The sequence below is a fragment of the Saccharopolyspora sp. 6V genome (assembly GCF_020176785.1).
In the GTDB taxonomy this organism is placed as follows: Bacteria; Actinomycetota; Actinomycetes; order Mycobacteriales; family Pseudonocardiaceae; genus Saccharopolyspora_C; species Saccharopolyspora_C gregorii.
The window spans coordinates 1-50,777 of the sequence record NZ_JAIUKB010000015.1 but is presented as its reverse complement, the minus strand read 5'-3'; the positions used below and the strand labels follow the sequence as shown (position 1 = coordinate 50,777).

42 protein-coding genes and 1 pseudogene are annotated in these 50,777 nt (G+C 71.9%); 11 read left to right on the top strand and 32 right to left on the bottom strand.

The genetic code is table 11. The annotated features are described in order from the left end of the window. Positions 1–502: 502 nt before the first annotated feature. The 3 genes from mycP to LCD35_RS03700 all read right to left on the bottom strand — a co-directional run bounded on the left by mycP (position 503) and on the right by LCD35_RS03700 (position 7,652). The gene (mycP, locus tag LCD35_RS03710) at positions 503–1,798 is read right to left on the bottom strand and encodes a type VII secretion-associated serine protease mycosin (protein ID WP_224958435.1); all 1,296 of its coding nucleotides are present in this window, start codon (positions 1,796–1,798) and stop codon (positions 503–505) included. Next, on the bottom strand, positions 1,795–4,575 hold the full coding sequence (locus LCD35_RS03705) for a hypothetical protein (protein ID WP_225043706.1): 2,781 nt from the start codon (positions 4,573–4,575) through the stop codon (positions 1,795–1,797). Before LCD35_RS03705 ends, mycP begins: the two co-directional genes overlap by 4 nt. A gap of 296 nt (positions 4,576–4,871) precedes the next feature. After that, complete coding sequence (locus tag LCD35_RS03700) at positions 4,872–7,652, bottom strand: AAA family ATPase (protein ID WP_224958437.1); 2,781 nt, start codon at positions 7,650–7,652, stop codon at positions 4,872–4,874. A gap of 229 nt (positions 7,653–7,881) precedes the next feature. Between LCD35_RS03700 and LCD35_RS03695 the strand changes: the two genes are divergently transcribed. Further along, positions 7,882–10,716, top strand: coding sequence for a LuxR family transcriptional regulator (locus LCD35_RS03695; protein WP_225043705.1), 2,835 nt, complete (start codon positions 7,882–7,884; stop codon positions 10,714–10,716). A 22-nt stretch (positions 10,717–10,738) separates the two neighbouring features. Here the strand turns inward: LCD35_RS03695 and LCD35_RS03690 are convergent, their stop codons facing one another. From LCD35_RS03690 to pabB, 3 genes are all read right to left on the bottom strand, one after another. Continuing rightward, positions 10,739–11,488: a thioesterase II family protein gene (locus LCD35_RS03690; protein WP_224958439.1), complete on the bottom strand. Its 750-nt coding sequence runs from the start codon at positions 11,486–11,488 to the stop codon at positions 10,739–10,741. 64 nt (positions 11,489–11,552) lie between these two features. Beyond that, positions 11,553–12,140 (bottom strand): isopentenyl-diphosphate Delta-isomerase, encoded by a 588-nt coding sequence (gene idi, locus LCD35_RS03685; RefSeq protein ID WP_224958440.1) that lies wholly within the window; start codon positions 12,138–12,140, stop codon positions 11,553–11,555. Positions 12,141–12,333: 193 nt separating this feature from the next. Next, positions 12,334–14,328, bottom strand: coding sequence for an aminodeoxychorismate synthase component I (gene pabB / locus LCD35_RS03680; protein ID WP_225043704.1), 1,995 nt, complete (start codon positions 14,326–14,328; stop codon positions 12,334–12,336). A 92-nt stretch (positions 14,329–14,420) separates the two neighbouring features. Here pabB and LCD35_RS03675 point away from each other — a divergent pair, with 92 nt between their 5' ends. From LCD35_RS03675 to LCD35_RS03665, 3 genes are all read left to right on the top strand, one after another. Further along, on the top strand, positions 14,421–15,626 hold the full coding sequence (locus LCD35_RS03675) for a cytochrome P450 (RefSeq protein WP_224958442.1): 1,206 nt from the start codon (positions 14,421–14,423) through the stop codon (positions 15,624–15,626). A 348-nt stretch (positions 15,627–15,974) separates the two neighbouring features. Further along, positions 15,975–16,232, top strand: a complete 258-nt coding sequence (locus tag LCD35_RS30380) for a DUF3040 domain-containing protein (RefSeq protein ID WP_224958444.1) — start codon at positions 15,975–15,977, stop codon at positions 16,230–16,232. A 66-nt stretch (positions 16,233–16,298) separates the two neighbouring features. Then, positions 16,299–16,670 (top strand): hypothetical protein, encoded by a 372-nt coding sequence (locus LCD35_RS03665; protein WP_224958446.1) that lies wholly within the window; start codon positions 16,299–16,301, stop codon positions 16,668–16,670. A 51-nt stretch (positions 16,671–16,721) separates the two neighbouring features. Here LCD35_RS03665 and LCD35_RS03660 read toward each other — a convergent pair whose 3' ends face one another. Next, the gene (locus tag LCD35_RS03660) at positions 16,722–18,629 is read right to left on the bottom strand and encodes an N-acetylmuramoyl-L-alanine amidase (RefSeq protein WP_225043703.1); all 1,908 of its coding nucleotides are present in this window, start codon (positions 18,627–18,629) and stop codon (positions 16,722–16,724) included. Between the two features lie 340 nt (positions 18,630–18,969). On the opposite strand from LCD35_RS03660, the gene LCD35_RS03655 reads away from it, so the two are divergent. Then, positions 18,970–19,551 (top strand): DUF4232 domain-containing protein, encoded by a 582-nt coding sequence (locus LCD35_RS03655; RefSeq protein ID WP_224958450.1) that lies wholly within the window; start codon positions 18,970–18,972, stop codon positions 19,549–19,551. A 135-nt stretch (positions 19,552–19,686) separates the two neighbouring features. Here LCD35_RS03655 and LCD35_RS03650 read toward each other — a convergent pair whose 3' ends face one another. The 3 genes from LCD35_RS03650 to LCD35_RS03640 form a co-directional block, all read right to left on the bottom strand. Next, positions 19,687–19,947 carry a hypothetical protein gene (locus LCD35_RS03650; protein WP_224956084.1) on the bottom strand — a complete coding sequence of 87 codons (261 nt, stop codon included), beginning with the start codon at positions 19,945–19,947 and terminating at the stop codon, positions 19,687–19,689. Between the two features lie 75 nt (positions 19,948–20,022). Further along, complete coding sequence (locus LCD35_RS03645; protein WP_225043702.1) at positions 20,023–22,974, bottom strand: AAA family ATPase; 2,952 nt, start codon at positions 22,972–22,974, stop codon at positions 20,023–20,025. Beyond that, positions 22,971–24,152, bottom strand: coding sequence for an exonuclease SbcCD subunit D (locus tag LCD35_RS03640; protein WP_224956086.1), 1,182 nt, complete (start codon positions 24,150–24,152; stop codon positions 22,971–22,973). Before LCD35_RS03640 ends, LCD35_RS03645 begins: the two co-directional genes overlap by 4 nt. A 292-nt stretch (positions 24,153–24,444) precedes the next feature. On the opposite strand from LCD35_RS03640, the gene LCD35_RS03635 reads away from it, so the two are divergent. Then, on the top strand, positions 24,445–25,374 hold the full coding sequence (locus LCD35_RS03635) for a DNA recombination protein RmuC (RefSeq protein ID WP_224956087.1): 930 nt from the start codon (positions 24,445–24,447) through the stop codon (positions 25,372–25,374). A gap of 7 nt (positions 25,375–25,381) precedes the next feature. Here the strand turns inward: LCD35_RS03635 and LCD35_RS03630 are convergent, their stop codons facing one another. The 3 genes from LCD35_RS03630 to LCD35_RS03620 all read right to left on the bottom strand — a co-directional run bounded on the left by LCD35_RS03630 (position 25,382) and on the right by LCD35_RS03620 (position 29,807). Then, positions 25,382–26,332 (bottom strand): alpha/beta hydrolase, encoded by a 951-nt coding sequence (locus LCD35_RS03630; protein ID WP_224956088.1) that lies wholly within the window; start codon positions 26,330–26,332, stop codon positions 25,382–25,384. A 337-nt stretch (positions 26,333–26,669) separates the two neighbouring features. Further along, positions 26,670–28,163 (bottom strand): FGGY-family carbohydrate kinase, encoded by a 1,494-nt coding sequence (locus LCD35_RS03625; protein WP_225043701.1) that lies wholly within the window; start codon positions 28,161–28,163, stop codon positions 26,670–26,672. Between the two features lie 228 nt (positions 28,164–28,391). Then, positions 28,392–29,807 carry an L-fucose/L-arabinose isomerase family protein gene (locus tag LCD35_RS03620; RefSeq protein WP_225043700.1) on the bottom strand — a complete coding sequence of 472 codons (1,416 nt, stop codon included), beginning with the start codon at positions 29,805–29,807 and terminating at the stop codon, positions 28,392–28,394. 269 nt (positions 29,808–30,076) lie between these two features. Here LCD35_RS03620 and LCD35_RS03615 point away from each other — a divergent pair, with 269 nt between their 5' ends. Further along, on the top strand, positions 30,077–31,066 hold the full coding sequence (locus tag LCD35_RS03615) for a LacI family DNA-binding transcriptional regulator (RefSeq protein ID WP_224960761.1): 990 nt from the start codon (positions 30,077–30,079) through the stop codon (positions 31,064–31,066). A 1-nt stretch (position 31,067) separates the two neighbouring features. Here the strand turns inward: LCD35_RS03615 and LCD35_RS03610 are convergent, their stop codons facing one another. The 7 genes from LCD35_RS03610 to LCD35_RS03580 all read right to left on the bottom strand — a co-directional run bounded on the left by LCD35_RS03610 (position 31,068) and on the right by LCD35_RS03580 (position 37,101). Further along, positions 31,068–31,892 carry an ESX secretion-associated protein EspG gene (locus LCD35_RS03610; RefSeq protein ID WP_225043699.1) on the bottom strand — a complete coding sequence of 275 codons (825 nt, stop codon included), beginning with the start codon at positions 31,890–31,892 and terminating at the stop codon, positions 31,068–31,070. Beyond that, a complete protein-coding gene (locus LCD35_RS03605) occupies positions 31,892–33,172 on the bottom strand; it encodes a hypothetical protein (protein WP_224960757.1) in 1,281 nt (426 codons plus the stop codon). The genes LCD35_RS03610 and LCD35_RS03605 overlap by 1 nt, the downstream gene beginning before the upstream one ends. Before the next feature lie 38 nt (positions 33,173–33,210). Further along, positions 33,211–33,780 carry a DUF3558 domain-containing protein gene (locus LCD35_RS03600; protein ID WP_225043698.1) on the bottom strand — a complete coding sequence of 190 codons (570 nt, stop codon included), beginning with the start codon at positions 33,778–33,780 and terminating at the stop codon, positions 33,211–33,213. A 7-nt stretch (positions 33,781–33,787) separates the two neighbouring features. After that, entirely contained in the window at positions 33,788–34,114 is a 327-nt protein-coding gene (locus LCD35_RS03595; protein WP_224960753.1) for a hypothetical protein, read from the bottom strand. Positions 34,115–34,478: 364 nt separating this feature from the next. Further along, a complete protein-coding gene (locus tag LCD35_RS03590) occupies positions 34,479–34,946 on the bottom strand; it encodes a hypothetical protein (RefSeq protein WP_225043697.1) in 468 nt (155 codons plus the stop codon). A gap of 226 nt (positions 34,947–35,172) precedes the next feature. Then, positions 35,173–35,637, bottom strand: coding sequence for a hypothetical protein (locus tag LCD35_RS03585; protein WP_224960748.1), 465 nt, complete (start codon positions 35,635–35,637; stop codon positions 35,173–35,175). A gap of 285 nt (positions 35,638–35,922) precedes the next feature. Then, positions 35,923–37,101 (bottom strand): PQQ-binding-like beta-propeller repeat protein, encoded by a 1,179-nt coding sequence (locus LCD35_RS03580; protein WP_224960746.1) that lies wholly within the window; start codon positions 37,099–37,101, stop codon positions 35,923–35,925. 480 nt (positions 37,102–37,581) lie between these two features. Between LCD35_RS03580 and LCD35_RS03575 the strand changes: the two genes are divergently transcribed. Beyond that, positions 37,582–37,854 carry a GNAT family N-acetyltransferase gene (locus tag LCD35_RS03575; protein ID WP_224960743.1) on the top strand — a complete coding sequence of 91 codons (273 nt, stop codon included), beginning with the start codon at positions 37,582–37,584 and terminating at the stop codon, positions 37,852–37,854. 157 nt (positions 37,855–38,011) lie between these two features. Here the strand turns inward: LCD35_RS03575 and LCD35_RS03570 are convergent, their stop codons facing one another. Genes LCD35_RS03570 through LCD35_RS03555 form a run of 4 tightly spaced genes read right to left on the bottom strand, consistent with a single transcriptional unit; the run spans position 38,012 to position 40,345 of the window. Further along, complete coding sequence (locus LCD35_RS03570; protein WP_224960740.1) at positions 38,012–38,527, bottom strand: hypothetical protein; 516 nt, start codon at positions 38,525–38,527, stop codon at positions 38,012–38,014. Next, positions 38,524–39,303, bottom strand: a complete 780-nt coding sequence (locus LCD35_RS03565) for a WXG100 family type VII secretion target (protein ID WP_224960737.1) — start codon at positions 39,301–39,303, stop codon at positions 38,524–38,526. The genes LCD35_RS03570 and LCD35_RS03565 overlap by 4 nt, the downstream gene beginning before the upstream one ends. Then, a complete protein-coding gene (locus tag LCD35_RS03560) occupies positions 39,300–39,635 on the bottom strand; it encodes a hypothetical protein (RefSeq protein WP_224960734.1) in 336 nt (111 codons plus the stop codon). Before LCD35_RS03560 ends, LCD35_RS03565 begins: the two co-directional genes overlap by 4 nt. Beyond that, entirely contained in the window at positions 39,635–40,345 is a 711-nt protein-coding gene (locus LCD35_RS03555; protein ID WP_224960731.1) for a YbaB/EbfC family nucleoid-associated protein, read from the bottom strand. Before LCD35_RS03555 ends, LCD35_RS03560 begins: the two co-directional genes overlap by 1 nt. A 231-nt stretch (positions 40,346–40,576) precedes the next feature. Here LCD35_RS03555 and LCD35_RS03550 point away from each other — a divergent pair, with 231 nt between their 5' ends. Then, positions 40,577–41,059, top strand: a complete 483-nt coding sequence (locus LCD35_RS03550; protein WP_308011319.1) for an N-acetyltransferase — start codon at positions 40,577–40,579, stop codon at positions 41,057–41,059. 3 nt (positions 41,060–41,062) lie between these two features. Here the strand turns inward: LCD35_RS03550 and LCD35_RS03545 are convergent. From LCD35_RS03545 to LCD35_RS03530, 4 genes and pseudogenes are all read right to left on the bottom strand, one after another. Beyond that, positions 41,063–41,230, bottom strand: a pseudogene (locus LCD35_RS03545) (DUF397 domain-containing protein); the annotation flags it as partial. A gap of 24 nt (positions 41,231–41,254) precedes the next feature. After that, the gene (locus LCD35_RS03540; protein WP_224968073.1) at positions 41,255–41,452 is read right to left on the bottom strand and encodes a DUF397 domain-containing protein; all 198 of its coding nucleotides are present in this window, start codon (positions 41,450–41,452) and stop codon (positions 41,255–41,257) included. 46 nt (positions 41,453–41,498) lie between these two features. Beyond that, on the bottom strand, positions 41,499–41,708 hold the full coding sequence (locus LCD35_RS03535; RefSeq protein WP_224968071.1) for a DUF397 domain-containing protein: 210 nt from the start codon (positions 41,706–41,708) through the stop codon (positions 41,499–41,501). 21 nt (positions 41,709–41,729) lie between these two features. Beyond that, positions 41,730–42,566, bottom strand: a complete 837-nt coding sequence (locus tag LCD35_RS03530; protein WP_224968069.1) for a helix-turn-helix transcriptional regulator — start codon at positions 42,564–42,566, stop codon at positions 41,730–41,732. Positions 42,567–42,770: 204 nt separating this feature from the next. Between LCD35_RS03530 and LCD35_RS03525 the strand changes: the two genes are divergently transcribed. Beyond that, complete coding sequence (locus tag LCD35_RS03525) at positions 42,771–42,971, top strand: hypothetical protein (protein WP_224968067.1); 201 nt, start codon at positions 42,771–42,773, stop codon at positions 42,969–42,971. Between the two features lie 49 nt (positions 42,972–43,020). On the opposite strand, the gene LCD35_RS03520 is transcribed toward LCD35_RS03525, so the two are convergent. The 4 genes from LCD35_RS03520 to LCD35_RS03505 form a co-directional block, all read right to left on the bottom strand. Further along, positions 43,021–45,600, bottom strand: a complete 2,580-nt coding sequence (locus LCD35_RS03520) for a glycoside hydrolase family 172 protein (protein ID WP_224968065.1) — start codon at positions 45,598–45,600, stop codon at positions 43,021–43,023. A gap of 389 nt (positions 45,601–45,989) precedes the next feature. After that, positions 45,990–47,000, bottom strand: coding sequence for a substrate-binding domain-containing protein (locus LCD35_RS03515; protein WP_224960715.1), 1,011 nt, complete (start codon positions 46,998–47,000; stop codon positions 45,990–45,992). Between the two features lie 67 nt (positions 47,001–47,067). Then, positions 47,068–48,114 carry an ABC transporter permease gene (locus tag LCD35_RS03510; RefSeq protein WP_224960713.1) on the bottom strand — a complete coding sequence of 349 codons (1,047 nt, stop codon included), beginning with the start codon at positions 48,112–48,114 and terminating at the stop codon, positions 47,068–47,070. Continuing rightward, entirely contained in the window at positions 48,111–49,700 is a 1,590-nt protein-coding gene (locus tag LCD35_RS03505; RefSeq protein WP_224960709.1) for a sugar ABC transporter ATP-binding protein, read from the bottom strand. The genes LCD35_RS03510 and LCD35_RS03505 overlap by 4 nt, the downstream gene beginning before the upstream one ends. 247 nt (positions 49,701–49,947) lie before the next feature. Here LCD35_RS03505 and LCD35_RS03500 point away from each other — a divergent pair. Further along, positions 49,948–50,777 (top strand): DUF6542 domain-containing protein (locus tag LCD35_RS03500; protein WP_225043696.1); only part of this gene is annotated, 830 nt, incomplete at its 3' end.

Below are 50,777 nucleotides of genomic sequence, written 5' to 3'. Positions count from 1 at the left end.
CCCGGGCCCGGGGGGGGGGCCGCGGAACCTCACCGCCCGCCTTCCAACTCGTGTCGCGGAGGGCTCGGGTGGCGGAACCTCAGCGGTTCCCCCGCTGCCCGCTTCGCCGATGCGGCCGCACCCGGCCGGACAGGCGGTCAGGTTCGGGGACAGGCGGTCAGCGCCCTCCTGGCCGCGGGATCGTCCTCACCGGTGGCTCCGCCGCAGGGAGAACGCCGCGCTCGCGAGGGGGCGCCGAGAACCCGCGGCCGCGTGCGCGGCGCCGCTCAGCGGCTGCGCCGTCGGCAGGACGACGACGTGCCCCGCCCACCTGCGGTTCCGCTCAGCGGCTTCGCCGCTGGCAGGGAGGTGCGGACGGCCCGCTCGATCGAGTCGACCTCGATCGGGCCCCGCCCCCGGGGTGGGCCGCTCGGGGCCGCCGCGGGGGGGGGGGGGGGGGGGCCGGCCGGGCCCCCCGCGCCCCCCCCGCGGGGGGGGGCCGTTCTCCGCGGCGGGGCGGGGCTCATCTGGCTTCGGCGGGTTCGGCGGGTTCCGCAGGGGGTTCTTCCGCCGACTTCCCCGGCTCGTCCTTGGTGATCACGCGCATCGTGCGCGGCGCCTGCCAGCCGCGCCGGTGCCCCGAGGTGGACAGCCGCACCGTGAGCACCGCCAGCGCCACCCCCACCCCGGCCAGCACGGTGAACAGCACCGCCAGCATCGGGCCGATCTCGTCCGGCGGAACCCGGTAGGCGGCGGCCGGGGACGGCGGCACCACGATCGCCCCGTCCGCGCCCTCACCGCTCACGACCGAGGCCACCGCCGCGGTCACGTTCACCGTCCCCCAGCCCAGCGCCGGGTCCGGCATCCGGGTCGGCGGGTGGCTCGCGGTGATCTCCAAGCGCTGCTTGATCTGCGGCGCGCTCAGGTGCGGGTGGTAGGCGCGGATCAGCGCCGCCGTCCCGGCCACGAACGGCGCCGCGTAGCTGGTGCCGCTGCCCTGCCAGTGCCCCGGGCCGTGCGGACCGATGCTGATCACGTCGACGCCGGGGGCGACGACGGACAGGAACTCGCCGGTCTGGGAGAAGTTCGCGTGCGTCCCGGAGACGTCGACCGCGCCCACCGCGATCACCCCCGGGTACGAGGCCGGGTAGGTGACCGGATCGCCCTCCTGCGCCCCGTTCGCGGCCGAGGCCACCACCACGACGTCCCGGTCGGCCGCGTAGCGGACCGCGTCCGCCAGCGCCTGGTTCGGGAAGTTCGTGCTCGCCGACACGTTGATCACGTCGGCGCCGAGGTCGACCGAGCTGCGGATGCCCTGCGCCAGCGCCTCCGGTTCGAAGGTGTCGCCGGTCTCCTCCTCCAGTCCGGTCGCGACCCGCACCGGCAGGATCGTCGCGTCCGGCGCGATCCCGGCGAACCCGGTGCCCGGCGTCGGATCGGCGGCGATGATGCCCGCCACGAACGTGCCGTGCCCGAAGCAGTCGTCGTCGGCGGGACCGGACTGGCCGGAGATCACGTTCCGCCCCGGCAGCACCGAGCCCGGCGCGGCCAGCTGCGGCGAATCGGCGTCCACCCCGGTGTCCACCACCGCGACCGTCACCCCGGCCCCGCGGGTGAGGTCCCAGACCTGGTCCGGCGCGAGGATCTGCTGCGCCCACGGCTCTTCCGGGTAGGTCGTGGTGGGCGGCTGGATGCACGGCTGCTCGCCGGTGGGCATCGACGGGATCGACGACTGCGCGGCGGCGGGCGCGGCCGTCGCGGCGACGATGCCGGTGGCCAGCAGCAGGGCCGCGGCCGACCGCACCGGGGTCCGCGTCACGGGTGTCCCACCTGTCCTCCTGTGGTGATGAGCGTGTCCCGCCGTTCCTCCTGCGGGGCGCCGGCGGTCGCCAGGTCCGTCTCGACCATCGAGCCGGTCAGCCGGGACATCGCGTCCGCGTCCTCCAGCATCCGCAGCGAGCCGCGCTGACGGCGGGCCAGCGCCCGGTCCAGCTTGCTCAGGGCAGCGAGGTCGCGCTCGTCCAGCTCGGTGCTGGTGGCGCGCTCGTCGGGGGCCAGTTCGCGGAACAGCACCGCCATCTTCGGCGCCGCCGGGGCGTCCTCGTCCCGTTCCTCGGCCTCGTCCGCGTCCTCCTGCTCGTTGAGGTCGCGCACCGCGAGCGTCTTGAACCGGGTGCCCGCCAGGAACACCACCTCGTCCATCGGCCGGTTCAGCGCGAGCTCGGAGGTGCGGCGGGCGCGGTGCGGCCAGATCAGCACGTCCACCAGCGCGCCCGGCACCGTCACGTCCAGGTTCATGCTGGCGCTGAGGAAACCGGGCTCCACGAACAGCGTGCCGGGCGTGGAGTTCTCCTCCGCCGTGCCCTTCAGCACTCCTTGGCGCAGCACCGGGCGGCGGTGGGTCGGCAACCGGCGGATCCCGGAGACCAGGCACGGCAGGTGCCCGTCCAGCTCCGGCTGCACGCCACCGCGGATGGCCGCGTTGACCTGTTCCGCCCCGCCCTCGCCGCGGCCCAGGTACAGGCACACCGCGACGAAGTCGGCCTTCGCACCGGGCGAGTCGTCCTGGCGCAGCGCGGGCCAGGAGGCCATCGCCGCGTTCACCGTCGCCAGCGCGTCGGAGAAGGACGGGCCGGCCGCCGTGGTGAAGCGGCTCTGCTCGCCGCCGTTGCTCGCCCGGTCCCGCAGGTCGCGCGGGCTGAGCGGCGCGGCCGTCGCACCGGGCTCGGACTCCTCGGCGGAGTCGTCGTCCGCCACCTCGTCCTCGGCGAGCTCCGCGACGTCCTCGGGTTCGGGGTCGGTGACGAGCGGCTCGGGTTCGGCCTGCGGTTCGGGCTCGGCCGGCTCCGGCACCGGCGGGCCCGACTCGACCGCCGGGCGGCCGGACTCCACCACCGGCCGTGCGGAGTCCACTTCGGACTCGGGCTGCGGTTCCGGCGCGGCGGCGGGCTCCTGCGGCGCGGCGTCCGCCGGGGGTTCGGGGGCCGCCCCCGGTTCGGCGGGCGCCGGGGGCTCCGTCGCCTCGTCGGCCGCGCGCTCGGCGGGCGGATCCACCGCGGCGGGCTCGGAGATCGGCACGTCCTGCAACGGTTCGTCCACAGTGGACCGGTGCGGCATGCCGGACATGGTCGGCACCGGGGCCGCGGAGACCGTTGCGATCGGGGCGGCGACCGGCGCCGCGGCGGGCGTCCAGTCGGCCTGGTCCGCGTCCGAGCCGTCGGCCTCCGCACCGTCGGCGGGCTGTTCGGCGGGCTGCTCGGCCGGCGCCTCGGCGACCTCCCGATCGGCGTCCACGGGCCGCCCGTTGCTGCTCACCGGCACCCCGAACGGTTCCGCGAGCGCGTGCAGCTCGGCGCTCGGGCCCTGGTCCAGCGGCCCCCACACCCGGATGATCGCGGTGCGGCGGCGCTGCTCGTCCAGCCCGGCCAGCAGGTGGCCCAGCCCGGCGAGCACGTCCTCCGACAGCGCCCCCTCCGCCGGAACCAGGTGCAGCACCCAGCGCGCCGGGTCGAACGCGCCCGCGGCGGCCAGCGAGACCACCAGCGGCGCGCCCTGCTCGTCGCGCAGCGCGAGCCCGGACGGCACGACCTCGGCGAACACCGTCGGGCCCTGCACCGGGCGGTAGGTGCGCTGGCCGCAGCGCTGCCAGCCCGCGGGCGGCTCGGCGATGTCCACGACCTGCTGGTCACCGGCACCGGCCGGCTGGCGCAACGCGCTCGCGAACGGGCGGAAGACCTCCTCGCCCGCCTCGTCCAGCACGGCGGCCACCGGTTGGCGGCGCGGCCCGTCGGCGAACTCCGCGCCGGTGCTGAACACGACCGGGCGGGACGACCGCGCGGAGAGCTCCACCAGCCACTCGTGCCGGGCGGCCGCGGCGGCCACCGGGATCAGGACGACGGAGGCGCGGACGAACTCGGGCAGCGCCTGCAGCAGCTGCGCGACCTCGGCCGGCGCGGGCAGCGGCCGACCGGCGAGCAGCACCTTCGGCACCTTGCCGCTGACCGGCACCCGCGCCGCGGCCCGCCGCACCTCCGCCCAGGAGCTGCGCGGGTCGCGGACCAGCAACCCGGCCGGAACCGGGTCCACCAGCAGCCGCGGGTTCGCGACGGGCTGGATCGGCACCCAGCGCTCCCACGCCGGGATCGGGTACCGGGTGCTGAACAACCACGGCCTGCTGCCCGGCCGGAACAGGTACCAGCCGGTGCCGCCGCTGACGCGGCCCGCGTGCACCGTGGTGCCGGATTCGCCGGACACGGCGCCGTCCGGGGCGACCACGTCGAGTTCCAGGTCGACGGCCAGCTTCGTCAGCTCGTCCGCGCGGCCGGCCAGCCCGCTGACGCCGAGCCACAGCACGTGCGGCACGGCAGCGGCGGCGCGCAGCAGCGGTCGCAGCAGCCCCGGCAGCGCCGCGAGCAGTTCCGGATCGGCGCAGGCACCGCGCGAAGCGGACAGGAACAGCTCGTTCGCCGCGGACGGCAGGTGGGCCAAGAAGGCGCGCTCAGCCGGGTCTTCGCCCTCGCAGCGGACGAGGACGTGCGCCCCGCACCATTCGGCGACCAGCGGGCCGAGCGACCGTCTTGCCGAACCTTGCTGCATCTCCACTCCCGTCGAGCACATCGGTACGCGACTCGATGCGACACCTCAGCGATCGAGTATCGCGGGGACCACCGGGCCACCTTGTCAGGGGTATCCGAAGCTGTGGGTTCCAGGGGGATTCCCTCACCTGCGTTCCCACCGGTCGGGAAACCGCGGCCATGCATGCGTTTCCGCTGATGGGACGGCTCACGGCAACCGGCCCCGACTGCCCGGAACCGGGCGGAACGGTCTCGTCCGGGCGCCGGGGCGGGCGCCGCGGCGGACCGGAACGGAACGAAACGGGCACGACCGGTGGATCACCCGAAGTCCCCGGTGAGCATCGCGGCGGCGAGCTCCACCCGCGACCGGTAGCCGATGCGGGCGAACATCCGGGTGAGCCTGCCCTCGACGCTCTTCTCCGTCGTGGCGAACACCGTCGCCAGCTGCCGGTTGCTGAGCCCCTCGGCGACCAGCACCGCGAGCAGCCGTTCGTTCTCCGAGGTCGTCGCGCTGCGGTCCGGCACCGGCACGCCGTTCTGGCGCATCACGTGCCGCAGCCGCGCGCGCAGCAGCAGCGCGTCCAGCCCGCCCGCGAGCCGGTACGCCTCCGGCAGCAGCTCGGCCGGGCGGTGCCCGCCCGCGGCGAGCTTGCTGAAGGTCACCGCCATCTCGTACGGCTCGCCGCGCTCCCGCGCCAGTTCGACCGCGGCGCCCGCGGCGGCCTCGTCGGATTCCAGGCGGGCGCGGGTCAGCAGCAGCGCCAGCTCGGCACGGCCGGTGCCGAGGCGCGCGGCGACCTCCTCCAGCCGCCGCAGCGCACCGGCCGCCTCGTCGAAGCTGCCGGAGGTGTGCGCCCGGTGCGCGAGCTCGGCCAGCACCACGTCGGTGCCGAAGGTGAACCCGGCCTCGTCCGCCCGGCGCACCGCGGTCCGCAGGTGCTCGTGCGACTGGTGCAGCTCCCCCAGCACGTGGCTCACCAGCGATTCGGTGAAGTGGAAGAGGTGGTCGAACGGCCCGTCCTTGCCGATCTCCACCAGCCGCCGCGCCCGGCTGAGCATCCCGGAGTCGATGTGCACCTGGGCGGCGAGCGCGTGCATCGTCGCCCACGCGAACGGGCGCACGGCGTGCACCGGCGATGACATGCAGCGGCGGGCGATGTCCATCGCGCTGTTCCACTCGCCGCGGGCGTGGTGCAGCAGGAACCGGTCGGGCAGCACCAGCCGGTCCTCGGCGAGCCCGCTGCGGTCCATCACCTGCCGCGCTTCGCGCGCCTCGCCGAGCGCCAGCAGCAGGTCCACGTGGTGCCGGATCGCCTCCACCCACTGCGAGTGCGGTTCCGCGCCGCGCGGGACCTCGGCCAGCGAGGCGCCGAAGCGGCGCAGCTCGGCGACGTCGCCCCGCATCACGGCGGCACCGGCGCGGTAGATGTCGACCTGCTGGACCAGCACCGGTTCGGCCGCGAGCAGTTCGGTGGCGTGCTCGTCGAGCAGCCGCTGCCCGGCCAGCCAGTCCCCGAGCCAGCCGGTGGCGAACGCGCGCGCCACGATGCGCTGCGCGGCACCGCCCGGGACCACCTGCTCGCCCTGCGCGATGCGGCGCAGCTCGCCGCGCTCCTCGGTCGCGGCCAGCACCATCAGGTAGGCGAGCACGGTGCCCGGCAGGATCTGCGGGGACAGCTCGCCCGCGTGGTGGCGCACCAGCACCCGGGAGCTGCGCAGCACCTCGGGCAGGTCGTTGCGCACCAGGCAGGCGATGACGTGCCTGCGCAGCGCCTCGATCCGCAGCACCGGGTCGTCCACCCGCTCGACGACGGCGCGCAGCCAACGCGAGGCGTCGACGTTCGGGTCCATCAGGCGGTTCCCCGCGTGGGCCATCAGCTCCTCACCGGCGCGGCGGGCGTCCACGAGGGTCCCGGCGTCCGCCATCCGGTCCGGCAGGTAGGCCGGGTCGGCGACCTCCGCGGCACCGGCCCAGATCGCGGTGACGGCGGCGGCGGCGAGCTTGCGGTGCTCGTAAGGCCCGAGGGCGCGCGCCAGCGCGGTGCCGAGCAGCGGGACGCGGAACCGCCAGCCCGCGCCGTCCGGGGCGAGCAGCCGGTGCTGCACCAGCGCGTCCAGCGATTCGCGCACCTCCCGCTCGGCGAGGCCGAGCGCCGCGGCCAGCACGTCCACCGCGTGCGGGCCGAGCGGGGCGAGCAGGCTCATGGCCTTGGCGACCGACCACGCGGCCTCCCCCGCCTCGCGGACCGGCGCCAGCAGGGCGCTGCCGTCGACCGGCAGCTCGGGCCCGAGCTTGCGCAGCAAGTAGGCGTTCTGGTCGACGACGACGAGCGCGCCTGCCCGGCGGTAGGCGTCGATCGCGGCGAGCAACATCGCGGGCCGGCCGCGTGCGATGTCGTACAACTCATCGATCAGGTGAACATTGGGTTTCGCACCGATGGAACGGGCGATGAATTGTCCGCTCTCCGTTTTCGAGAACGGGCGAATCGGCAGCGCCCGCAGAAGTCCTTGCGCGGACAATCGATTCCACAACGGCTCCAGCGGCGCGGCGTCCGGGTCGGCGCGCGCGGCCAGCAGCACCGAGAACCGGGCGCCCGCCATCCGCCTGGCCAGCGGCTCCAGCACCGACGCCGTGCCGTGGTCGAGCCACTGCGCTTCGTCCACCAGCACCGCGACCGGCAGCAGGTGCCGCACCACGTTGCGGATGGACAGCGCGACCTGCTCGACGGCGACGCGCAGCGAGTCCGGGCTGGTCCCGCGGCTGAGCTTGGCGACCAGCCCCAGCAGCGCGGCGCGCTCCTGCTCCGGCGGCGCACTGCGGTCCATTTCGGACAGCAGGCGGTAGAGCGCGCCGTACGGGGTCCGCTTGTCCTGCTTGGACGCGGTCAGCCGCAGCACCCGGCAGCCGGCGGCCTCCAGCCGCCTGCCCGCGGCGGCCAGCACCGCGCTGCCGCCCGCACCGGACTCTCCGACGAGCAGCGCGAGCGGAGGCCTGCCGGGGCCGCCGACCGAGGCGGCTTCATCCAGCAGTCCTTCGCGGAACAACGGCTCCGCGTCCGGCTCGCCGATCGACGTTGATGCGGCTGAGGTGGGTACCACCACGGTGACTCCCTCCGCACGGCTCGATCGCTGCCCTGAGCCACTGGTAACGGTGTGCTATACATTCACCATAATGGGCGACACCTTTACTAGCGCGATAGCGAAGAGTTAACGACCATTGGTCACTAGGCGTGTTCAATGACGAGCGCTTGATCCTCTGCTAGTGCAAAAGTATCAAAACACCTCGACGATGTAGCACCACCACACCAGGTGAAGCGGAGAGGACCCCATGGCGCGGGAACGCTCGACGTTGTCCGGCAGACGAGACCAGTGGACCGAGGCCGACGAGGCCTGTCGTGCGGCCGGCGGGACGTTGGTGCTGGTGCGCGGCGGTCCCGGCGAGGGCAAGACCACCCTGCTGGAGTCGCTCGCGGAGAGCTGGCGCGGTGACGACGAGACCACCGTGTGCTACATCACCGTCGATCCCGCCACCGGCACACCCCAGATGATCGACTCGCTGCTGGACGCCGCGCGCCAGCAGCTGGAGTCCAGCTGGCACGCCGTCCTGCTCGACGCGCTCGCCACCGCCACCCGCATCCGCGCCGACCTGGAGAAGACCCCGCACGCCTCCGCGCTGCCGCTGGTGCACGAGCTCGCGCGCGTCTTCGGCGTCGCCGCCGAGCAGGGCCGCACCGTCATCGTCGTCGACGACGCGGACCGGGGTGACGGCGCCACCGGCTCGCTCATCTCGTTGCTGGCGCAGCGGCTGCGGGCCGTCGGGTGCACCGTCGTCGTCTCCACCGGCTCCGGACCTCGCGCCACGGCGGGGGAAACCCGGCTCACGCCGTTCGCCGACAAGATCATCGACCTGCGTCCGCTGGACGAGCAGGAGTTCGACGCGCTGCTCAAGCGCTGGTGCGCCGCCCACGGCCGGACCCGGCTCGACCCCACCGTGCCGGAGGCGCTGCGCGCCGCCCTCGGGCCGCTGAGCGGGAACCCCGCCACCATCCTGTCCACATTGGACGACCTGCTGGCCTGGGGCCGGCTGGTGCTCATCGACCAGCACTTCTGCCTGTCCCCGCTGGACGAACCGATCTCGCTGCCCGAATCCCACCACCTGGTCCGCGCCGTGGGGCACGACACCGAACGGCTCGCCGTGCTGCTCGCGTTGCAGGACGAGGTGTCGGTGGACGAGCTGCCGATGCTCACCGCCGCCGCCGCGATCAGCCTGGACGGCGCGGGCCGCGGACTGGACTCCCTGGTGGAGGACGGGATCCTGGAGATCGGCGAGCGCGGCAGGCTGCGGTTCGCGGTGCCCGCGCTGACCGCCGCGCTGCGCCGCCGCTCCGGAGCGGAACGCGCCCGCGCGCTGCACACCGCGCTGGCCCGGCAGATGCTCGCCAAGCTGGAGCGCAACGGCCAGGTCGACCGCACCCGCCTGGCCACCCACCTCGTGCACATCGGCGAGAGCCTGGACGGGGAGGCCGCCGCGATCCGGGTGCTCATCGAGGAAGCCGACCGGATGTCCAGCGCCGACCCCGAGGTCGCCGCCGCCTGGTACAAGGCCGCGCTGCGCCAGCTCTCCGACGACGACGACCGGTGGCCGCCGCTGCTGGAGGAACTGCTGCGGCTGCGCGCCAGCCTCGGCCAGTACGACGAGCTCACCAAGGACCTCGGGCTGCTGGTCCCCGCGCTGATCGCCGGGTCCAACCAGGACGACCAGGCCAAGCCACTGCGCCGCACGCTGCTGGTGGCGGTCGGGCTGTGCTGGCTCACCACGCTGCTGCAGGACGAGCAGTCCGCGCAGGTGCAGGAACCGGCTCGGCTGTTCAAGGCGCTCACCGGCGGCGCGGTCTTCGACGCCGAGCTGCAGGAGTTCGCCGCCGCCGTCCGCTGCGGCCGCTTCGACGAGGCCGCGGACCGGTTCAACGCGCTGTTCTCCGGAGACGCCGACCGCGAGGCCGAACCGCAGGACCTGCCGGAACTGCCCGAGGTGCTGATGCTGCTGCACGCGGCCAGCGGCGACGCGGACACCTTCCAGCGCGCCTGGTCGCTGTGGCGGGACCGCGCGCAGCACCCCGTCGACCACGCCCCCGACCGGCTGCGCGAAGCCGGGGCGATGACTGACCACGCCACCGCGCTGGAGATCGTGCTCGGCGACGGCTACCGGCTGCCCTCGCGCGGCAGCGTCCTGTACTACCAGGAGATCCTGCGCTCGTTCCGCACCGGCGAGTGGGACGCGGCGCTGTCCGCGGCACGGCGCATGGAGGCCGAGCTCTCCCCGCAGCGGCGCACCCCGGCCCGGTTCCTCGCGCGCGCCGTCGCCGCCGAGATCTGCGCCTCCCGCGGCGAGCACCGGCGCGCCGAGGAGTGGCTGCAGGACACGCCGCGGCACCTCGCGGGCGGGCACGTGCTGTCCTGGGCCCGGCTCGGCGTCGCCTACCGGGCGGGTGACCCGGACGAGGCGCTGCGGGTGGCGCGCGCCGAGTACGAGCAGCTCAGGGACGGCGGCGGTTCCCCCGCCGGGCTGGAGCACCTGTTGCACCGGCTGGTCGCGCTGCACCACCGGGAGGGGCACGAGCAGGCGGCGGCGGAGCTGTTCGACGAGCTGGTCGCGCTGGACGAGCGGCTGCGCTCGGAGACCAGTTCCGCGGCGGTGCTGATGGCCCGCGCCCAGCTGCGCGGCTCCGCCGAACCCGCCGCGCGCGCCCTGGAGATCGCGCGGCGCCGCGCGGACGTCCCGCAGCTGGCGGTGCTGCACATGCTGCTCGCCGAACTCGCCGAAGACCCGAAGGCCCCGCTGCACGAGGCGCACGCCATCGCCCGCAGGCTCGGCTGGACCGAGCTGCGCTACGCCGCGCAGGACCTGATGCGCCGCCGCGGCATCGCCCCGCCGCGCACCCGCAGCAAGCAGCAGCTCATCTCCAGCACCGAGAGCCGGATCGTGCGGCTGGTCAGCGACGGCTACACCAACCGGCAGATCGCGATGGCGATCCAGGTCAGCGAGAAGACGGTGGAGAGCAGGCTGACCCGGCTGTTCGCCCGCACCGGTTGCCGGTCGCGGGTGGAGCTGGCGACGGCCTCGCTGGAGGGCAGGCTCGCGGAGAAGACCGCCGTCAGCTGAGCGGCCCGCGCCCACTACCGGTTCAGCGGGCCAGGTGTTCGCGGATGAGCCGCAGGACCCCGTCGGACTCGGCGTTGAGGTAGAAGTGCCCGCCGGGGAACGGGTGGAAGCGGAAGGCGCCGGTGGTGTGCGCGGCCCAGTCGCGCGCCTCGTCCGCGGAGACCTTCGGGTCGTCGACGCCGAGCAGCACGTGCAGCGGGCAGTGCAGCGGCGGCCCCGGCCGGTACGCGTAGGTCTCGGCGATCCGGTAGTCGGCGCGCAGCGCGGGCAGCGCGAGCTTCATCAGCTCCTCGCTCTCCAACGCCGCCGACTCGGTGCCGTCCAGCTCCCGCAGGGCGGCCAGGAACTCGTCGTCCGGCAGCGCGTGCACGCCCTCGTTCCGGGTGCGCGCCGGCGCGGTGCGGCCGGAGGCGAACAGCGCGCGCGGCGGCGTGCCCGACTCCTCCAGCCGCCGCGCGACCTCGAAGGCCACGCTGGCGCCCATGCTGTGCCCGAACAGCGCGAGCGGCTGGTCGCTCCACGGCCGCAGCTGGTCGAGCACCTGCTCGGCCAGCTCCTGCACGCTGCCCGCGCAGGGTTCGGTGCGGCGGTCCTGCCTGCCCGGGTACTGCACGGCGAGGACCTCGATCGCCGGGGCCAGCCGCTTCGCCACCGAGAAGTAGTAGGAGGCGGCACCGCCCGCGTGCGGGAAGCACACCAGCCGCGCGGTCGCCTCCGGGGCGGGCTGGAACCGCCGGATCCACTTGGCGGTGTCCGCCGTACTCCCGGTCATCGAATCCTCCGCGCGGTCGAGGGGTGCGGGGCGACGCTACCAACCGGCCCGCGCCGCCCGGCGATCACGCGGTCGTGGGCTCGCGGGCCGCGGTCGGCAGCTCCGCCGCGTCGCCGGTGGGCCAGGCCAGCGGGTCCGGGCCGAGCTCGGCGAGCTCGGTGATCTGCAGCGCCGCCCAGGGCGAGATGTCGGCGCCGCCGTCGCGCACCTGCTCGACCAACCCGGTCCACGGCACCCAGCGGGTGTCCTCCACCTCGGCGGGGTTCGGCGCGGGCACGGGTTCGGCGACCGCCCGGAACACCGGGCACATCTCGTTCTCCACCACGCCGTTGCCCATCACCGCGCGGTAGCGGAAGCGGGGCAGGACCAGCTCGATGTGCTCGATGCGCAGCCCGAGCTCCTCGCCGAGCCTGCGCAGCACCGCGTCGTGCGGGGTCTCGCCGGGCGCCGGGTGCCCGCAGCACGTGTTGGTCCACACGCCGGGCCAGGTGCGCTTGCTCAGGGCGCGCTGGGTGAGCATCAGCTCGCCGCGCTCGTTGAACAGGTAGCAGGAGAAGGCCAGGTGCAGCGGGGTGTCCTCGTGGTGCACCGTCGCCTTGTCCGCGGTGCCCGCGGCCCGACCGCCCTCGTCGAGCAGAACCACTCGCTCCATGTGCTTCGTCCTCCCCATCGCCGGAACACCGGTCGCCGGACGGGCCGGTCGCCGGGAACAGGAATCGATCATCCACGGTTCCGCGCCGCGCCTCCACCTCCCGCGGTCCGCGGACCGCCCTCCGAGTGATTCGGCGCCGCTCGGTGCCCGCACAGCCTGCCCCGGCGGACGGCGCCGCCGCACCCGCGGGCGGTCACGGCTCGGGCAGGCAGCGGGCCGCGGCGGTCGCCTTCAGCAGCATCTCGGCGTACTCGGCTTCGGGGTCCGAGTCGAGCACCACCGCCCCGCCCGCGCCGATCCGCCAGCCGCCGCCGCTGCGCACCGCGGTCCGGATGACCACCGACAGGTCCGCGTCCCCGGTCAGGCTCAGGTAGCCGAGCGCTCCCGAGTACACCCCGCGCGCCCGGTCCTCCAGCTCGTCGATGATCTCCATGGTGCGCCGCTTGGGCGCCCCGGTCATCGAGCCGGCGGGGAAGCAGGCCCGCACGCAGTCCACGGCGCCGCTCCCCTCCCGCAGCTCGCCGCGCACCGTGGAGACCAGCTGGTGCACGGTGCGGTAGCTCTCCACGTCCATCAGCACCGGCACGTGCACCGAGCCCGGCGCGCACACCCGGCCGAGGTCGTTGCGCAGCAGGTCGACGATCATGAGGTTCTCGGCGCGGGACTTCGGGTCGGCGGCGAGCCCGTCGCGCAGCTCCGCGTCCCGCTGCGGGGTGTCGCCGCGCGGGGCGGTCCCCTTGATCGGCTTGGCCTCGGCGGTGCCGCCGGAGATCTTCAGGAACCGCTCCGGTGACGAGCTGGCGACCTCCACGTCGCCGCAGCGCAGGAAGGCACCGTACGGCGCGGGGTTCAGCGCCCGCAGCCGCCGGTACGTCTCGAACGCCCCGTCGGCGGCGGGCAGCGCGGCGCCGGTGGTCAGGCAGATCTCGTAGCTCTCCCCGGCCAGCAGCAGCTCCCGGCAGTCCGCCACCGCCCCCAGGTAGTCGTCCCGGGAGCGTTCCAGCAGCGGCTGCACGTCGGCGACCCCGCGGTGCCCGGCGAGCGGATCGGGCAGCGCGGGCAGCCGCTGCAGCGCGGCCGTCGCGTCCGCGAGCCAGCGCCGCGCCGCCCGCTCGGTGCCCGCGTCGGCGCTCAGCGCCACGAGGTGGGTGCGGCCGAGCTCGTGGTCCACGGCGAGGAACCGGTCCGCGAACAGCCAGCAGGCGTCCGGCGTGCCCGCGCGGTGCCGGGCGTCGCCGCCGCACTCGGCTTTCAGCTCGTACCCGAAGTACCCCACGTAGCCGCCGACGAAGTCGAACGGCAGCTCCGGTGCCCGCACCCGGCGCCGCGCCAGCTCCGCGCCGAGCCGGTCGAAGATCGACGGCCCCGCGCCGGTGCGGTGCCGGACGGTCTCGGCCAGCGGGCCGGAGCCGTCGCCGAGGAACGAGAAGCGGGACGCGCCGGCCGTGACCTGTGCGCTGTCCAGCCAGAACGCGTCCGGGGATGCCGCGAACAGCGCGGCGAACGCGGCCTCGGCGTCGACCGCCGGGAGTTCGCGGACGTGCGCCCGGTACTCGACCTCGGGTTCGGCGCGGCGGGCGGCGGCGCGGGCGGGCGCGGGCGGACGGCTCGCGGGCCGCACCAGGTCGCGGAAGTTCGCCAGCAGCCGGGCGCCGAGCTCGGCGGGCACGGACTCGGGGTGGAACTGCACGCCCCAGCGCGGCAGCGAGCGGTGCCGCAGCGCCATGAGCACGCCGTCCTCGGCCCAGGCCAGCGGTTCCAGCTGCGGCGGCAGCGGCTCGGCCACGCACAGCGAGTGGTAGCGCACGGCCGCGAACTCGGCGGGCATCCCGGCGAACAGCGGATCGCCGCGGTGCTCGATGCGGCTGCGGAACCCGTGCCGGGCCTGCGGGGCGCGCACCACCTCGGCGCCCTCGGACACCGCGATGCCCTGGTGCCCGAGGCACACGCCCAGGATCGGCAGCTCCGCCTTGCACAGCACGTCGCGGCACAGCCCGAAGTCCCGCGGCCGCCGCGGATCGCCCGCGCCCGGCGAGAGCACGATCGCGTCGAACTCCTCCAGCCGCAGGTCGCCCACCTCGGCGGCGTCGTGCGCCACCACCTCCGGTTCCCGTCCGTTGACCTCGGCGAGCAGGTGGAAGAGGTTGTAGGTGTACGAGTCGTGGTTGTCGATGAGCAGCGTCCGCACCGGGACATACTCCCCCGGACGCGTCCACCGCCGGAGGACCGTCGACATCATCTGGTGGCCGGTAGCGCTGCGCGACGGGCAGACTCGGCCGGGTGACCGACACGAGAACCGCGCTGTTCGACGAGGACTACTGGGACCGGGCCGACGAGGTGGAGCGCGCGCTGCGCGAACAGGCCCCCGTGCACCGGGCCATCCCCGGGGACGGGCTCCCGATCTGGGTGATCGGCCGATTCGCCGACGCCCGCGCCGCGCTCAACGATCCACGGCTGGCCAAGGATTCGGACCGCCTCAACGACGTCATCCGCAGCAAGCGGAACCCGGAGCTCGGCGATCAGCTGTCCGGGCTGTTCTCCAAGCACATGCTCAACTCGGACCCGCCCGACCACACCCGGCTGCGCAAGCTGCTGGCCCGCGACTTCACCGTCCGCCGCATCGCGGCGCTGCGGCCGCGGGTGCTGGAGCTGGTCACCGGGCTGCTCGACGCGCTGCCGCGGGACGAACCGGTCGATCTGATCGAGCACTTCGCGTTCCCGCTGCCGATCACGGTGATCTGCGAGCTGATGGGCATCCCGGACGGTGATCGCTCCCGGTTCCGCGACTGGACCGCCGCACTGCTGACTCCGGCCGAACGGGGGCAGAGCCTCGGTGCGTCCCGCGAAATGGCGGGGTTCTTCCACGAGCTGTTCGCGGCGAAGCGCGCCGAACCCGGCGCGGACCTGCTCTCGGCGCTGGTCACCGCCTCCGCCGAGGAGGACCGGCTCACCGAGGAGGAACTGCTCGCCACCGCGTTCCTGCTGATCGTGGCCGGGCACGAGACGACCGTGAACCTGGTCGGCAACGGCCTGCGCTGGCTGCTGGCCGAACCGGCGAAGTGGGCCGAGCTGCGCGAACGGCCCGAACTGCTGCCCGGCGCGGTGGAGGAGGTGCTGCGCTACGACGGGCCGCTGCGGATGAGCACGCACCGGTTCACCACCGAGGACGTGACCATCGGCGACGTGACCATCCCGGCGGGCGAACTCGTCATGATCAACCTGTCCTCGGCGAACCGGGACGGCGAGCAGTTCGAGCGGGCCGACGAGCTGGACCTGGAGCGGCCCCGGTCCGGGCACCTCGCGTTCGGACACGGGCTGCACCACTGCCTCGGTGCCCCGCTCGCGCGGCTGGAGGGCGAGGTGGCGCTCCAGGAGATCACCCGCCGCTTCCCGGAGGCCCGCCTCGCCGTCGGCGGGAGCGAACTGCGCCGCAACCGCGGCCTGATCATGAACGGGTTCCGGGCGCTGCCGGTGGTGCTCGGCTGATCCCCGGCCGGGAGCGCGGGCTCCCGGCCGTGATCCGCTCCCGGAACGGCCGATCAGGTGATGCGGTCGCGAGAACTCATCGGACGGCCGTTCCAGCCAACCTCGATCGCGCCGGGGAATCCGCCGCGCGGCGCGGGTAGGAGCGGGCCGGTCCCTCTCGGCACGGGGACCGGTCGGCACGCTCAGCCGCGGCTCGGCGCTGAGCCAGGTCTCGGTGCTCGGCCGGGTTCTCGCCGGCGCCCGCCCGGGCCTTTGGTCCCGGGAACGCGGGCCGTTGTCCTCTCACCCGCGCGCCCGCGCCCGGGCACGCTCGGGCACACGCCCGCACCGAGCCGGGAGGAGGAGCCAGTGCACCGACACGAGCAACGCCGGCTCGCCGAGATCGAGGACCGGCTCACCGCCGACGACCCCGAGTTCGCCGCCACCTTCTCCCGCACCGACCTGCACCCGGCCACGCCCGGCAAGGCGCGGCTGGTGCTGGGCGTCGTGGCGGGCCTGCTCGCCGTGATCAGCCTGCTGATCGACGACGCGGCCGGTTTCGCCCTCTGCACCGCCCTGTCCGCGGTCCTCATCACCACGCGGACCTGGCACCTCTGGTCCGACTGAGCGGAGGGGTGGCGGCGAGGTGCGTTCGCCTGAATCGCGCCGGGCGGCGACGTACGATCAACTCCCGTGCACCCCTACCCCGCGCAACCGCCGATCCTGGTCGCCATCGGCGACATCGCCTGCACCCAGCACGAAGTGATCACCCCGTCCGGGCGCGCCCCGATCGCGGGCACCACCTGGTCGTTCACCGACCTCAGCCGCACCACGCGGGGCATCCCGACCTGGGCGATCGTCTGCGCGATCATCTTCGCGTTCTTCTGCCTGCTCGGTCTGCTGTTCCTGCTCGCGAAGGAGGAACGCACCGAGGGCTGGGTGCAGGTGGCGGTGCACGGCTCCGGGATCGCGCACCAGACGCAGATCCCGGTGCACTCCGCGTTCGCCGTGGTCGACTTCGGCAACCGCGTCAACTACGCGCGCAACCTCGCCCACCAGGGCTGATCGCGAGGAAGCGCGGGGCGCCCCGACCGGATCGCGGCGCCCCGCCGCTCGTCAGGCCGCGTCCAGGTCCGACTTCTTGACGTAGACCCAGCGGTGGTTGTACGAGACCGGGACGTAGGTCTCCGAACCCTTGATCACGGTGTGGTTCTCCGGATCGTCGAGCTCGTCGTAGGTGGCGTGGTAGTCGACCGCCTTGGTCTCGTCCCCCGTCACGTACTTCTGACCGGCCGGGATCTTGTACGGCAGCGGTTCGAGCTCCTGGGCCTCGACGCCCTCCGGGTAGTCGCCCGGCGCGGGCAGCGCCCGCCCGTAGGTGGGGATGCCGTCGCGGGCGGGGATGCCCCGGTGCGCGTCGTCGGCGGGGGCGGTGTTGGTGCCGTCCGGGTCCTTCAGCCACGCCTTCTTGCCGTCGAACCAGATGGCGAGCCAGTCGTCGCGCCGTTCGGCGACGGCGTACTGCCTGCCGACGGCGGCCTTGGCGCTCCAGTCCTCGATGCGGGTGGTGCCGGGTTCACCGTCGGCGTGCAGCGCCGGGTTGCTCAGCAGCGGCGCGTCAGCGCGCGGTTCGGTGCGCAGGTACAGGAAGTTCGCGGGCTGCGCGGGGAGCGTCTCGCACTCCTCGCCCTGCGAGCAGCTGACGACCTCGGGGCGGTTGGTGTCGAACCGCGGGAAGATCGTGACGACGTCGTCGCCGCCCGTGTCGTTGTCCAGCGGCGCGTCCATCAGGTTCATGTAGTGCGCCCAGTCCCAGAACGGGCCCGGGTCGTAGTGCTCCAGCCCGGCCTTGGCGGCCTTCTCCGCGGTGACCTCGTCGTGGCCGAGGACGTGCGCGCGGTCGAGCGGGATGTCGTACTTGTCCGCGAGGTACCGGACGAGCTTCGCCGAGGCGCGGTACATCGGCTCGGTGTACCAGGTACCGCCTTCCGCGGCCCAGCCCTCGTGCTCGATGCCGATGGAGCGGATGTTGCGGTCCCAGCTGCCCGCGTGCCACGGCATGTCCTTGGTGGGAACCATCTGCGTGATCTGGCCGTCGGAGGAGCGGACCACGTAGTGCGAGGCGGCGCCGTGCGCCGGGTTCTGGAACGCGCTGATCGTCGACTGGTACGACACCTCGGTGTCGTGGATGACGATCGAGTCGATCTTCACGTCCTCGGGGCGGTTCGCGGTGTCGTAGTTGCCGTACCCGGCGGTGGGGTCCTCCGGGTCGGTGGGCTGGTAGGCCGCGGGCAGGTAGCGGCAGTCCAGTCCTCCGGGGCATTCCGCCTTCGGCTGGTCCGCTTCCTCCGCGGGCGCGGCCTTCAGCCGGGCCGCGGACAGGTCGCGGTCCGGTTCGGGCTCGGCGGCGACCTTCGCGAACGCGAGGCGCTGGCCGCTGGACGTGGTGCGCGCGCGGCCCTGGCCGAGCACGTCGTAGACGTCGTCGGCGAAGGACTGCGCGCCGTCGGCCTGCGCATCACCGCTGAACTCGGCCACGGCCGGGTACCAGTCGTCGATCTCGTCAGGCGCGCCGCCGTCGATCTCCTCGGCGCGGTGCACGAGCAGCGCGGCACCGGCCCGGATGTTCTGCACGACGTCCGTCTTCAGCTGCTCCGGGTCGGTGCCCGTGAGCTCGGCGGCCTCGGTGAGGGTGTGCAGCGACGGCTCGTCGGCGTACCGGACGAGCTTGGGGTGCTGCTCACGGAGCTGCTCGGCGCTGACCTCGACGAGGTGCATCGGGCCGTAGCCGCCGGCCTTGCTCTGCTCACCGTGGTGGTCCTCCCACCTGGTGAGCTGGAAGGACACCGCCATCAGCAGTTGTTGCGGCACGCCGAACTCGGCGGCGGCGGACTCGTAGGCCCGCTGCTGGACGGTGTCGGGGCGTTCCGGTGTTTCGGCGAAGGCGGGGGCCGCCGCGCTCACCAGCAGCCCCGTCACCCCCGTCAACACCGCGAGCGCGCGGGGCAACCGACCGGCGCGCACCGCACCCCCTCTGACGAAGGACGATCTCATGTGGACCTCTGCCCGTGTCTTCTGGGATCGCGCGGCAGCGATCCGGCGGCTCGCACGTCGGGGCCTGCGCGGCACCGGCGGCGCGGCAGACATCGGCGTCCGGCACCGCTCGGCGCGATGTCGCATCCGCGCACGAGTGGGTGAATCATAACGATCACGGCGATCGCGGCCACTGCTCCGGAAAGCCGAGCGGGAATACCCGCACGAACGATTTCCCGGTGCGGCGGCGGCAACCCCGGTCGCGGACGGCACGTCCTACGGCGTGAAGGGCACGGGACGACCGTGCGGAAGCCGAAGGGGGAGAACCACCATGTCGCTGACCAAGACCCGCAAGATCGGTGCCGCCGCCGCGCTGTTCAGCGGTGCGCTGCTGCTCGTCGGTTGCGGCCAGGCCACCGGTGCCGCGCCGTCCGGGGCGTCGAACGCGGCCGTCGAGCAGGGTGGGACGACCGAGGACATCTCGACCTCCCCCTGTTCCGCGGCGGACTACTCGGTCGACCTGATCCCGCAGCCGGGACGCCCCGGCGTGAACCTGCTGGCCGTCACGAACCAGTCGGACCGGACCTGCCCGGTGGCGGGCTGGGCCGAGCTGACGCCGGAGGACATGACGGGCTCCCCGATCGACGGCGTGCCGAGCGAGAACGTCGACGTCCCGGGCGGTCGCACCGAGATCTCGCTGGAGCCGAACCGCACCGCGTTCGCGGGCGTCCACTTCGAACTCGGCGACAAGAACGACGTGCGCACCGCCACCGGTTTCCGGGCGAGCTTCTCGGACACCTCCGGCGACGTGAACGTGCACGTCGACAGCGGCGAGGCCGAGCACCTGGAGTTCCTGATCAAGTCGATGCAGGTCGGCACGCTGCAGCCGTCGGCGCAGGGCGTCACCTTCTGATCCCGCTCCGGTTCCGCCGGAGCCGCGCCGCGAATTCCCCGCTCCGGTCCGCCACCGCGCGGAGCGGTGGGGGGCCCCCCCCCCCCGCGCCCGGGGGGGGGGGCGGGGGGGGGGCCCCCGATCCGGGTGACGACGTCAGTCGTCGTCCTGCTCGCCGTCGCCCTGGTCGTCCTCGTGGTCGTCGTGCCGGTGATCCTGCTGGTCGCCGTCGCGCTGGTCGTCCTGCTGGTCCGGGCGGTCGCCGTCCTGCTGGTCGCCGTCCTGCTGTTCCTGCTGCTGCTGCGATGGCGGGGCCGGGTCGTTGCAACCCGCGGTGACGGTGAGCGCGAGGAGCGCGCCCGCCGCGCCGCCGACGAGCTTGCCGACGCGGGAACGCATGATCGTGGAGTGAGCCATGACTCCGACATTAGGGAGCAATCCCCCAGCTGTCATCCGGTCGCTGCCCGTCCCCGCTGCGAGTCCGGGCGGGGGTCAGGTGTCGAGTTCGATGGTGGAGCCGTGGTCCCGCGACTTCCGGATCCGCAGCCGCACCCCGATCCGCTGGCGCATCTCGTCCACGTGCGAGACGAGCCCGATCACCCGGCCACCGGCGCGCAGCTCGTCGAGCGTGTCCATCACGAGATCGAGGGTGTTCGCGTCGAGCGTGCCGAAGCCCTCGTCGATGAACAGCGTGTCCAGCAGCGCCCCACCGGTCTCGGCGGCCACCACGTCGGCGAGGCCGAGCGCCAGCGACAGCGAGGCCATGAACGATTCGCCACCGGAGAGCGTCTTCGCCGAGCGGGTCTGCCCGGAGTAGTCGTCGAGCACGTCGAGCCCGAGCCCGCCCCGGGTGCCCCGCGCGCCCGCGGCGTCGGAGTGCACGAACGAGTAGCGGCCGTCGCTCATCCGCCGCAACCGCCGGGTCGCGGTGACCGCGACCTCCTCCAGCCGGGCGGCGAGCACGTAGGAGCGCAGGGACATCTTCCGCGCGTTCTGCCCACGCCCGTTGACGACGTCGGCGAGTGCTTCGAGTTCGGCGTGTTCGGCGAGCGCCGGGCCGAGCTCGTCCCAGGCCGCGCGCAGCCGGGTCGCGAGCCGCCGCACGTCCTGTTCGCGCTGTTCGACGCGTTGCGCGGTGATAGCGGCGCGTTCGGCGGCTTCGCGGGCGGTGGTGGCGGCTTCGGCGGCGGCGTCGAGCCCGACCTCGGTGTCGGCGTCGATGCCGAAGAGCTCTTCGCCGCCGAGCGTGGCCTGCGCGGTGGCGCGTCGCTGCTCGGCGCGGGTGAGGGCGTCGGCGAGCTCGGTGCGCCGGCTCTCGTCCCGTTCGGCGCGCAGCGCCTCGTCGACGTCGGCGAAGCCCGCGTCGACCGCCGCGGCCCGCAGGGCTTCGCGCTGCTTGGCGAGCCGGGCGTCCGCGTCGTCGCGGGCGGTGCGGGCGGCGACGAGGCGGTCGAGCCGTTCGACCTGGTCGAGCAGGTGCGCGCGGTGCGCGTCGATGTCGGGGTGCTCGCCGCGAGCGGCGTCCAGCCGGGCGGCACGGGCCTCGATCGCCTCAGCCAGGCCGGTGCGTTCGGTGCGCGCGGCGGCGATGCGCCGGTCCAGCTCGCCGCGCTGCTCGGTGAGCCGTTGCGCGGCGGATTCCAGTTCGGCGAGTTCCCGGCTGCGCGCCGGGGTCTGGTCGGCGAGCGCGCGCACCGCGTCGCGGCGTTCGGTGGCGGAGGTGGTCTCGGCGGCGAGGTCGTCGGTGCCGCGGTCGCCGAGGCGGTGCCGCAGCAGTTCGAGGTGCCTGCGCGCGTCGGTCTCCGCGGCGGCGGTGCTGTCGCGGCGGGCTTGGGCGCGTTGTTCGGCCTGCTGGGCGCGTTCCTCGTCCTCGGCGCCGACCGAGTCGTCCACGGCCGAGCGCGGTTCGGGGTGGTCGGCGGACCCGCACACCGGGCACGGCTCCCCCGCGGTGAGTCCGGCGGCGAGTTCGGCGGCCATCCCGGCGAGCCTGCGGTCGCGCAGGTCCAGCACGGTCTCGCGGGCGCGCTGGTGCTCGTCCACGGCGCGGCGGGCGGCTTCGGCGGCCTGTTCGTGGGCCTGCTGCGCGGCGGGCACGGCGCGGGCGGTGCCGAGCAGGTCGGCGAGTTCTTCGACCTTCGCCTCGACCTGGTCGCGGCGGGTGGCCGCTTCCTTGGCCTCGTCGAGCCGGGTGCGGGCGGTGCTGATGCGGTCGGGCAGCGCGGCCTGCTGCTCGTCGAGCTCGGCGGTGGCGCGTTCGTCGGCGTCGATCCCGCGGTCGAGCTCGGCGAGCCGGGCGCGGTCGGTGTCCTGCTTGCGGGCTTCGGGGAGCAGTTCGGCGAGCGCGCCCGCGCGTTCGCGGTGTTCGCCGGAACGCCTGCGCAGCTCGTCGAGCGGGGCGTCCGGGTCGGGGCAGCCCGTTTCGGCGTGCGCGGCTTCCCGGGCGGCCCGGTCGAGTTCGGTCTCGGCTTCGGTGACGGCACGGCGCGCGGTGAGCACCGGCAGCACCCGCTGGGCGGCGTCGAGTTCGGTGCGCCACCGCCGGTGTTCGGTCTGTTGCGCATCGAGTTCGGCGAGTTCGGCGTGGGCGCCGCGCACCCGGCGGACCTTGTCGGCGAGCTCGCGGCGGGCGGTGAGCTCCTGTTCCGCGGCGTCGCGGCGGGCGGCGAGTTCGACGTGCTGCCGCCGGGTCTCGTCGAGCTCGGCGGCGAGGTGCTTCTCCCAGCTCTCCAGCCAGTGCCGCTCGTCGGCGCCGTTCTCCGGGTCCTGCCCGACGACCTGGGCGGCGCGGGCGAGCAGTTCCCGCACCTGCTGCTGGTGTGCTTCGACGTCGCGGCCGCGTTCCCGGCGGTGCTCGACGAACCACCGCTCGACGTCGGCGAACCGCTGGGTGCCGAACAGCTTCTCCAGCAGCTTCTCGCGTTCGGTGGTCTCGGCGCGCAGGAAGTTCGCGAACTCGCCCTGCGGCAGCAGCACGACCTTCGTGAACTGGTCGACGCTCATCCCGAGCAACCGCTGCACGCTGCGGTTGACCTCGTCGATGCGGCTGGAACCTTCGGAGGCAGCGTCGCCGGGCGCGTCGCCGATCCAGATCAGCGAGGCCTTGGCGTTGCGGGTGGTGGTGCCTTCGCCGCGCTTCTTGCGCTGGTCGTACTTGGGGCTGCGCACGACGCGCAGCCGGTGACCCTGCACGGTCAGCTCCAGCTCGACCGAGGTGGCCACGTCGTCGGCGGCGGTGTCGCAGCGCAGCTGCTTGACCTGTTCGCGCGCGCCGGGCACCGCGCCGTAGAGGGCGAAGCAGATCGCGTCGAGCAGGCTGGTCTTGCCCGCGCCGGTGTCGCCGTGCAGCAGGAAGAGGCCGTCGGTGCCGAGCGCGTCGAAGTCGACGTCGACCCGGTCCCGGTAGGGCCCGAACGCGGTGATCGCGAGCTGGTGCAGCCTCATTCCCGCACCTCCGCGACCTGCACGGCGTGCAGCGCTTCGGCGAGCAGCGCGCGTTCGCCACCGGTGGGTTCGGATCCGCGGCAGTCGGCGACGAACCCTTCGGCGATGGTGGTGTCGTCCCGCCCGCGCACGGCCTCGGAGTAGCGCAGTTCCGCGGTGGCGCGGCCGTTCTCCGGCTGCCATTCGAGGTGGACCGCGTGCGGGAACCGCTCCTGCAGGGCGCGCATCGCGTCGACCGGCCGCACGTCGTCGGTGAGCGTGGCGGACAGGAAGCACTCCTCGAACTCGGCGTACTCGGGTTCGGCGAGCAGCGCGTCGAGCCGGCCGCGGACGGTCGCGAGCGCGCGCGGCACGGGCAGTTCGTGGCGGCGCACCTCGTGGAGCCCGTCGGCGTCGAGGTCGACGAGCCAGGCGGATTTCCGCTGCCGCGCCTCGGAGAACGAGTAGGCGAGCGGGCTCCCGGAGTAGCGCAGGTGCTCGGCGAGGGTCTGCGGCCCGTGCAGGTGCCCGAGCGCCACGTAGTCCACGCCGTCGAAGACCGAACCGGGCACGGTGTCGACACCGCCGACGGCGATGGGCCGTTCGGATTCGCTGGCGTCGCCGCCGACGACGAAGGCGTGCGCGAGCACCACGGACCGTGTTCCGGCGGGCCGGCCCGCGAGGTCGGCCCGGACGCGGTTCATCGCCTCGGCGAGCACCGGTTCGTGCCCACGGCCCTGGACCGGGGCCGCGCCGGGCACGTCGGGCAGCGAGTCGAGGACCTGGCGGGCCGGATCCGGTTCCAGGTAGGGGATCCCGTAGAACGCGACGGGCCCGTGCTCGTCGTCGAGCAGCACGGGTTCGTGCAGCCGGGAGATGCGGGTGCGCAGGTGCAGCCCACCCGCGGCGGCGAACTCGCCGAAGGCGCCGACGCGGGCGGCGGAGTCGTGGTTGCCGGGGGTGACGACGAGCCGCGCCCCGGCCGCGCGGAGCGCGCCGAACACGCGCACGCAGGTCTCCACGGCCTCGCCGGAGGGCACGGCGCGGTCGTAGAGGTCGCCGGAGACGACGACCACGTCGACGTCTTCGGCGGTGACCAGGTCGGCCAGTCCGGTGAGGACCGCTTCCTGCTCGGCGAGCAGGTCTCGGCCGTGAAACGTCCGCCCCACGTGCCAGTCGGAGGTGTGCAGCACCCGCATGGCGGTCAAGTTACCGAACGGCTCCGGCCTCGATCACGCTGCGTCGGGGGCCGTTGAGACGCTGCCGCGACATCGTCTTCGCAGGTGATCGACACCGCGGCGGACTCGCGGCGGGCCCGGCGGCGGTCCGGTGAGCCGCTGCGCCGACACGCGGACGGCGAGTCTGACGTGCGCTCCTGCCAGGGAGAACGCGGCCGATCGGGCCGATCCGGTGGCCCTCGCCCCGATCGGGACCGGATCACCGGCCGGATGCGGAATGATCAGGACCGTTCCCGGCCGAGAGGAGATCGCCATGGGCGTGCTGATCGCCGTCGTGATCGTGCTGGTGCTGCTGTTCGCGGCCGCGCTGGTGCTGATCTGGCGGCTCTACACCGACTCCGCGCACCGCGCCGACGAGGCGTTGCGCATGGTGGAGTCCGAACGCGCCCGCACCGTGGAGCAGCAGGCCGCGCTGCGCCGGTACGAGGTGGCGTTCGCGTCCATCACCGGGCGCGGCGAGCTCGGCGAGCAGGTCCTCGTCGAGACGGCGAAGTCGTTGGGGCTGCGGGAAGGCGTCCACTTCAGCGTGCAGACCGACCTGGCCGGTGGCGGCGCGGCGCGGCCGGACCTGGTGCTCGCCGTCGGCGGCGGCAGGCAGGTGCCGGTGGACGCGAAGGCGAGCCTCGCGGTGTGGGCGGAGGCGATGGAGACCGACGACCCACAGGAGCGCGGCGATGCGCTGCGGGTGCACGTGCGCAACATCCGCTCGCGGGCGACCGAGCTGTCCGGCAAGGGCTACCAGCGCTGGGCGGACGCGATCTACGGGACGATCATGTTCGTGCCCTCGGACGCGGCCGTGGTCACCGCGCTGGACACCGATCCGAGCCTGCTGTCCTGGCTGCTGGACAAGCGGGTCTTCCTGTGCGGCCCCACGGGTTTCGCGGTGCTGGCCTCGGCCGCGCTGTTCGCGGCGACCGAGCGCACCATCGCGGAGGACATCGAGCAGGTGCGCTCGCAGGCGGTGCGCGCGCAGCGGGCCGCGTCCGGCGCGGTGGAGGCGGTGAACCTGTCCAGCACCCACCTGCAGCGCTTCGTCTCCGCCCGCCGCCGCGAGCTGGACGCGCTGGAGTCGTTCCGCGGCGCGGTGCAGCCGCTCGCGGAGGGCGCGGGCGGTGCCGCCTCGATCGGCACGGTGCGCCGGGAGGAGGAGGGGCTGGTGGGCAGCGACCCGGCCGAGAACTGACCTCGGGTCAGACGTGAGCGGCGAGGAACTCGTCGATCGCGTCCACGATCATCGGCACGCTCGGGCCGGGGGTGAAGCCGTGGTCGAAGTCGTCGTAGGGGTGCAGCGACACGTCCACGCCGAGTTCGCGCAGCTCGGCCGCGAAGTTGAGGCTCTGCGCGATCGGCACCAGCGAATCCTTGGTGCCGTGCTGGATGAGGTACGGCGGCTCGGCGCCGGAGAGGTTGCGGATCGGGCTGGCGGCGGCCGCGTGCTGCGGGCATTCGCTCGGCATGCAGCCGAGGTACTTGCGCACCGTCCGGCGCGAGTAGTCGGACAGCTGCGGGGTCGCCAGCTCCGCTTCGGCGCTCAGGTCCGTCGGCCCGAACCAGTCGATCACCGCGCGGATGCCGGTGAGCCCGCCCCCGGGTTCGCCGGGGTCGTCGGTGATCGCGCCGAGCTGCGAGACGAGCAGCCCGCCGGCCGAGGCGCCCCACAGGACCACGCGGTCGGCGTCCAAGCTCCACGTGCCTGCACGCGACTGCAACCAGCGGACCGCATCCGCGACGTCCTCGACCTGCGCCGGGGCGGGGGCGAGATCGCTGAGCCGGTAGTCCACCGTGGCCACCGCGAAACCGCGGCTGATCATGCGCTCGGCCGCGAGCGATTCGGCGGCGCCGCCGACGGCGCGGTGCCCGTCGAGGCCACGGTCACCCGCGTCCCAGCCGCCGCCGTGCGCGTACACCACCAACGGGTGCGGTCCGGCACCTGCGGGCAGGAACAGGTCCAGCGCGAGCGGCCCGGACGCGCGCGTCGCGTACACCTGACCGGTGACGACCCGCGCCGCGCCGAGGTCGGCGGCGGCCGCTCCGATCAGCGTGCCGCTGCCGGAACCGGCGGAGACGGCGCAGCCGGCGGTCACGGCCAGCACCGCCGTTCCGGCCAGCACCGCTCGCCAGATCCGCCGCGCCGAGACCATGCCGCCCTCCCGGAACCGTTGGCTCCGTCCACCGGCGCCGACCGCTGAGGACCTTAACAAGGCCCTCACCCGTTCGGGTGGCACTAGTACCACCCGCAAGAAACCAGGACGAACAACCCGCCCGCGACCTCCCCCGACGCCCCATCGTCCTTCCTGTCAGCGGCGAAGCCGCTGAGCGGAGACCCAGCACGCAACGGGACCACCCGCGGGTTCTCAGCGGGATTCTCGCGAGGACAGCTTTTTCGCCTGTGGCGGAGCCACCGGTGAAAAAGATCCCGCAGCGAGAATCCCGCTGAGGTTCCGCCGCCCCACCCCCGATCAGCAGGGGGAGAAGCGATCAGTCGTCAGCGGCGTGCTGCTGACGAGCGAGGAAGTGCTGGATGTCCGCGGTGGCGCGGTAGAGCTCCAGGTAGTGCTGGTAGAAGGCGTCGTAGCGCTCGGTGCGCTCCGGGTCGGGCACGACGGTGCGGGCGACCGGGTTCCACTGCCGCTCGTCCACGGCGGTGCCGGTGGCGATCCCGGCCATCAGGGCGTCGCCGAACGCGGCGCCGACGGTCTCGCTGGGGATCTGCTGCTCCTGGCCGGAGATGTCGGAGACGATCTGCGTCCACAGCCCGCCCTGGGTGCCGCCACCGACGGCGACGAGCCGCCCGGCCCGGCCGCCCGCGGAGCTCATCGCTTCGAGGTTGTGCCGCACCCCGTAGCCGATGCCTTCCAGCGCTGCCCGGTACACCTCGGCCCGCCCGTGGCTGGTGGTGAGCCCGAGCAGCGCACCGCGCGCGTCCGGGTCGAAGATCGGCGTCCGCTCCCCCGCGAAGTACGGCAGCAGCAGCAGGCCGCGGCTGCCGGCGGGCGCGCCCGCGGCCTGCTCGACGAGTTCGGCGAAGTCGCCGTCGACGAGCCGCCGGATCCAGTCGGTGACCGCGCCGGAGGTCGCCATGCCCGCGGCGAGCGTGTAGGTGTCCGGGAAGACCCCGCAGGTCCCCCACAGCGCCGAATGCGGCCGCGGGTCGGTGAGCACCTGCACGAAGAACATGGTGGTGCCGTACATCAGCATCACGTCGCCGGGTTCGCGCACGCCGGCGCTGGTGGCCTCGGCCCAGGCGTCGATGGTGCCGGTGGTGACGGGGAGCCCTTCGGGCAGCCCGGTCTCGGCGGCGGCGTGCGCTCCGACGCGGCCGACGACCTCGGTGGGCCAGGCGAGTTCGGGCAGCGGCAAGTCCGGGGCGACGCGCTGCGCCCAGTCCTTCGACCAGTCGCGGGCCCGCAGGTCGTAGAGCGGGTCGCACTGGCTGGCGGAGTGGTGGTCGAGCACGTAGCGCCCGGTGAGCCGGTGCACCAGGTACGAGCTGCACATGAGCAGCTTCTCGGTGCGCGCGTACACCTCGGGTTCGTTCTTCGCGAGCCACCGGATCTTCGGCCCGACGGCCTGGCTGGTCAGCGCGGAGCCGCCGCGGCGCAGGATCTCGTCGGCGCCGAACCCCTCGGTGAGCTCGGCGATCTCGGTGGTGGCGCGGGTGTCGACGCCGTAGAGGATCGCGGGCCGCAGCGGGTTGCCGTCGCCGTCGGCGGGCAGCAGCACCGGTCCGATGCCGCTGACGCCGAGTCCTTCGATCGTGCGTCCCTCGGCGGCGGGCAGCAGGTCCCGCACGATGGCGGTGAAGTCGTTCCACCACACCGATTCCGCGTCGTGCTCGACCCAGCCCGGGTGCGGGTAGGAGGTGTCGTGCGGCTTGGTCGACCTGGCCACGATCCGCCCGTCGGTGGTGACCAGGACCCCCTTGGAACTCGACGTTCCGATGTCGATCCCGATCAGCACGCCCTCAGCCATCGCCTGTTCCTCCCGCTCGTCCGGTGTTCCCCGCGGCATCGTAAAGACCCGCCGCCCGGGCGATCCGCACTCCTGTCCGATTCGGGCACGCGCGCGGCCCGCTGGGCCATCGGCGGGAGCCCGGTTCCCGCCGATGGCCGCTGGACCAACGCACTGACCTGCGCTTCGATGCGGGACGCGCGCGTGTTTGTTTCGGCCCGTTCCGGCTTGTTCGATCCGGTGCGCCGCTCAGCCGCGGGTCCACTCGTCGAGGCGGACGCCGAGCTGGCCGGCGACGGCGCGGAGCGCGGCGCGGTGGTCGCCCGGCACGGCGTGCACGTGGTTGGCGCCGAACCTGGACAGGAACACCTCGCCGGGCGCGTCGAGCCGGGCGAACGCGTGCGGCCACTCCGGGGTGGACTGCTCGACGAGAGCGCGGTTGGTGTCCTCGTCGTAGTTCTCGAACTCGCCGAGCATCAGCTGCAGCCGGTACTCCCCCGCTTCTCTGGTGAGCCTGCCGAGGGTCATCTGCCCGGGCGCGGCGATGTGCTGCACGGAGGCGCCGCCCGCGGGGAAGAAGAACACCTCCGGGTAGAAGTTGACCTTGGCGAGGTTCTCGGCCGGGTCGTCGCTGCGCACCGCGTACCAGGTGGCGTGCTGGCCGGAGTTGCACAGGTCCCAGATGTCGCGGTCCGCGTGGTAGTGCCGCACGTCCGCGAACAGCACCGGGGTGCGGGCGACCTGCTTGAACAGCTGCATGGTGAGCGCGCCGTCCATGTCGGCTTCGGTGGCGCAGACGTGGGTGTCCTTGGGGCCGTTCCAGTCGTAGGGGTCGTTGAGGAAGGCCTCGGTGACGTCCATGGTGGCGAAGTTCTCGGTGAGTTCCGGCTGGCCCTTGATGCCGGAGAAGTCGAGGTGCCGCTCGGCGATGATCTCGCAGACGGCGATGTAGGAGCGGATCTGGCGTTCCAGCAGTTCGGGGGTGAGCTTCGCGCCGTCGTAGTGCACCCCGGCGGCGTGCCGCTCGATCCACTCGCGGGCCTTGCGGGCTTCGGCCGCGTCGGCCTTCTCGGCGCGCAGCACGAGTTCGTACTGGTCGATCTCCTCGACGTCGATGCCGAACTGCCGCTGCCACTGGTCGGTGTTGGCCACGGCGGTGTTCATGCCCATGGGCCGGCCACCGAAGCGACCGAAGGTGGAGCCGCGCAGCGAGGCGACGGCCGCGGCGGCGGTGGCCTGGACTCCGATGGTGGCGGCGAGCTCGGGGTCGTCGGGAGCGCCCCAGGCGCGGGTGTGCTCGCGCCCGATCTGGTCGAGCGCGCCGCCCGCGGCGAGCATGCCGACGAGGCCCGGTTCGGTGGGGTCGGTACTGGCGACGAGCACCAGCGGGCTGCGGGTGGCGTCGGCGGCGAGCATCGTGAAGTGCGGGAACGACCAGACCGCGTAGTAGAGGACGGTGACGTCCACGTCGGCGGCCGCGACCTCGCGGGCCACGGAGCTGGCGAGCACGTTGTCGGCGACGAGTTCTCGACCGGCGACGACGTCGTGCCCGGCCGCGGTGAGCGCGGCGACGAGACCGTCCTGCTTGAGCCGGATGAAGTCGGCGTTGCGCGCGTGCACGTGATCACGACCGTCGGAGATGGAGATGACACCGATGCGGGCCACGGGGCCTCCCGGGTTCTCGGAACGTGCTGGGTCCGGACTCGCCGCCGTCCCGGGTTCGGAACGCCGGCTCCTCGACTTGCACCGCTCCCGGCAGGTCGCTCCGGGTCCGCCTGCGCTGGGGTTCCGCGCCTGCCGCCTGCACCCGAGTTCGTGCATCGTTGACCGACCGGGTTATGAGCAATCGATTTCTCGGAAGTTATTCTGGCCTCGTCGGAACTGTCAAGGAATCCGCGCCGCGACCACGCGGCCAGCCGACAGCAGGAGGTCCGGTGGCGACGATCAGTGATGTGGCGGCCAGGGCCGGGGTCTCCACCGCGACGGTGTCGCGGGCGCTGAACGGCAAGAGCACGGTGGATCCGGCGCTGGCGGCGCGGGTGGTGGCCGCGGCGGACGAGCTGGGCTACCGGCCGAACGGCCCGGCCCGGAACCTGCGCAAGCAGGAGACCGCGGTGCTCGCGCTGATCATCTCGGACGTCGAGAACCCCTTCTTCACCGCGATCTCGCGCGGCGTGGAGGACGTGGCGCACGCCGCCGGGTATTCGGTGGTGCTGTGCAATTCCGACGACGATCCGGCGAAGGAACGCGAATACCTGGACGTGGCGTTGCAGGAACGCGTCGCCGGGGTGCTGCTGTCCCCCACCGGCCGGGAGGAGAGCGCCGCGCTGCTGCGGGCGCACGCGGTCCCGGTGGTCGCGCTGGACCGGCCGCTGCCGGGTGGCGGGGACACGGTGCTGGTGGACAGCGGTGGTGCGGCGCGGAGCGCCACGCTGCACCTGGCCGACCAGGGCTACCGCCGCATCGGCTGCTTGACCGGTCCGAGCGGGATGCCGACGGCCGACGCGCGGCTGGCCGGTTACCGGGACGGCCTGCGCACGGCGGGGCTCGCGGACGCGGGCCTGGTGCGGCACACCGAGTTCCGCGCGGCGGGCGCCCGGCGCGCGGCGCGGCAGCTGATGGACCGGCCGGAGCCGCCGGATGCGCTGCTGGTCGCGAACAACGCGATGGCGGTGGGCGTGCTGGAGACCTTGGGCGAACTGGGCCTGCGGCCCGGCCGCGACGTCGGCGTGATCGCGTTCGACGACGCGCCGTGGGCGACGCTGCTGGACCCGCCGTTGAGCGTGGTCGCGCAGCCCGCCTACGACATGGGTGCGCTGGGTGCGCAGCTGCTGCTGCGCCGCATCGGGGGTGACGTCGGTGAGCCGGCGACGCGCACGTTGTCGGCCCACCTCGTCGCGCGGGGCAGCACCGCCCGCCGGTGAGTCACCGGGCGGCGGGCAGTGCCACCAGCCGCGCCATCTCTTCGATCTTGGCGGTCAGCTTGCGCCGGTCGGCGGGCGCGACGGTGAACCACTGGCGCCCGTCACCGCCTTCCCGCTTCTGCGTCAGGTAGCAGCCGTCGGCCCCGGTGAAGAACGACACCGAGAACGGTGGCCGGTGCGTGCGCCCGACCCGGCGGTCGTGGCTGCGCGCGGTGAACACCCCGTCCAGTTCGCGTTCCGCGGTGAGCACCGACGCCAGCACCCGCGCGTCGGCGCTCTTCACCCCGGCGCCGGTGAGCGCGCTGAGCAGGCTGCCGGTGGGGTTGCGGCGCATCCGCGCGGTCGCGCCGTCGAGCACTTCGACCGGCACGCTGGCCGTGCCGCCACCACCCGAGGAGGGCGCGCCGATCAGTTCGACCGCGTTGCCGGCGGGGCCGCCGTACTCGTGCCTGCTGAGCACGATGTCCTGCAGGTCGTCGTTGTTCTCACCGTCGGCCTGGTACGCGCGCACCGTGGCGCGGCCGTGCTCGACGCAGACCGCGTTGAACGAGGTGCCGCGCTTGGCGTGCACCGCCACCCCGACCGCCAGCGGCGGCCGGGACAGCAGTTGCCACGCGTCGTCCAGGAACGGGTGCAGCTCGTCCCGTTCCAAGTACCCGCGTCGGGCCAGGTCCTGCCTGCCGAGTTCGGCGGCGCGAGCCAGCTCGTCACGGGTGGGTTCGCCCGCCAGCCTGCCCACCCGCAGCAGCGGGTGGACGTGGCTGTCGAACCGCTCGCACAGGTAGGCGGCGGCCAACGGGCTGATCGACATCCTGCCTCGTGCCATCAGCGGTCCTGGTTCTCCCAGTCGCCGAAGACCGGCGGGGCCACCGCCCGCATGTCGTTGGTGAACACGTCTTCCTCCTCGATGAGCCAGCTCGGCCGCTCGTGCTCGGCGTCCTCGCCCTGCTGAGCACCGCGCTGCCCACCGCCCACGCCGCCCGGCGCGCCCGCACCGCCGCGAGCACCGGCCGCACCGGCGCCACCGGACGCGGACGTCCCGCCACCGGCACCGCCCAGGCCACCGATCCCGGCGCGACCACCGGCGCCCGTGCCCGAACCGGCACCAGCACCGGCGCCGAGGCCGCCCATGCGGCCCCCGGAACCACCAGCACCGACGCCACCGCGACCACCCGCGGCGCCACCAGGACCACCGCCCGGTGCCGGAGCCCAGCGACCGTTGTACGGGTTCTGCCGCTCCCACGCCCCGGTCTGGGGGTTCTGCCGGTACAACGTGCCGTCCGGACCGCGCACCACGCCCGGTGCCAGCCCGCCGCCCGGCTGCGGCGACGGAGCCCACGCGGAACCGGACCCGGCCGGAACCCCACCGGAGTTCCCGGTGCCCAGCGACGGAGCCCCACCACCCGGAGTCGGCGACGACGCCCACGACGACGAAGTCCCCGCCGGAACCCCACCACCGTGCGAAGACACGCTGCTGAACTGCGAATTCCCCATCGCATCCCGCGCGGAAGGCGTCGTCGCGCCGGGGGCGGGGGAGTTCGACTCCTCCCCGGGCATGGGCTGGAACTCGGGGACCGAGTTGAGGTTGGTCTCGGTCTCCCGCTGGTAGCGCTCCTTGATCTCGAGCGCGCGATCGTTGGTGAGCTGGAAGTCCTCCATCCGCTCCTCGTAGTCGCTCGCCCAGCCGAGGATCCAGGTGTCGTCCCAACCGCCTTCCTCGACCCAGCCCTTCTGCGGCGGGTCGAGCTGCACCTCACGCCCGTTGTTGAGGGTCTCGCCCTTGCCCGGGATTTCGTGGAAGGTCGAGGTCTGCGTGGTGGCCTGGTTCTCCAGCGCCTTGCTCACGGCACCGGCGGTCTCCGCGGCCGCCCGCGCGTGCGGCGCGATCTCGTTGATCGACGCCTGCGCGGCATCGGCGGCGCGACCTTCGTGCGCGGTCTCGGCCTTACGGAGCGCGGACTCCACGTCCGTCGCCAGCTGCTCGAACTTCTTCCGGGCCGTATCCCACGCCGCACTACCGTGGTTCAACGCGCTCGGCAGCGAACCGGCTTCAGGAGAACCACCCATGTCCGCGCGCAGCTGCTTCGCCATACCCGCGAAGCACATGCCGGGACCTGAATCAAGAGAAACCACTTCAACCCCCTCTATTTGGCCGCAGGCAGTGTCGGAACCGAAGCCTCTAGCGCGCTCTTCGCCAGGGGGCACGGGTCGTACGGCTTCTCAGCCTTGGTGAAGTCAATCGCCACTGCCGAAACTACTTGATCGTCCTTCGTCCCGAGGAAAATCCCGCAGCTGCCCCCTTCCGGGGAACTCACGTTCGCCTGCACAGCAGGATGCCCCGCGATGACCATCTCAGAAAAATCGACATAACTATCAGAGTTATCTCGATACTGCTGGATAGACCGCCCCGGAAAAACTGTCACAGCCAGCGACTTTTTTCCATCATCGGATTCCCAGGTGCAATTGTCCGGCATACTGGGATCAAGTTCGTTCGGCTTAACTTTTCCATCCGGAGATAGCCCCAGAGCCTGGATATCTTCCGACTTCAACAAGCTGCACTGCTGCACAGAAGCCGCATCGCGCGGGTCGTTGATCTCCGATGTCGGCCGGGAATCCGATCCGGGCGCCTCGCCGCCGCTTGACCCCCCAACAGCGCACCCAGAAGCCAGAAAAGCCGCGAACACGGCGACACCGAAACGAAACGAAAGTGCCATATCTAGACTACGACCGCCTATCGATCTTGTCCGCATCCACCGAGGCATTGTCGTCAGCAAGGCGATACTCATCCAACGTTGCCCGGTAAGATTCAATCTTAGCCGTAAGCTTTTGGGTAATTTCTTCAGCAGCAGCTTGCAGAGAAAACTCGGCCCCACCGGCTCGCTCGCGGAATAGTTCACGAGCCTCTGAGGTTACCGAATCTTTCGCGGTCAGCTCACCCGGCGTCGCCGCATGCGCCGCATTCACCAAGCCAGCCGCCCGTTCCCGCGCATCCTCGAGTTCTCGGATGGCCGCCTCGAGCGCCTCTGGGTCTATCCTGAACCCGGTCATGCTTCCTCCCCTGGCATGTCCACGCGTCAGCTGAGCATGGTGCACGCCCGCCCCTCCCCGCGTGCGGGAACCTACTCAACCACCTGTATGACGATCAACACAGTAGCGGGTGACGCTCCTCGCGCACTCGCCACCCGATCGGCCCATCCTCTTTCCCGGAAACGAATAGACCGAAGCGCTGACCTGCACCAACACTCGACCAGTCAGCCGACCAGCCCGACTCCCCATTCCAGCCACCCGGCTCACCCGCGTCGCGTCGACCCGCCACCTGCAGTCGAGACCACATCCACCACCGCAAGGGACCGGACAAGCAAAATCGATCAGCAACAGCGGTTCCAGCAGCGCCGAGAAGCAGAGCGCTCCGTCATGAACGAGATTCTGGCCGCAGGCATTGGAACATCTGAACGCAACAAACCAGCGCCATGACCATGGGAACAGCCGCGATCGCCAGATAGAACGAGATGGTCGCGTCCAACTCGTCCGCGCGGTCCGCTGAAACGAACACCAAGAAGAACAGGCTGAACGCGTTCACGCACGCGGTGCCGACGCACAGCACCACGGCCTGCCGAAGGAGCGGCCGGACACCCGCGATGTCGACGGCTCCCCGCTTGAAGTACGACTGGCTGAGCACCGAGCACAATCCCAACAACCAGCAGAACAGCGCCGCCGTCCCGGTCAGGAGCAAACCTGACCAGGAGAACGGATCGTCGCTGATGGGCAGGAAGTACATCCACAACGCCTCGACCACCGCCACGACCGGGGACGCGATCAACAGCACCAGTCCCGTCAGCAGCAAGCGCACCTTGCGAGCGCGCTCCCACTCAGGCGCCACCGGAACGAGGTTCGGCCGAGGTGGGGGGCCGGTAGGAATCGGAATCATCGAGCCTCCCCATTCGACGGGTCCCGATCGCTGACGCCGCCATCGCTCAGGTCGACCCCGTTGTCCGGCTTCGCCCAGCTGTCCCCGATCCCGTCGACCGCACTGCGGAGAACCTCGATCTGGGAGTTGATCGGCTCCCGCGCGCAAGCGTGCAGCGACCGGCTCTCGTGTCCTCGGTTCACCATCGGATCCTCTGAACGACCGTTGTCCATGCGGCGCCGCACATCGCCGCGGGCAAGATCGTCGCGAGGAAGCACAGCGCGGTCGCCACGCCTGGTGCAGCTCCGTCGCGTGCTGCCGACGCTGCCCCCAGCGCCAAGACGGCCGCTCCGAGCACTCCACCGATCACGGAGAAGATCCACACAACCAGCGACGAGCGCCACAACCCTTGGGCCGCGGTGAGGTTGAGCCAACCGTTCTTGATGTACGACACCCCGAGCAGGCACAGCACGCCCATCGCGAAGGAGAAGAACACGGACACGGCGAGGAATCCCACCCACATGATCTCGGCTACACCACCCATGTCCGGGAGCGAGAACACCAGCGGAATTCCCGCCCCTGCGACCGCCAACGACACGAGCACCAGCACCGATCCGGTCAAGCCGAGCTGCCGCCGCCGCTTCCGCGACCACTCGATCGACACCGGAACGTACTGCGGAGGTGGTTGGGGGACCGGAATCGGGATCATCGCCGCACTTCCCAGTTCGACCCGTCGCCATCACTGACACTGCCGTCACCCGGCGCCGTTTCGGCCCGCACCGCTCTCCGCGGCCGCGGAAGTTCCGCCGGCCGACACTCGTCCTCGATCGTTCACAGGCCGGAACCACACCTAGACCACGTCATTCCGCGCCCGGGTTCGGACAGGATCGGGTGGACGCGGTCCGCCGCTGCGGGAGTTCTGGTCTACCGGGTGGCGGCGCACCGCTGATCACCGGATGCAGAACAGCGAGTCCTCGGAGACGAGGCTGTTGTTCGCGCCGCACACCGCCTCGCCGTCCCAATGGAGGTCGTACTCGGAGGTGATCGACACGTCCGGCATCGGTGGGCTGAGCTCGGTGATCGAACCGTTCGCCGCCGACAATTCGACGATCTGCGCCGAACCGCCGCGCACCGCCGTATCGAACGCGATGAACCCGCGTTCGGTGAGCGCGAACGGCCGGACATCCGAGTTCCGGCTGACCCGAGACCGCCACCTCTCCGCTCCGGAGGCGAGATCGAATGCCACGACCTCGTCGAAGTCCGCGTACGAGTCGTTCGCGGGTTTGACCCCGGTGACGAGCAGGCCGTGTCCGATGACAGCCCTGTACCGGCGCAGATCTCCGCCCATTCCACCTGCCGCGCCCGTGTCGAGCCGGCCGTACGAGCCGACTCCGCGTACTTCCGCAGTCCGGTTCGCGTCCTCGTCGAAGAACACGAACGACGGCACGGCATCGGAATCGCGGCTGATCCTCGCGCTCAACACCACCGGATCGGCGGAGACGACCTCGTACCGCAGGTCATTTTCGAGCCGGCTCGTCGCGATCGTCCGGCCGCTGGCGGAGTCCACGAGGACCAGCTCGTACCCGTCCGCGCAACCGCGAACCAGCACCGTCCGCGGAGCGCTCACCCGGGACGGAGATATCGAGCAGCTCCGGTCCACCGCGACGCCCTCGCTCCACAGGGGCTCACCATCGCTCAACGCCAGTTTCGACACCCGCTCCTCGTCCACGACGACCACGCCGTCTCCGACGACGCGGGTGACCGGCTCATAGGATTCGTCCCGGGCCAGCGACGCGGTCCACTTCTGCTCACCGGACCGAACGTCCAGGAGGATCACGCGCGGGCAGTCGGTCCTGCTGGAGCCGACGTGGATGGCCGCGAGTCCGTTCACGGCCTCGTCCGAGGCTCCGCACACGTCGGTCCCGTCGGGCGGGGTGAAGCTCCACTTCTCCTCGCCGGTCTTTTCGCTCACGCCGATGACCTCGTCCGACACGACCTGCACCAGCACGCCCTCCGCGGAGAGCGTCCTGATCAGCTCAAGTCCGACGGCACCGCTGTCCTTCCACGTGAACCCGGCAGCCAGCGGCGGTCTGGTCGCGAACCAGATCGTCGTGCCACCTCCCGCCACCAGGACCAGGACGAAACCGATGATCAGAGCCGGAATCCACCAGCGGGTCTTCTTCCGCAGCGCGGGTGGGTACGGGCCGCCCGGATGCTGGAAGTGCGGTGGTGGCGGGGGCTGGAAATGCGGCGGCGGACCTCCGGGCTGTGGTCCGCCCGGATGAGGACTTCCCGGAACGGGCCCGAACGGCGGATAGCCGCCCTGCGGCTGCCGACTCGGATTCCACTGCGGCTGATTGCCCGACCAGTTCACTCTGCACCCCTCGCCCCGCCGTCGGCGGACCTCCCCTGGTTCGCGGGCTCGATCATCGCCGGACGCCCGCTGGCGACGAGGCCGTTCGGGCGGGAAGCGATCCGCATCACTCCGGTGCGATCGCCAGGTGTGCGGCCGGAATTCGGCGGCGGATGGCGGGTGACCGGTGCTAGCGTCCCGGGCCGTGCCTCGTCGTGGTGCGCGAGGTGCCGGAATCGGGAAGACAAGTCCTATGTGGACGACGCGCCCCCGCTGGCGCTCGCACCATGCGCAGTACTGCCCGAGCACCAGGGCCGGGGCGCCGGATCAGCGGCGATCCGCGCCGGGCTCGACGCCGTCCGCGACCTCGACGAGAACCTGGTGATCGTGCTGGGGCACGCCGACTACTACCCGCGGTTCGGATGTCACCCCGGCCTCCCGGTTCGGCGTGCGGAGGCACCCGACGACACGTTCCTCGCCCTGCCCCTCGCCACCTCGCACCCCACCCCGACCGGACTCGTCCGATGAACGAGATGGTCTCGTTCAACTCGTCCGCGCGAGAGCCCCGCCGAGGTAGCAGCATCACTCACCACGCCGGTAAAATCTGACCGCAATGCCATGGAGGCAAAGAGGATGGACCTTGCCGATACAGGATGGCGATGACCGCGCGGCCAGCTCCCCGAGCTCAGACGCGAAGCTTCTGAATAGCCAGCATAAAACACATTCCAGACAAGACGGCAGGTAGAACTATCAGCCCAAGGCAGGCAATGCTTCCCATATCGAACGCGCCACCCCTCCGAACCGACGCGCCCACGAGTAGGATGAACAAGGCGCCACTCAGGAAGCTGGAGAACACGCAACTGATCCAAATCACCAGCGACGCGCGCCATACGCCAGCAGCGTAAGTCACGTTCAACCAACCACGCTTGACATAGGACTGGCCGATCAGAGCAAACCCGCCGACCATCATTGAAAAGAATCCAGATAGGCCACACAGGCCTGACACCAAAATCATGGCCGCATTTTCAGCAGCCGGCAATTCGAAAGCCCACCAGATCGCGGCAACCGCAATCACCGGGGACCCCACCAACAGAATCAGGCCCAGCAGAACCAGCCGAGTCTTCACCTTTCGCGCCCAGCTGGGCGAAACCTGAGTGTAGTTCGGCGGCGGCTGCGGACCAGCCGGGATTGGAATGATCACCGCGCCTCCCAGTTCGATTCGTCACCATCGCTGGAGCTACCGTCACTCAAGTCAACACCGTTCTCCGGTGTCGCCCATTTCCCGCCGAGTTCGTCGATGGTCTTCTGCGCGGATTTCATCTGTGAGTTGATCGGCTGAATGGCGCCGATGAACGCACTGAAGGCAGCTGTGGCAAGGCCGATTGCGGCGACACCGACACTGACGCCGAATGCTAGCCCTGGCGGCGCCGTAACAACTCCAATACAACCCGCAATTGCTGTAGCTAGTCCACCGAGGAACGTCACCACTGCGATACCGATGGAGATCCAGAACATTTCGACCGCGTTGGCCAGCGTGTCGAGCGCGGTGACCATCTTATCCGCAGCCGACTTGGTGCCGTTGACCGCGTCGGCTTGGCCGGGAACCAGTGCCTTGTACGCTTCCGCCGCACGCCCTTCCCACTCGATGTTGGTGCGGTGCTTGTCAAGTTTGAGATCACCCGCGACGGTGCCCAACTTCTCGGCCACCAGATCAGCCCACTGTTGGGACGCGGCTCGCAGCAGGCCGGGGCTGCCAGCCCGTTCCACGGTCTGCATGATCTGGTCGAACATCTGCTTGTGCAGCTTCACGATTTCCTCCATGCCCTTCTTGATCGGTTCGATCAAGTGCATAAAGGCTTCCGGAACCCAGCTCAGTAGCTGGTTGACTCCGTCGTAGAGCTTCTGCATCATTTCTTGGACTTCGGTGAGCTTTCCGCTCACCATGTGGATTACATCGTCGCCGGTGGCTGTGGTCACGGGTGTTCTCCAAGCAGGTCGTGCAGCTTTTGCATGGCAGCGTCGTCGTCGGCTTGGTACTGCTGCGCAGCAGCGGTCAAATCGTCGGCGACCTTGTTGAAGTACTGCTGTCCCTGATCGATCAGGCTGCCGATCGCAACGCGCAGCTCTTCCAACGTGTCGTCCAGGCCGAGTTCGTCGCTGAGGAAGAACCGCTGTCCTGGCTCGATCTTCACCGCTTCCACGGCTTGCTTGGGGCCGTTCATGGCTTCGGCCTGTTCGCGCCATAGGGCGGCGTCGGTGTGCATGGCGTCGAGGGCGGTTTTGATTCCTTCGCCGTTCGGGGGTGCCATCAGAGTCCCTTCGGGGGCTGGTCGGTGACGAAGCCGAGGCGGCGTAGGAATCGCTGCGGGTCGCTCGCCAGGGCGAACAGTTGGGAGATCGCCGGACTCTGCGGTCCGTTGGCCACATCGCCCGGGGCGGTTTTGTCGCGCAGGACTCGCAGGACGTCGGCGAGTTCGCCTTCGATCTCGGTGTTGCGCGCTGCGCTGCACCAGGTCGCGTCGATGACGAGGTCCAGGATCCGGCCTTGTTCCGACGTCCCCCGGGCATGGCCGCCGCTGCTCTGGCCGGACACCGTCGCGCCGACGACATCCGTCATCCGCTGGTTGAACGCCTCCAGGTCGGTGGAGACGGCGTTGATGAGCTGCATCGCGTCGGCTGCCGTGATCGGGTCATCGGAGGTGGCGATGCCTTCGGCCGGTTCGGGCCGAGTGGCAGGCGGAGCGGATTGCACGAGCTCGGCCTGTGCCGTCGCCGCCCGCATGGTCGCGTCGTTCGCGGCCGCTACGACGTGTACGGACAGGCTGCGCGGATCAGTAGCGCTCTTCCAGCCGGAGGCCAGCTCGACCGACCGGAACTCCCCGGTGTCGGTCACGCGGACCGTGACGACACCCTCCGGGTCCTGGCCTCGAAGCAGGTCGTCCGTCGCCTCCGGTCGCCCGGAGTTCCGGATTTCCTCCGGCCCGAGGTCTTCCTCATTCAGCTGCCACCGTTGATCCACGAGGCCGGACCATACCTAGACCACGCCGTTCCGCGCCCGGGTTCGTGAACACGGGACGGGTTCGGTGGCGGGAAGCGATCCGCGTCACTCCCGTGCGATCGCCAGGTGTGCGGCCGGAATTCGGCGGCGGTCGGCGGGTGGCCGGTGCTAGCGTCCCGGGCCGTGCGTCGTCGTGGTGCGCGAGGTGCCGGAATCGGGGAGATGCGTCCTATGTGGACTACTCGGGTGGAGGTGCCCGCTGATGTCGCGGCCGTGCGTGCGGTGAACGTCGCCGCGTTCCCGACCGCGGAGGAAGCGGACCTGGTGGACGCGCTGCGGGCCGATCGGGGTGCGTGGATCGACGGGCTCTCGATCGTCAGCGCGGACGGCGGCGGCTCGGTCGTCGGGTTCGCGCTGCTGACCCGCTGCCACGTGGACGACGCGCCCGCGCTGGCGCTCGCACCGTGCGCGGTGCTGCCCGAGCACCAGGGCCGGGGCGCCGGTTCGGCGGCGATCCGCGCCGGGCTCGACGCCGCGCGCGACCTCGGCGAGAACCTGGTGATCGTGCTGGGGCACGCCGACTACTACCCGCGGTTCGGGTTCACCCCGGCCTCCGGGTTCGGAGTGCGCGCGCCGTTCGAAGCACCCGACGACGCGTTCCTCGCCCTGTCCCTCGACACCTCGCGCCCCACCGCGACCGGGCTCGTCCGGTACCCGGCGGCATTCGGCGTCTGAGCGTCAGCGGTCGAGGCGACCGGACTTGACCGCGCCCAGGAACGCACCGAACGCACCGTCCCCGAACACCAGCACCGGACTCGCCTGTCCGAGCTTCGAATCGCGGATGGCGGACCGCTCGGTGGACGACGTGACCTCGACGCATTCGTTGTTCGCCCCGCTCCGGCTGGACTTCCGCCACCTCCTGCTCGAGCTCTACCCGTCCAGACGACCGGTCTTGACGCAGGTGAGGAATGCGGCGAACGCCCGCGCGTCGAAGCGCAGGACGGGTCCGGCTCCGCCGGACTTGTAATCGCGCACCGCCGCATGATCCGCGGCCGACGCCACTTCGACGCACGCGCCGCCGTTCGCGTTGCTGCGGCTCGACTTCCGCCAAGTTCGGTTGCGGTGCACTGCGTCCTCCCGGTCGGCCTGGACTCGGTCGCGCGGCCGCGACGCCTCAGCGATCGAGGTGCCCGGACTTGATCTCGCGCAGGAACGTGCTGAAAGCGGCGGGGGCGAAGGCCAGCACCGGGCTCGCCTGGCCCAACTTCGAGTCGCGGATCGCAGAGCTCTCCGCGGACAACGCCACTTCGACGCAGGCACCGCCGTTCGTGTTGCTGTAGGTGGACTTTCGCCAGTTCGCATCCGGCTGCACGTGGGCGATCAAAGCTGCCACCTTCTTCGACGGCTATGGAAGCGTTTCGATTGCATCCCGGATGAGTGCTGCCGATGCGTGCTCGCTGAGCGCGGCCACCCTGAGCCGGTTGAACACGAGCGTATAAGACTTCAGGTGGTGCGAACCAGCTAGGTAATCCGCGTTCGTCAGTCCTTCCAAGTACAGGATGGTTTTGACCGGTTCCGCGAGGCTGATGATCGTGAACGACGAGTCCAGCGAAGGATGCGCCCAGTCCGCGAGCGGCAGCACCTGAAGGGTCACGTGCTTGAGCCGAGCGAGCTCCAGAAGCGTCTCCAGCTGCTCCTTCATCACCTCGCCGCCACCCACCACGCCTCGGATCGCAGGCTCGCCGAGGATCACCGACAGCTCAGGCGGATTCTCGGACGTCAGCCTCGCGCGCCGCGCGACTCGGCTGTCCGCGATCCTCCCCACGTCCTCTTGGCGAACCGAGATCGCCTGCGCGAGCAGCGCTTCGGCGTACGCCTTCGTCTGCATGATGCCGGGGATCATGTCGCCGTAGTGGATCAGGAGTTCGCTCGCCACCGATTCCATGCCGACGTACGACCGGGCCCAGTCCTGGACGCGCCCGTAGCTGCCGCGCTTGCGGGCTTCCTTGGCGAGCTGGTGAACGCGTTCGGTGCGATCATGGTCGATGCCGCAGCGCTCGGCGATCCGGTCGAGCTCGGCGGCCGAGATCGTGCGCGCCCCGTTCTCCAGCTTCGACACCTTGGAGACGTCCCAGCGCAGCAGTTCCGCGATCTCCTTCGGCTCCACACCCGCGGCTTCGCGCATGCGGCGCAGTTCCAGGCCGAGTTCCAGCCGCCGGATGACCGGTCCGGGATTCGTCACGATGCCTCCTCGATCTTTCACCGGGAGTCTGCCGGATCTCCGGTCGGATCAAGATCCCCCTAAAGGGCGACTATCTACATGGCAATGCCGCTTATAGATTCAGCGCAGCGACAACCTCCCGTCGCTGGCGCGGGGCCGGTGGTCTCCCCCTCCCCGACCGGATCGCCGGTTCCGCGTCCCACCCACGGAATTCGGGAGTGGCGCATGTCCGCGCCGGAACCGCGCGGCTGGCGCGGGGTGTTCACCAGCGACCGGGTCCACCGGGTCTCACCGGGCAACGAACGCCGGATCTCGCACGGCGGCCGGGCCCGGCTCGGGCTCGCCGACTGCGGCGCGGTGTGCGTGCCGCCGACGCCGAACGAGTGGCCGCTGGACTCCTGCGCGCGCTGCTACCCCCGGACATGACGGTGCCCGGTGGCCGAACGACCACCGGGCCCCGCGCTCGATCAACGGGTCAGAACGCGACCACCGAGTACTCCGAGGCGGTCCACGCGGGAGCGCCCCGCACCGGGATCAGCTCCACCCGCACCGACTCCTTGCCCTCGGTCAACGCCACCGGCAGCTCGAAGCCGTCCTCCAGCCAGCGGTGCGACTCGTTGCCCAGCGGCTGCAGCCAGGTGCCCGCCGACTCGCCGTCCACCCGCACCTCCACCTGCTGGTAGGCCTGCGCCTGATCACCGATGCGCCGCAACCGGGCGCCCTGGTTGTCCTCGCCGAGCTCCACGTCGAAGCCCACCGGCCCCGTCGCGGCCGCCACCGGCGCGCTGCGCTGCTCGTCGGTGCCCTCGAAGCGGGAGTCCAGCAGGTTCACCACCTCGCCTTCGGCCCGGTAGCCGTGCTCGTCCCGGCTGCCCTCGTCGGACAGGTCGATCCGGTCGACCTCCTCCTGCGACGCCGGTCGCCCGCCGTACCAGTAGGCGGTGGAGCTGTAGTCGCCCGGCTCGTCGTTGTCCGGGCCGTGCTCGATGCCCGCGACCAGGCCGTCGTTGAACGGCACCGCGTCCGGCACCTGCAACCGGTAGGCGCCCGTGCAGTCGTACCGGCAGCCGTCCCCGTTCAGCTCGTGCGCCGGATTGCCCGCCAGCGGCATCGAGAACGTGGTGCCGTCCCGGAAGTACCAGCCCGACTCGTAGTAGTCCTCGCTGCCGGTGCCGTACCAGGCGGGGCTGCGCTCGCCGTTGACGTAGAAGCGCTCGTCGCCCTCCAGGTAGTTGCGCTGGTTCGCCGCCGCGTTCGTCTCCGGGATGGACAGCGGCTGGTTGCGGTGCGTCGCCGTCGCGTTCGGCGGGATCAGCCCGCGCATGGTGTGCGTGACCCCGTAGAACGTGCCCGAACCGTCCACGTCGAGGAAGTTCCAGTCCTCCCCCTCCACGGTCCGGCCGCGGTGGTGAGTGGCGTGGAAGTAGCCGGCGTTCTCGTCGGCTTCGCGGGGCGCGACGGAGACCTCGGCGGTCATGCCGTCGATCGGGACGCCGCCGCCGTTGACGATCTCCACGGTGGCGCTCTCGTCGAACGGCATCGGCCACCAGGCCGTGTACCAGCCGTCCTCGCCCGGGTCGATGGAGCTCATCATGGTGCGCACGTCGTGCTCGCCGAGGCCGGAGCCGAAGAACTCGCCGATCGGGGCGTCCACCGTGGTCTGCCCGTCGAAGGTGATCCGCAGCCGCGCCGACTCCAGCACGTGCTCGGAGGCGGTGACCTCCTCCGGACCGAACCCGTAGCGGCCCACCAGCTTCTCCCTGGCGAACACCGCGTTGTCGATGCGGTAACCGTGCGCGGCCTCCTCGCCGGGGTGACCGGGGCCGACGTCGAGCACGTCGGTGCGCACCCATTCGCCGTCGACGAGGCTCTGCACGTCGTAGCGGAACTCGTTGACGTCCACCGAGGAGGACGTGAAGCGGTTCGCCACCTCGATCGAGGACTTGCCCGCCGTCAGCTCCGGGGGCACGTCGATCGCCTGCACGCCCCAGCCGCCCGGTGCGGCGGCGCCGCTGCGCCACTCGCCGGCCGGTGCGCCGTCCACGCTGAGGCCGGCCACCTGGTCGGCGATCTGCGGGTCGAAGCGGCGCACGATGCGCACGCCCGCGTTGCGCGGGTGCACCGCCGCGTCGAACCGGCTGCCACCACCCTCGCCGAACGCGCGGCCGTCGTCGATCACCCGCGGGCTCGGCACGACCTGCGGGATGCGCAGCCGCAGCTCGTTGATCTGGCCGGGTCCGTCCAGCTGCGCCACCGGTGCCGCCGCTCCCGGGGGCACCGCGAAGTCCCGGCGGGTCGGCTGCGCCGCCGGGTCCACGCCCTTCGGGTCGGCGATGCCGAACTTGCGCAGCCGCGCCAGCACGTCCTGCGCCGGATCGGCCGGGTCGAAGGTCCGCACGCCGTCCGCGTCGCCGAACGAGCGGTAGTCCACGTGGTAGAAGTCCGGGTTGTTCTGCACCGTCACCCGCATCGACTCGCGGTACGGCATCGGCACCTTGATCACCGCACCGCCCGCGGCGTCGTCGCCGTTGCCGACCAGGGGCCATTCGAACGGCGCGCCCACCCGGCCGCTCACCACGTCGATCAGCGGGGCGTCGAGCACCGTGCGGCCGTCCAGCTCGACCACGATGTTCCCGGTGCCCGTCACGTCGCCCCACGGTTCGCGGGTGAACCAGATGGAGGAGATCTCGCCGGCGCCCGCGCGCTCCGCGATCACGCAGCCGCGCTCGGCCTGCCGCAGGCAGGAGTAGGTGCCGTTGAACCCGTCGTCGTTGCTGCCGTCCCTCGCGAAGCTGGAGAACTGCCCGGTGTGCTCCGAGCCGCGCAGCTGGGCGAGGCCGCCCGGTTCGCGGAACGTGTCCCACCCGACGCTGCCCTTGCCCGCCGCCCGCGGCTGCGCCTGCTCCTGCTCCTGCGCCGAGGCCCGGGCCGCGCCGTGGGTGGCCGCGTCGGCGACCAGCGCGGCGGCCGCCAACGACGCCACGCCGAGCACCGCGCCGAACTTCCTCGGCAGCCGTCTCGCAGCGCGCAGCGCATCACTCCTGCGGTCTCTCATCAAAGCTCGCCCTCCCCACATCACTATCCACAATGGACAGCGTTGTCCTGGTCACTCGACGGTGGTGCGCGGTCGGGAACGGATGGGTCGGTTCCCCCGAACGCGGGCGCACAAGATCGCACGCTCGGTTTCACCCGAAGCGTAGGAAGAGGTCGCACCGGCTCCAAGGAACATCGCGGAACCACGGGAATCCGGACTCCGAAATTCACTCATTAAGATGGTCACCGGGACTGCGCGGAGACCACTACCACCATCCAGGTGGATTTGATTCCTCTTCGGCGACAGCTCGCTTTGCTAAAGAAAAAGTCGCACGCCAGGACGAGTTTCGCCCTAGCGCGCGACCTGCACCTTCACCGAATCAGAAGTGAGATGTGGTAGCCCCGGAAGTCTCAGCCCTGATTCAACCGGGCGTACACCTCACCCGCGTTCTCCTTCGTGATCAATTCCGTGGGAAGGGTTTGGTGCTTCTCCGTCGGCTGGCAATCGACCAGGATCTTCTTGGCCGCTTCCACGGCCTCCTCGCCACCGGTCGGATTCAGGAACGTGGCCTGCAACCGGCCCTGCTCCACCGCTTTGATGCCGCCCGCCTCGATCGGCAGCCCGTCGATGCCCACGAATTTGAGCTGGTCCGCCTTGCCGGCGGCCTGCGCGGCCAGGTAGGCGCCCTCCGCCATCGGATCGTTGTGCGAGTACACCGCTTGCGCGTCCGGGTGCGCCTTCAGCAGCGCGTCCATCTTCTCCTGGCCCTCCGCCCGCTCCCAGCCGCCGTCGTCGGCACCGATGATCTCGATCTTCGAGCCCGCGATGCCCTGCATGAAGCCGTCGTGCCGCTCGTGCGCCGGCGTCGAACCGGACAGGCCCTTGATCTCCAGGATCTTGCCGCCGTCCGGGAACAGCACGTTCTTGAAGTACTCGCCCGCCTGCCTGCCGATCGCCTCGTTGTCCACGCCGACGTAGGTGGTGAACGCGTCCCCGTTGACCTTGCGGTCCAGCAGGACCACCGGCGTCCCCGAGTTGTAGGCCCGCCGCACGATGTCCGTCAGGGGCGCCGCCTCGTTCGGCGAGATCATCAGGAGGTCCACCTGCTTGGTCAGGAACGACTCCACGTCCGAGAGCTGCTTGGCGTTGTCCTTGGCCGCGTCGGCGAACTGCACGTCCTTGAACTGCGGCACCCGCTCGGCGGCCTTGCGGATGTCGTCGTCCATCCGCACGCGGTAGGGCTCGGCGAGGTTCGCCTGGCTCATGCCGATCGTGTACTGGCCGTCCGGGCCGCCGCACGCCGCCTGCGGATCCTGCGGCTGCGCCGCACCGCTGTTCTCGCTCGTCGTACCGCACGCGGCGGCCGTCACCGCCAACGCGGCGCAGGCGGCGGCGAACGCGGACCTCGTCGTCTTTCGCATGGTGCTTCCTTCCCGCGGAACTACCAGGGACGCTTCGAGCGGACGGGCGGATCGGGGAACGGACCGGTCACGCGGCCGGGCGCAGCCGCTGCAACGCCGCGGCTGCCACGATCACCAAGCCCTTGATCAGCAGCTGCATGTCGGTGTTGACGCTGTTCAAGCTCAGGATGTTGTTCAAGATCCCCAGCAGCAGCGCGCCCGCGATGGTGCCCACCACCGAACCGCGCCCGCCGGCGAGGCTCGTGCCGCCGACCACCACGGCCGCGATGCCGTCCAGTTCGTAGGCCAGGCCGTCGTTCGGGCTGCCCGCGTTCAGCTGCCCCGCGTGCACGATCCCCGCCAGCGCCGCGCAGAAGCCGGACAGCGCGAACGCGATGATCTTCACCCGGTTCACCGGCACACCGGACAGCCGCGCCGCCTTCTCGTTGCCGCCGATCGCGTACAGGTGCCGCGAATAAGCGCTGTAGCGAAGGAACAGGATCGCCGCGACCGCCACCACCGCGAAGATCAACGCCGGAATCGGGACCACGCCGCCGAACGTCCGTTCCCCCAGCAGCGAGAACAGCATCGGCGCCTGTCCCGCGCCGTCGCCGTAGGAGATCTGCACCGTCTCCCCGCCCGACCACATCCGCGCCAGGCCGCGGGCGATGTTCAGGCCCGCCAACGTCACGATGAACGCCTGCACGCCCAGCACCGCCACCGCGGCGCCCTGCAGCACCCCGAAGACCAGGCCGATCAGCAGCACCAGCAGCGCCGCCACCAGCACCCCGAAGTCGTCGTTGACCAGCAGCACCGCCGACCCCACCGCGGCCAGGCCCAGCACCGAGCCCACCGACAGGTCGATGCCGCCGATCAGGATGACGAACGTCAACCCGACCGCGATGATCCCGATCTCCGAGACCGCGCGCACGATGTTGAACAGGTTGTCGCCGGTCAAGAAAAGGATCTGGCCGTCGTCGCCGCGCGGGGACAGCACGATCGCCGCCAGGAACACCGCGACCAGGCCGAAGAAGCTCTGGAACCGGAACAGGGTCTCGACCCGCTGCCGCCTCGACCGGCCGGGCACCGGGTCCGGCGCGCCGGGCGCGACCTCCTGCCGCGTCTGCTCGCTCATCGCGCTCCTCCCCCCGCGACGGGGCCGCGCCCCGTCTCGACAGCCGATGAATCACCCTCCGGCGACACCTTTTCCCCCATCGCGGCGGCCAACAATTCGGCTTCACCGGCCCGGGTGGTGTCGAACTCGGCGACGCTGCGGCCGTGCCGCAGCACCACCACGCGGTGGCACACGCCGGTCAGCTCCGGCAGCTCCGAGGACGCCAGCAGCACGCCGATGCCGCGCGCCGCGATCTCGCCCAGCAGCTCGTAGATCTCCGCCTTCGCGCCGATGTCCACGCCGCGCGTCGGCTCGTCCAGCAGCAGCAACCGCGGCTCGGTCAGCAACATCCGGCCGAACACGACCTTCTGCTGGTTCCCGCCGGACAAGGTGCCGACCGGGTCGGCGATGCGCCCCAGCTTCACCTTCAGCCGGTCCACGCTGCGCTCGGTCGCCGCCACCTCGGCGCGGCCGCGCACCAACCCGGCGAAGCCCAGCCGGTGCACCACCGACAGCACCGTGTTCGCCCGCACCGAGTGCCCCAGCACCAGCCCCGAGGCGCGGCGGTCCTCCGGCACGAACGCGATGCCCCGGCGCAGCGCGTCCCGCGGCCCGCGCGGGCGCACCGGTTCGCCGCCCAGCTCCACCGAGCCCTCCCAGCGACCGGCCGGGCCCGCGCCGAACAGCGATTCCAGCAGCTCGGTGCGGCCCGCCCCGAGCAGCCCGCACAGGCCGACGATCTCGCCCGCGCGCACCGACACGTCGATGCCGTCCGGTTCCCGCCTGCCCACCCGGTACCGGCGCGGCAGCACCCGGAGACCCGCGACCGACAGCAGCTCCTCGCCGGGCGGCCGGTCGTCCGCGGTGCGGAACAGGGTGCGCACCGAGCGGCCCACCATCGCCTCAGCGGCCTGCTCGGCGGTGAGGTCGCGGGCGTCGAACTCGGCGACCCGGCGCCCGTTGCGCAGCACCGTCGCCCGGTCGGCGACCGCACCGATCTCATCCATCCGGTGCGAGATGTAGACGATGCCGGTGCCGCGCCTGCGCAGTTCCGCGATCACCGCGAACAACCGGTCCACTTCGGAGTGCGACAGCGCCGAGGTCGGCTCATCCATGATCAGGACCTTGGCGTCGAGGGACAGCGCCCGCGCGATCGTCACCAGCTGCTGCTCACCGACCCGCAGCTCGCCGACCGGCCGGGCCGGATCCAGTTCGATGCCGGTGCGGGACAGCAGTTCGCGGGTGCGCTGCGCCATCGCGCGGCGGTCCACCACACCGGCGCGGCGCAGCTCCCGGCCCAGGTACAGGTTGTCGGCGACCGACAGCGCGGGCACCAGGTCCAGCTCCTGGTGGATCATCGCGATGCCCGCCTGCTGCGCGTCCGAGGGCTTCGCGAAGCGCACCGGGGCGCCGTCCACCGCGATCGAGCCCTCGTGGTCGGCGATGTCGCCGGAGAGCACGCGCATCAACGTGGACTTGCCCGCGCCGTTCTCCCCCAGGAGCGCGTGGACCTCGCCCGCGTGCACGGTCAAGTCGATCCCGTCGCACGCCAGGACACCGCCGTAGCGTTTGGTGATGCCGGTCAGCTCTACCAGTGGCGCTGCCATGGTTCCCCCCGTCACCCGAGCGCTGTCATTCCGGAGCAACCGCGCGGAGCCGAGAAAACGATTGCTCGGACGCTAAGAGTTTCCAGTTGCCTGTGTCAAGGTTCACAGTCCACCCGCGGGCCGCCCAGCCGCCATTCGGCCCCGCGCGGACCTCGCAACGGTCATGAGGGCAGGAAGCACCGCAGCTAGGGGAACAACTTCCGGAGAGGTCGTTCCGCGGGCGTTCCTGACCGTTACGGTTGTGGCCGTGACCGCCACTCGCGAGCGCCAGAGCGCACCCTCTCCCGACAACGGCGCCCCACACTGGGCAGAACGGTCCGCTTTCCGCACCCGCGGCGTCCCGCTATGGGCGGCGGTGCTGATCGCCGCGGGCGGCACCGCGCTCGGCGCCGGGCTCGACCTGCTCATCAGCGGCACCCCCGGACTGATCTTCAAGATCGGCCTGTTCCTCGGGTGCGTGGCCGGGGTGGCGCTGGTGCGGCGGGAGAGCCTGTTCGGCCCGATGGTGCAGCCGCCGCTGGTCGCCACCGTGGTCATGCCGCTGCTGGTGCTGTTGTTCGGCGGCGGGGGCGGCAGCGGGATGATGGGCAAGGCGCTGGGCGTCGTGCAGCCGATCATCGCCGGCTTCCCGATGATGGCGATCACCACGGCGCTCTGCCTCGCGTTCGGGCTCGCCCGGATGTTCTGGCTGGAACGCCACGACGCCGAGGACGACCTGGACCCGGCCGACCAGCCCACCAAGAAGCGCAAGCCGGTGAAGCCGCCGAAGGAGGCCGCGGAGCGGCCGGCCCGCAAGCGGCGGCCCGCCGAGGACGAGAAGCGCCCCTCCGCCCGCTCTCGCGACGGCTCCGGGCGGCCCCGCCGCCCCGCCGAGCAGGGCGGCCGCCCCCGCGACGCCGCGGCGGGCAAGCGCGAACCGCGCCCCGACCGGGGGACTCCGCCGGCGCGCGGCGAACGCGGCACGCCCCCCGCTCGCGGCGTCGCGGGGGGGGCCGGGGGGGGGGGCGGGGGGGGGGGGGCGCCCCGCGCCGGCGCGCGGGCGGGCGGGGGGGGGGGGGGGGTGCGCGGGGGGGGGGG

Excerpts from the sequence above, each read along its gene's own strand:
- LCD35_RS03650 (WP_224956084.1), bottom strand. The coding sequence starts at position 19,947 with ATGGCTCACTCCACGATCATGCGTTCCCGCGTCGGCAAGCTCGTCGGC.
- LCD35_RS03695 (WP_225043705.1), top strand. The coding sequence starts at position 7,882 with ATGGCGCGGGAACGCTCGACGTTGTCCGGCAGACGAGACCAGTGGACC.
- idi (WP_224958440.1), bottom strand. The coding sequence starts at position 12,140 with ATGGAGCGAGTGGTTCTGCTCGACGAGGGCGGTCGGGCCGCGGGCACC.
- LCD35_RS03640 (WP_224956086.1), bottom strand. The coding sequence starts at position 24,152 with ATGCGGGTGCTGCACACCTCCGACTGGCACGTGGGGCGGACGTTTCAC.
- LCD35_RS03505 (WP_224960709.1), bottom strand. The coding sequence starts at position 49,700 with ATGGCAGCGCCACTGGTAGAGCTGACCGGCATCACCAAACGCTACGGC.
- LCD35_RS03625 (WP_225043701.1), bottom strand. The coding sequence starts at position 28,163 with ATGGCTGAGGGCGTGCTGATCGGGATCGACATCGGAACGTCGAGTTCC.
- LCD35_RS03510 (WP_224960713.1), bottom strand. The coding sequence starts at position 48,114 with ATGAGCGAGCAGACGCGGCAGGAGGTCGCGCCCGGCGCGCCGGACCCG.
- LCD35_RS03635 (WP_224956087.1), top strand. The coding sequence starts at position 24,445 with ATGGGCGTGCTGATCGCCGTCGTGATCGTGCTGGTGCTGCTGTTCGCG.
- LCD35_RS03645 (WP_225043702.1), bottom strand. The coding sequence starts at position 22,974 with ATGAGGCTGCACCAGCTCGCGATCACCGCGTTCGGGCCCTACCGGGAC.
- LCD35_RS03705 (WP_225043706.1), bottom strand. The coding sequence starts at position 4,575 with ATGCAGCAAGGTTCGGCAAGACGGTCGCTCGGCCCGCTGGTCGCCGAA.
- LCD35_RS03690 (WP_224958439.1), bottom strand. The coding sequence starts at position 11,488 with ATGACCGGGAGTACGGCGGACACCGCCAAGTGGATCCGGCGGTTCCAG.
- LCD35_RS03595 (WP_224960753.1), bottom strand. The coding sequence starts at position 34,114 with ATGACCGGGTTCAGGATAGACCCAGAGGCGCTCGAGGCGGCCATCCGA.
- LCD35_RS03520 (WP_224968065.1), bottom strand. The coding sequence starts at position 45,600 with ATGAGAGACCGCAGGAGTGATGCGCTGCGCGCTGCGAGACGGCTGCCG.
- LCD35_RS03655 (WP_224958450.1), top strand. The coding sequence starts at position 18,970 with ATGTCGCTGACCAAGACCCGCAAGATCGGTGCCGCCGCCGCGCTGTTC.
- LCD35_RS03610 (WP_225043699.1), bottom strand. The coding sequence starts at position 31,892 with ATGGCACGAGGCAGGATGTCGATCAGCCCGTTGGCCGCCGCCTACCTG.
- LCD35_RS03525 (WP_224968067.1), top strand. The coding sequence starts at position 42,771 with ATGTCCGCGCCGGAACCGCGCGGCTGGCGCGGGGTGTTCACCAGCGAC.
- LCD35_RS03600 (WP_225043698.1), bottom strand. The coding sequence starts at position 33,780 with ATGGCACTTTCGTTTCGTTTCGGTGTCGCCGTGTTCGCGGCTTTTCTG.
- LCD35_RS03605 (WP_224960757.1), bottom strand. The coding sequence starts at position 33,172 with ATGTGCTTCGCGGGTATGGCGAAGCAGCTGCGCGCGGACATGGGTGGT.
- LCD35_RS03515 (WP_224960715.1), bottom strand. The coding sequence starts at position 47,000 with ATGCGAAAGACGACGAGGTCCGCGTTCGCCGCCGCCTGCGCCGCGTTG.
- LCD35_RS03560 (WP_224960734.1), bottom strand. The coding sequence starts at position 39,635 with ATGGCACCCCCGAACGGCGAAGGAATCAAAACCGCCCTCGACGCCATG.
- LCD35_RS03630 (WP_224956088.1), bottom strand. The coding sequence starts at position 26,332 with ATGGTCTCGGCGCGGCGGATCTGGCGAGCGGTGCTGGCCGGAACGGCG.